This window comes from Caballeronia arationis, assembly GCF_001544975.2.
Lineage (GTDB): Bacteria > Pseudomonadota > Gammaproteobacteria > Burkholderiales > Burkholderiaceae > Caballeronia > Caballeronia arationis.
In genome coordinates this window covers 55,443-110,840 of record NZ_FCOG02000012.1, presented here as the reverse complement: position 1 = coordinate 110,840, position 55,398 = coordinate 55,443, and the positions used below count along the sequence as shown (strand labels likewise).

Genomic DNA, 55,398 nt, shown 5'->3' with positions numbered 1-55,398 from the left:
CAGGCCTGCAAGACCCGTCCAGTGTAGGCCAATCCCACAGGACGCGCGAAGCGGCCATAGCGTTCGCATTCGATATTCTCGATCCTGCCCGGCGATGGTACAGGAAACTAACTAGATCGTACAAATTCGGACAAACACCGACACGCGTTTTCTGCCGCGGCGCAACAACGCTTTCCGCCAAAGCGCGCGAAAAACCAAACGGCGGCCGCAGCCGCCGCTTTTTGCACTCGTTCAGCCGTCGCGCCGCATGAATCGCAACACCGCATCGACGATCATCTCGCGATGCCGCGCGCGCGAGCGCGGCCCCGAAGGATCGCGACCGAACGCCGCGCCCCAGGTATGCCGGTTCGCAACGCGGTGAAAACAGAATGAACTGATCATCAGATGCAGGTCGATCGGATCGACGTCGTCGCGGAACTGCCCTGCCGCTACGCCTCGCGTGATCAGGTCTTCGATCGTGCGCACGACGCTCGAATTGCGGTTCTTGAAGGTCTTCGACTGCTCGATGTACTTCGCCGCGTGCACGTTTTCGATCGTGACGAGGCGCACGAAATCGCGATGCTTGTCGTGATAGTCGAACGCGAATTCGACGAAATGGCGCAGCGCCGCTTCCGGCTCCATCTCGCCCAGTTGCAGCTCCTGCTCGAGCGCGCGGATGTCGCCGTAGACCTGCTCCAGCACGGCCTCGTACAACCCTTCCTTGCTGCCGAAGTAGTAGTACAGCATCCGCTTGGTGGTGTTGGTGCGCTCCGCGATGGCGTCGACGCGCGCGCCGGCCAGCCCCATCGCCGAGAACTCCTGCTTGGCGATCTCGAGGATATTGCGCTTGGTCTCCTCCGGATCGTACTTGCGCCGCGTCTCCGGCGAGGGCGCAGCACTGACGGGCGTTGCGGCCTTACTTCCTTTTTTCATTGTTTTGGCTAAGTTTTTTAGCTGAGGGCGGCATCTGAAAATCGATTCTAGCACGGTGAAAACGCACGTCCGGCCGTGATTTCCGCCGCCCTTTCCCGCAACGCATGCGCCTTCGCCCGCCGGCCATTCGCCTATAATTCGCGCGGCAAACCACAAGGAATCGCATGACGCCCAAGACCGTTCTGACCGGCGTGATCGTTGCCGCCTGCGCCTTTGCCGCGCCGCTCGCTGCCCGCGCGCAAGCGCATGAACGCGTGCAGCAGCAGTCGCCCTCGCCCGAGAGCCTCGCGATGGAAGGCGTGCGCACCTGCGGCAACATCGCGCGCGGCGCCGCAGACATCTGCCATATCGATGCAGCCAAGGTCGAGCGTTTCAAGGCGGCGGCCCGGCAGAATTTCGCGGCCGCGCCCGACTTCGACGGCGCCTGGAACCTCGGCTACACCGAAGCGCAATCGGCCGTAGACCGCTTCGCGCGCCTCAAGTCGAGCGATCCCGCCGAATATGCGAAAGAGCTCCACGAAGCCTGCCCGGCGCTCAACCGCGGCATCGACGAGGTGACGGGCGGCAAGTAGCGAATAGGCGCCCGGCTATTCGCGCTCGGTGCGCCGGTCGTTCTGCGGGTTGTCGTAGTGGGCGCGCTTTTCCGCGTACATGACCGAGTCGGCGCGGTGCAGCATCGCCTCCAGACGCTCGCCCTCCTGCGCGGTGGCCGCGCCCATCGCGAAACTGAGCGGCATGCCCGAGTAGAACTGGTTGTTCACCTCCACCAGCTGGCGGATGCTCTCCATCATCGCCTCGCCGCCGCGCTCGTCGGTGCCCGGCAGCAGCACGACGAATTCGTCGCCGCCGATGCGCGCCGCCTGGAACGGCTTTTCCAGCGCCTTGCCGAGCACCTCGCCCGCGCGGCGCAGCAACGCGTCGCCGGCGGCGTGACCCAACTGGTCGTTCACGGCCTTCAGGCCGTTCACGTCGACCGCGATCGCCGTCACCGGGAACGGACCCTTGCGCTCCAGCCGGTTGATTTCATCGATGTAGAACGAGCGGTTCTTCAGCTTGGTCAGCACGTCGTGCTTGCCGAGAAACTCGAGATACGCCTCGGCCTTCTTGCGCGCGGTGATGTCGGTGAGCGCGACGAGCACGAGGTCCCAGTCGCGCTCGTGGCCCGGAAACACCGAGAACTGCAGGTGCACGTGCAGTTCAGCGCCTTCGAGCGAATAGTTCATTACTTCGCGCTGGTGAAACAGCTTGTGATCCCACAGGTCGATCAGCTGTTCCTGGAAATGCTGCTGCATGTCGTCGCGGAAGATGGTCTGAAGGTTTGCGAGGAGCGTCGGCTTGTCGGGCGCGGCGAACGTCCTGAGCGTGTGCTGGTTCACGTCGAGCACGTGAATCTCCTGCATGCAGCGCTCGACGAATTCCGGATGCACGTTTGTAAACGTCCGGAAATCGACGATGCCGCGCTCGCGCACGTCGTCGAGCAGTGCCTTCACGGAACTGAAATCTTCCACCCACAGCGACACCGGCGAATGCTCGAAGAGCCCGCGCGCATAGAGTTCGCTCTCTGCCGCACGGCGCCGCACGCCTTCGAGTTCGGTGATGTCCTCGATCGTGACCAGCACGCGGTCCCAGCGCGACTCGTGTCCCGGCAGGATCACCGCCTTGAGCAGCACGTCGAGCCGCCGGCCGTCGAGCGCGTAATTCACCGTCTGGCTCACGAACTGCGGCTTGCCGGCCCACAGCTGTTCGAGTTCGTCGACGTGCGTCGCGAGCATGTCGTCGCGAAACACGCTGGCGAGGTTCTGCACGAGATGATCGACGTCCTTCGCGCCAAAGAGCGACAGCGTCCGCCGGTTCACCTTGATCACGCGGATGCGCGACGAACACGCGGCGATGCGCGCCGGGTCTTCGGCGAGGTACGCGCGCAGGTTCGTGACACCGGCGGCCCGCCAGCTTTCGAACAGTTCGCGCACGGCGCTGAAATCCTCGAGCCACAGCGAGACGGGCGCGAGATCGAACATGTCGGCATCGTCGGCGGGAGCGCTCCCATCGAAATTAGGCCGGGCGGATGGCTGGATGGCTGCGCGGACGGCGCGCCGCTCGTCATTTTGCATGGGCGTTGTTCCGGCTCGCGCCGGTTCCGTATTTATCGCATTATTCTAGCCCGCCATTTTTAAGCACCTGTTTCGTGGCCGCCGCGGGCCGCCCGGCCGTTGGGCGATGCGTCGTTAGCGGGGCCGGATGCTACACTCGATGAGCCCTCCGTGCCCTGTCCGACCTCGCGTCACGAGCGCTCTCCGGCGGGCATGTTTGCTGCGGCAGGGCGCGAAACATCCGGGCGGGCGCCATGCGCCGCTTATTTCAACCTGTCGAATGGAGGCAAGATTCTCATGGCTGATTTCCGCATCTGGTCCGACGAGTTTCCCGCGAACGGCTTCTTGACCAAGTCGCAGGAATTCGATCAGCAAGCCTTCGGCGGAGCGGGCGAGAACATCTCGCCCGCGTTGCAGTGGGAAGACCCGCCCGCCGATACGCAGAGCTTCGCGCTCACCGTCTACGATCCCGACGCGCCCACCGGCAGCGGCTTCTGGCACTGGGTGATCGTCAACATTCCTGCTGATGTCCGGTCGCTGCCGCGCAACGCCGGCAAGGCGGACGGCAGCCTCCTGCCCGCCGGCGCGCTGCAGTTGAGGAACGACTACGGCACGGTCGGTTTCGGCGGTGCGGCGCCGCCGCGCGGCGACAAGACGCATCGCTATATCTTCCGCATCCACGCATTGCAGGCCGGCAACCTAGCTCTTGACGCCGGCGCGACCAATGCGGTCGCGCGCTTCATGGTGCATCTGAACGAAATCGATTCGGCGACCTACACGGGCCTGTACGAACTGAAGTAACGCGATGAAGTAATGCGATCCGCGACGCGCGCCGCCCGACCGGCGCGCATCGCCCGCGCCCCTCGACTTCCCTTCATTCACCCTTCACGCCGCCCCAATTCTCCGATCGATGGAAGCAGAACAAGGCCTGCCGTATCCGCAACGCTTCTGGGCGATCCTCGTCATCGCGCTCGGCATCACGCTCGCGGTGCTCGACGGCGCCATCGCCAACGTCGCGCTGCCGACCATCGCCCGCACGCTGAATGCGGCGCCCGCCGATTCGATCTGGATCGTCAACGCGTACCAGCTCACCATCACCATCTCACTCCTGCCGCTCGCCTCGCTCGGCGACCGCATCGGCTACCGGCGCATCTACATGACCGGGCTCGCGCTCTTCACGGTCGCGTCGCTTGGCTGCGCGCTGTCGAACTCGCTCGTGACGCTGACCGTCACACGCGTGATCCAGGGCTTCGGCGCGGCCGGCATCATGAGCGTCAACACGGCGCTCGTGCGCATGATCTATCCGCCCGACCAGCTCGGCCGCGGCGTCTCCATCAACGCGACGGTGGTCGCGATCTCCTCGGTGATCGGACCGACCATCGCCTCGGGCGTACTCGCCATCGCGCCGTGGCCGTGGCTCTTCGCGATCAACGTGCCGATCGGACTTGCCGCGCTCGCGGTCGGCACACGCGCGCTGCCGCGTACGCCGGGCCATCGCGAACCTTACGACTACGTGAGCGCGCTGATGAATGCGCTCGTCTTCGGTCTCGCGATCACGGCCGTCGACGGCCTCGGTCACGGCGAGCACCGGCCGTATGTGATCGCCGAATTTGTGGTGGCGGGCGTGATCGGCTATTTCTTCGTGCGCCGCCAGTTGACGCAGCGCGCGCCGCTCCTCCCCGTCGACCTGATGCGCATTCCGGTGTTCGCGCTCTCCGTCGCGACGTCGTTCTGCTCGTTCGTCGCGCAGATGCTGGCTTTCGTCTCGCTGCCGTTCCTGCTGCAGGACGGTTTCGGCATGACTCAGGTCCAGACTGGCTTTCTGATGACGCCGTGGCCGCTCGTCATCGTGTTCGTCGCGCCGCTGGCGGGCGTGCTCGCGGACCGCTACTCGGCGGGCATCCTCGGCGGCGTCGGGCTCGCGATCCTGACCGCCGGTCTCCTTCTGCTCGCGACCACCGGCACGCATCCGACGCCCGTCGACATCGCCTGGCGGATGGCGGTCTGCGGGCTCGGCTTCGGGCTCTTCCAGTCGCCGAACAACCGGCAGATGCTGTCTTCCGCGCCGCGTCATCGCAGCGGCGGCGCAAGCGGCATGCTCGGCACGGCGCGTCTGTCCGGACAGACGCTCGGCGCTGCACTCGTCGCGCTGATCTTCGGCGTCGCACCGCAGCACGGCGCGGTCATCACGCTCTACGCGGCGGCGGCGTTCGCGGCGGCGGCCGCGGTCGTGAGCCTCATGCGGCTCGCCGGCAAGCGCCGCGCGGAAGCCGTCTGAGCGCGGTGCCGCGCCCGCGGCACCGCACGCCCATCCGAACGCCGCCTGCCCGCTCTCCTGGGCACACCCCTTGCTGCCGTCGAGTCGAGGGTTCCGCAGGCCGGGAACCCATCTCACAGGCTTATCCAGCAACAGGGAGAGTGTTTCGATGGCTACTTCGCTGAACAATTGCAAGGTCGCGATTCTCGCAGTCGACGGCTTCGAGCAGGCCGAACTCGTCGAGCCGCAGCGCGCCCTGAAGGAAGCCGGCGCCGAGGTCCACGTGATTTCGCAGAAGCCGGGACAGATCCAGGGTTTCAAGCACGTCGACAAGGGCGACAAGGTCGCGGTCGACGCCACGTTCGATCAGGTCAAGGCGTCGGATTACGACGCGCTCGTGCTGCCGGGCGGCGTCTTGAACAGCGACGCGATTCGTGTCGATGCGCAGGCGCAGGGCTTCGTCAAGGCCGCCAATCAGGCGAAAAAGCCGATCGCGGTGATCTGTCACGGCGGCTGGCTGCCGATCTCGGCGGGCATCGTCGCGGGCCGCACGATGACGAGCTGGCCGAGCCTGCAGGACGACATCCGCAATGCGGGCGGGACCTGGGTCGACCAGGAAGTGCAGGTCGACGGCAACCTGATCACGAGTCGCAAGCCCGACGACCTGCCCGCCTTCAACAAGGCGCTGATCGACGCGCTTGCCAAGGCGAAACAGGCTGCATGAAAGTGAAACCCGCAGGAACAGGAGGACGCATGCCGAACGATTCCACTTTCAACCGGCGACATGAAACGCCCCCGGCGGCGCAGCCATCGACGCGCGGCGCGCTGATGCGCGGCTGGGCGAAGAAAGGCGTCGCGGCGCTTGCGCTGGCCGCCGGCTTCGTGCCGCTCGCTTACGCGCAGAACGCACCGGCGAGCGGGGCATCGGAGAAACTGTCGGCGACCGATCAGCAGTTCGTGCAGGACGCAGGCACAGCCGGCGCCACTGAAATTGCCGCAAGCAAGCTCGCGCTCACGAAGTCGAGCGACGCGCAGGTCAAGCGCTTCGCGGAGCGCATGATCGCGGACCACGCCAAGCTCGCGCGCAATCTCGACGTCCTCGCTAAGCGGCACGGCATCACGGCGCCGGCGAGCGCGGATTCGTCGGTGGTCGGCAGCTTGCAAAATCTTCAAGGCGCCGACTTCGACAAGGCATATATTGACAAGGTGGCGGTCGGCGGCCATCAGAAGGCCGTCGAGCTCTTCAAGCAGGAAAGCGAGAACGGCAACGACGCGCAACTGAAAGGCGCCGCGGCCAAGGCACTGCCGATCATCGAGCACCATTACCAGATGGCGCAGCAGCTCGCGAAGGCCAAGGCATGAGCGCCCTTCCCGCTTCCCCCCATCGTCCGGCCTATGAGGACTCGACCATGCACATCACCTTCGCGGAAGATCCGCCCGTTTTCGACGGCGTCGACCTGGTGATCAATTTCACCGCACTCGTCGACGGCCAGCCTGTCGTCTGCTCGATTTCCGCCGAGGCGCTGGAGGACCATTTCGCCGCGGTCTCCGCGCGCGAAGAGGACCTGATGCCCGCCTACGAGCAGGGCCGGCCGCGTATCCGCGCGGTCTGCGCCGAAGCGCTCGACGAGAACGGCGGCCAGGCGGTCGTGCTGCGCAGCGGCCTGTTCCGCGTCGCCGGTATGGAGCCGAAATAGGCGCACCGCCCCTGAACCTGACCCAATCGAAAACGGAGGCATCATGTCGCTAATAATCGCGGGCCGTTTCCAGACTTTTCCGGCCGCCGAGGCCGCCGCGCAACGGCTCTTCGCCCGCGGCTTCGTCGAGGAAGACGTCACGCTCTTCTTCGTCAATCCGAGCGGCCAGCACGCCCGTCATCCGATCGGCGGCGACGTCGGCACCGATGCGGGCGCTCAGGCCGCACCCAAGGGCGCGGGGCGCGGCGTAACGATCGGCGCGGTGATCGGGGCGGTCGTCGGCGCGGCGGTGTTCGCGGTCTTCAAGGCGCCGTTGTTCGTGTCGGTGGTGGCGGCAGGTGTCGGTGCGTATATCGGCTCGCTTGCGGGCGCGATGTCTCATACGCGCAAGTCGAAGCCGGGGTCGTCCACGTCTCATGCAAACGAGGAGAACGCGCGGCACGCGGGCGTGCTTGTTGCCGTGCATGTCTCGCCGGAGTCGCAGAACGATGCGGCGTCGACCCTGCGCGAGGCCGGCGGCATGGACATCGAACGCGCGTCGGGACGCTGGAAGCAGGGTCGCTGGAGCGATTTCGATCCGCTGCAGCCACCGCATCCGGTTGCCGAGTATGCGCAACGACGCGCTTGAGTTGAGCGCTTCAGAGCAGGGTGAATATGACGAAGGCCGCCCGAGGGCGGCCTTTTTTATAGTGCGGCCGTTCTACATGAGCAGCGGATCGCGCCGCACACGCGGCACCGGGCTCCGTTCGTCGACTGGCTGTGCCTGACGCGGCATGCTGCAGGTTGCTCGCAGCAGGCGCGCTGCTGTATTGCTCTCGTCGGTAGAGCGCGGATTGCGCTTCGCGCACATCGATCGTGTCCTGGCGGATCTGCATGACGAGCGCCGACGTGACGATCGCCACGAAGACGAGCAACTCCCGATAGTTGATGCTCATGTGTTCTCCCAAGTCGTCGTTCTGCGCGTCGCGATCGATGCCGCGCGCTTTTGGATACTTCGTCGAACGAGGGAAAAAGCAAGCGTCGTGCCGCGCGAAGAGCAACGCGTATGGGCCGTCGCCCGGCCCGACGGTCAGAAGATGCACGGCCTGCCAGCTCCCGAAAAACCCCGCACCGGGCACGCCGCATGCGATAGCGAAAGAGACCGCGTCCCGCACCGGGATCTCATCTGCGGGGAACTTCGATCAATAAGGAGGTATTACATGAGCACGAATATCGTATCGGTACTCAATGATCTCGTAGAAACGTCGAAGGACGGTGAAAAGGGCTTCCTCAAGGCCGCCGAAGACACCCGTGATCCGAGCCTGAAGCTCCTGTTCCAGAACCGCGCGGAAGACTGCCAGCGCGGCGCGCGCGAACTGCAGGACGTCGTGCAGCGCCTGGGCGGCAAGCCCGAAACCGGCGGCACGGTGGCAGGCGCGCTACATCGCGGCTGGGTCGACGTGAAGTCGGCGGTGACGGGCCGCGACGATCACGCGATCCTCGCCGAATGCGAGCGCGGCGAGGATGTCGCGAAGAAGAACTATCGCGATGCACTCGACAAGGATCTGCCTGCCGATGTGCGCGCAGTCGTCGAGCGCCAGTATCAGGGTGTCATTCAGAACCATGATCGCATCCGCGATCTACGCGATCAGTACGCCGCTGCGAAGTCGTAATGCGCCGGAGGTGACGGGTCCGAAGCGGTCGTCATCGACGGCCGCTCGTTCGCCAGGCTGATTGCCCGATGGAGCCGTCGCTCGCCTACGCGAGCGGCGGCTTTTTATCGTCCGCGCGGATCGACGATGCAAAAAAGCCCTGCCGCTTGCGCGGCCGGGCTTCGTGTTCCTTCGGGAAATCGTGCGAGCTTACTGCGGCTGACCCTTGTCGTTGGTGCCGAGCGAAGACGCCGCAGCGGCAGCCGACGCGCCCTTCAGCTTGTGCGCCTTGTTCTGCTGATGCATCGTCGTGCCCTTCGACTGCTTCGTCATCGCGCCCGATGCCATGTTCGTCGAATCGGGCGTCGCCGACGTGCCGTTCGACTGACCGCCGCCCGCCGCTCCGCCAGCATTCTGCGCGAACGCAGGAGCCGCGCAGGCAATCGCGAGCGCGGCGGTCAAGGCAAACTTCTTCGTGTTGTTCATCGAAATCTCCTTTTGCTGCGGTCCGGTTGCATCGGCAAGATGCCGTGGCGAACCGCGATGAGTGACGCCCCTTTTCAAGGTGCTTCGAGGTCGTACTTCGTTCTGCGTCGTTGCTACTGAAGTCGCTTCCCTGTCGAGCCGCGGCGCCCGTTCCCCGAACCGGCGAGATCAGACGCCGCAGCCATCGCACTCTTATTCGGCTGCGATCTTGAGATGGTTCTTCACATGGGTCACGCCCGAAACCTTCGAGACGACATCTTCTGCCGCCGTCCGGTCCTCAGCCGACGGCACGGTGCCCGTCAGCGAAACGACGCCCTTGACGGTCTTGACGTGGACATGCGTCGACTTGACGTTCTTCGCGCCGAGCAGTTCGGTCTTGACCTTCGTGGTGACGGCGCTGTCGTCCAGTTTCTGACCGACGGATGTGCCCGTCGAATCCGATGCCGCCGTCGTCTGAGCCGTTGCGTTGAGGGCAAACACAACTGCTGCGATACCGCCGGCTGCCTTCAGGAATTGGGTCGTCTTCATGGAAACTCTCCTTCTTTTTCAGTTTTAAAAGTACGGTCTCGCCCTTACTGCTCGTTGCTTGCGCGCCGGGGGACCGTCTCATTGGTACTTCTTGTCGCTACTTTGTTTACGTCACGCCCCGTAGTAACGCGATCGTGCAACGACTTCCGCAACTTGCGTGCCGGGCCATGCAAAACGCGCACGCTCGCGGCCTGGGACAAAGCGCTCCGCGCCTTGTCGCGCCGGGATTTCGCAGCCCGCCGAAATAGTTTTGTCCCGTACGTTTTTCAACATTTGGACACCCGCTCGAACGACCCGCGAAGGCGCTGCGGTTTTGTCGGAGGCCGTGTAAAAACTGCGTGGAAGCAGCCTTCAAACCCTCCTGCAATCCGCGTGCAAGCATCGTAAAAGCCCGATGCCATGCGGTTCCCGTACCGCATGGCACGACCGTTGCTTATTAGGGCGTCACGAAAGCCGATTCTGTTCAAGAACAAACGAGGACTACCACGCAATGCCGCCTTCCCTAGAACTTCGCACCAAGCAAAGCCTTGCGCTCACACCGCGTCTTCAACAGTCGGTCCGCCTGCTGCAGCTTTCGTCGCTCGAGTTTCAGCAGGAACTGCGCAATGCCCTCGATACCAACCCGTTCCTCGAATACGACGAGTCGCAAACAGAGGACAACGCCCTCAGTAACGACAACGGCAGTTCGATGAGCGAAACGACGCCCGCTTCGACCAGCGAAACGGCCGAAGCTCCGCTTGCCGCGGACAGCGTCGCCGATTCGGCCGACAGCGGCGATTCTTCGTCCCATGACGATGCAGGCAGTGAGTTCTCCTCCGACCCGTTCGGCCGCACCACAGCGTCGCGCACGAGCGGCGACGGCGAAGGTTCCGACCCGGCCGACTGGGTCCGTATCGAACCTTCGTTGCACGACACCCTGCACGATTCGCTGCGCCTTTACCCGCTGAACGATCGCGATCGCGCGATGGCCCAGCTGATCATCGAAGCGCTCGACGACGACGGCTATCTTCGACAAGACCTCTCGGAGCTTGCGGCGCTCGTCGATATCGAGCCCGAACTCACCGAAGACGAGTTGACCATCGCGCTCAAGCTCGTGCAGTCGCTCGACAAGCCGGGTGTCGGTGCGCGCAATCTGTCGGAATGCCTGTCGCTGCAACTCGAAGCGATGCCGTCCGACACGCCGGCGCGTGCTGTCGCGCTCGAAATCGTCAACCATCATCTGGAGCGCCTCGCGCGGCGCGAGCAGGCCGAACTGCAGAAGAAGATCGGCTGCAGCGCGGACGACCTGCGTATTGCGTGCGCGCTCGTGCGCAAGCTCGATCCGAAGCCGGGCGAGAACTACGGTCAGGCCGAGGACAACTACGTCGTACCGGACGTGATCGTGCGTCAGGTGAAGAAAAGCTGGGTCGTGACGATCAATCCGGCGGTGCTGCCGCGCGCGCGCATCCATCGGATGTACGCGGAACTGTTCGCGCAATCGGCGGGCGCGAGCCGTTCGCCGCTCGCCCAGCAGTTGCAGGAAGCGCGCTGGCTGATTCGCAATGCGCAGCAGCGCTTCACGACGATCCAGCGCGTCGCGGAATGCATCGTGTCGCATCAGAAGGCGTTCTTCGATTACGGCGAGATCGCGCTGAAGCCGCTCGTGCTGCGCGATGTCGCCGATGAACTCGAACTGCACGAATCGACGATCTCGCGCGCGACGGGCAACAAGTACATGGCGACGCCGCGCGGCATCTTCGAGTTCAAGCACTTCTTCCCGCGCGAACTCAGCACTGAAAGCGGCGGCACGTGCTCGGCCGCGGCGGTGCGTGCGCTCCTGAAGGAGATGATCGCGAAGGAGAATGCGGCCGATCCGCTGTCGGACGTGAGCCTCGCGAAAATGCTCGCGGATCAGGGTGTGATCGTCGCGCGACGGACGGTCGCGAAGTACCGGCATCTGATGAAGGTGCCGCCGGCGGAGTTGCGCCGGCAGGCCTGATCTTCGGCTTCGCCGCCTGATCCTCAAAATGCCTTCGAGGTTGCACTCGAAGGCATTTTTTATCGCCATCCCGCCTCGCGATGCGTGCGCTTCCTCGCCGCCGTCGCCGACAGTTCGGCGCCCAGCAGAAACACCGCCGCCGAGTAATACAGCCACATCAGGATGATGGCGAGCGATCCGGCCGCGCCGAACATGTTCGCTGTCCCCGCGTGGCTCAGATAGAACGCGAAGAGCCGCTTACCGCCTTCGAACATCAGCGCCGCCGCGACCGCGCCGAGCAGCGCGTCGCGCCACGTCATGCGCGCGGTCGGCAGGAACTTGAGCAGCACCGTGAACGCGAGCGACAGCATCGCGAGCGAAATGGCGCGCTGCGTCGCGCCGGCGAGCACGAGGAACGGGCTGCCGTCGCCGAAAACGAGATGCCCGACCAGCTCGACGAACGCGTCGAGCACGAGGAGCGCCACGACCATCAGCCCCGCGCCGACGACGAGCCCGAACGACATCACCCGCACGCGCAACAGCCCGACAATGCTCTCCCGCGTGCTCACGGCGGGCGTCGGCCAGATGACGTTGAGGGCGCTGTGCAGCGATGAAAACGTCGCCGATGCGCCGACGAGCACGCCCGCCCCCGACAGAATCGCCGTGCTGCGGGCGATGTCGGCGTGCCACGCGTTTGCGACGATCGCTTCGAGCGCGCGCGCCGCGTCTGTGCCGACGACGCCGCTGATCTCGTCGAAGAGGCGCCCCTGAACGGCATCGGCGCCGAAGAAGATGCTCGCTACCGCGATCACGATGACGAGCGTCGGCGCGAGCGAAAACGCGGCGAAGAATGAGATCGACGCCGAGAACATCAGGCAGTGGTCCTGCGACCAGTGCGTGACCGGGTCGACGGCCCACGAAAGCCAGCCGCGCCATTTCGACGTGCTGCCAACTGCGACGGGCGGGGTTTTCGGCGAAGTGTCGTCGTTCATGCGGCGGCGTCGGCGCGTCGTGCGCGGCTGGACCCAAAACGCCGATCCTAACGCCACTTCAATAAAAAGCGGCGTCGCTCCGTAAAGAACGACGCCGCTCCACTCTGCAAACTCGAAATCAGACGTCCTCGTCGTCCTCCGGATTCCCGGTTTCGTCGCCGATGCTGCGCGTTTCGTCTTCCACTTCGTCAGGCAAGATGTCGGAATCGGTTTCGAGATTGTTGTCGCCATCCGCCGACGCCGCTTCGCCGGTGCCGTAGCGGTCCGTGTCGCTCGCCAGTTCCGCCTGCGACTGGCCGAGCGCGTGGGCGTCGAGTTCGTCCTCGATGTCGCCCGGATAGCGCTTCTCGCCCTGCACGTCCGAGCCGCTGTCGGAGGAGTCGCTCGGGCCGAGCGCGCCGGTGCCGTGTCCCTTGCCGATTTCCACGCTGCCCTCGTCGGGCGGGTTCAGTGTGCTTCCGCTCATCATTGATCTCCGTTGATCGTCCGCTTCATGGATCGCAAGGGACGTGCCGCGCAAGCTTTCGTCCGGAACAAAAAAGCCCCGCGCCTGATCGCCAGGCGCGGGGCTCTCAACGGGACTCGACATTCAGCCGGAAACCTTCGCCGGACGCGGCTTCGCGCCGGACTTCGCATCGGGTTTCACTTCGGACCTGGCCTCGGGCTTCGCCTCGGCGACCTGCTTCACGGTCTTTTGCGTCATGGACGCCGCCGTTGCGACGCTGCGCAGGTCGCTCAGGAACGAATCGCGCCACACGGAGAGATTGTTTTCGCGCAGCGGCGCCATCATGTCGGCGTGGCGCGCCTGACGCTCGGCGAGCGGCATCGACAGCGCGCGCTCCAGCGCCTCGGACATCTGCGAGAGGTCGAACGGATTGACGATCAGCGCGCCCGGCAACTGATCGGCGGCGCCTGCGAATTGCGAAAGCACGAGCGCGCCCGGATCGGCCGGGTCCTGCGAGGCCACATATTCCTTCGCGACCAGATTCATGCCATCGCGGAGCGGCGTCACATAGCCCACCTGCGACAAACGGAAAAGCGCCATCAGCAGATTGCGGTCGTACTTGCGGTTCAGATACTGGATCGGCGTCCAGTCGAGCTGCGCAAAGCGGCCGTTGATGCGCCCCGCCTCGCCTTCCAGGTTCTGGCGGATGCGCTGGTAGGTCTGCACGTCGGAGCGCGTCGGCGGCGCGATCTGCACGAGCGACACGCGGCCATGCCAGCCGGGCGCGTTCAGCAAGAGGCGCTCGAACGCCTGGAAGCGCTCGGCAAGCCCTTTCGAATAGTCGAGCCGGTCGACGCTCATGATGAGCTTGCGGCCGCGCAAAGCGTCGCGCAGGCTCTTGACCGGCTTGCGATTCGAGAACTGCTCGGCGGCCTTGGCGATCGCGTCCGGATAGATGCCGATCGGATACGCGCCCACTTTCAGCATGCGGCCGAAGCCCTGCACCATGCCGTCGTCGGTCGCGTGGCCGAATTTTCCGCGCTCGATATAGTCGACGAACGACTGCTGGTCGGCCTGCGTCTGGAACCCGACGATGTCGTAGCTGCACATCGCCTGGATCAGTTCCTCGTGCGGCGGCACGGTGCGCATCACTTCGGGCACCGGAAAGGGAATGTGCAGGAAGAAACCGATCGGATTCTTGATGCCAAGCGCGCGGCATTCCTGCGCGAACGGCAGCAGGTGATAGTCGTGCACCCAGATGATGTCGTCGGGCTCGATCAGCGCCTTGAGCTTCGCGGCGAGGCCCGCGTTCACGCGCGCATAGCCCGCGTATTCCTCGCGATCGAAGCGCGAGAGGTCGTTGCGATAGTGGAAGGTCGGCCAGAGCGTGGCGTTGGAAAAGCCGCGGTAGTACTGGTCGTAGTCGCGGCGCGTCAGCCCGACCGTCGCGTACGTCACGTTGCCGCGCTTCTCGATCACGGGCGCCGACGCCTCGCCGACGATTTCCCCGCTCCATCCGAACCAGACGCCGCCTGTCTCCTTGAGCGCGTCCAACACTCCGATCGCCAGGCCGCCGGCGGCGGGCTTGCCTTCCTGGATCGGCGCGACGCGATTCGATACCACGATCAATCTGCTCATTACAGCATCACCTCATCAGTTGTCGTTGCATGCTCGAATTGGCGAAAGAAGGTATGCAAGTCCCATGCCGATTTGTACAATCGGTAAAATAAAATTTGTATTTGGATGTTACCGACGAACGAAAACACGCGACGATCCCGCGTCGCGGAGAAAAATTTGCACCGGCTCCTCAGAGCACGCAGGCGCCCGCTCAGGCGTCCTGCTCCGAGCCGAGATCACGCTGATAGTCGATTCCTTCGCGTCGCACGCCACCCTGATTGTGCTCGCCATCGGGCGGAGCGTCAGGCGCGGGGCGGTTCTGCCCAGCCGGATCGTGCGGCGGCGCGTCGGCAGATGCAGCGGACGCGGCGGGCGCAGGCGCTTCCTTGGCAGCGTCGGCGCGTGCTTCACGCTTGGAAGAATGACGTGCGGAGCGTCGGAGTGCGGGGTGCCTCATGGGTGCCTCCAGGGCGAAGGCCGTCGTAGGAAATGGTCGGCGGCGACCGTCATTTCAGCGAAAAAACGACCGGCGCTGCTCGCGCGCGCCGGTCATTGTTACGCCGTTCGTTGTAATGCCTACAGCATCGTTGGAAATTTCTTCAACACTTGCACGTTTTAGGGGAATGCGCCCTTTTTTTGCTCTGTATCGCTCGACGCGTCGTGCTTATCGCGCCCTGTTTATCGTCTTGTTCAGTGCGAAGCCGTCATGTTTAGCGGACGTGCGGCGCCTCGTTCGGTCCCGGCGGCGGATCGCCGATTGGCTGCATCGGCGGCGTCGGCGGCTCGCGCGTCGGGTCCGGATTGGTATCGGGCGGAACCTGCGGCGGCGGAGTCGGCTCGCTGGGCGGTGTCACGGGCGGGTCCGGCACCTGCGGCGTCTGCGCGTGGATCGTGCGGTCGAAAGCGGGATCGGACATGGCGGCTCCTGGTCGTTGTAGTGATGTTCGGACTCGATGTGTTCGAGGGCATCGTTGCCCATCGAGCGAGCCTTACTACTGCGACAGCAAGGGGCATGCCCTTCGGCGCCCCGCCACGTGCTGAAATCGCCGCGTTCGCCAACGCAATCGACGTCGCGTCCTTATCTCATTATCGGCGGTCGAACGCCGGACTGCCAAAGAAAACGCCCGCGCATTTGCATGCGTGGGCGTCGCATCTTCCGGCGGTTTTCGTCTGCCGATTCGGGAGGCTATGCGCTCCCCGAACCTGCGTCGCCGAGTTCGCTTGCCTCCCCGACCGCGGCCTTGTTCGCGTCCTCGCCGTACTCGACGAGCCGGTTGTAGAGCGTCTTCAGGCTGATGCCGAGGATCTCCGCCGCGCGCGTCTTCACGCCGCCGCACTGCTCGAGCGTCGCCAGGATGAGCTGACGGTCGGCTTCCGCGAGCGACGTGCCGAAGGCGATCGTCACCGCGGTTCCCGCCGAGGGCTTCGACAGCGAAATCTGCAGCGGCACGGTGGCCGTGCTGTCCGACTCCGCGCCCGACATGATGTACGCGCGCTGTACGTAGTTCTTCAGCTCGCGCACGTTGCCCGGCCACGGGTACGACGCCAGCATCTCGCGCACGGCCGAAGGGAACGTCTTCTTCGTGTTGTAGCGCGAATTGAGTTCGTCGAGGAACGCCTGCGCGAGCAGTTCGACGTCCTTGCCGCGCTCGCGCAGCGGCGGCAGGTTGATCGGGAACACGTTCAGCCGGTGATACAGGTCGAGGCGCAGCTTACCTTCGAGCACTGCCTGCTCCGGATCGCGGTTGGTCGCGGCGATCAGGCGCACGTCGGTTTCGAGTTCTTTCGTCGTGCCGACGCGCATGAACATGCCCGTTTCCAGCACGCGCAAGAGCTTCACCTGAAGCTCGATCGGCATTTCGGTGATTTCGTCGAGGAACAGCGTGCCGCCGTTCGCGCGCTCGAAATAGCCCTTGTGCTGGCGGTCCGCACCGGTAAACGACCCGCGTTCGTGCCCGAACATCTCGGATTCGATCAGGTTCGGCGAAATCGCGCCGCAGTTCACCGCGATGAAGGAATGCTTGCGGCGCAGGCTCAGCTCATGCAGCGTCTGCGCGGCGACTTCCTTGCCGGTGCCCGATTCGCCGATCAGCAGCACGGAAGCGGCCGTCGGCGCGACGCGGCCGATCTGGTCGTAGACGGTCTGCATCGCGGGCGAATTGCCGAGCATGAGGCCGAAACGCCCCATACGGCGCAGTTCGCCGCGCAAGGTGCCGATTTCTGCCTTCAGGTCGCCGGGACGCGGCAGGCGCGAAAGGATTGCCTTCACGCGCTGCATGTTGATCGGCTTGACGAGGTAATCGGTCGCGCCCATCTTGAGCGCGCTCACCGCCGATTCGACCGTCGCGTGGCCGGTGATCACGATGACCTCGACGCCGGAACGCGGATCGAGGTCTTCGAAGAGATCGACGCCGGAACCGTCCGGCAGCTTCAGGTCGGTGAAAACGACATCGGGTGTCTGCCGCACGAGCTGGATGCGCGCCTCGCGCAGGTCGCCGGCCGTGGCAGTCGTCAGTCCGTCTTCGCCGATGATCGCGGCTAGTGCCTCGCGGGTACTGGGATCGTCATCGACAATCAATACATGTGGCATGCGTCTGGATTGTTTAAAGCGTTGTCAGGTCACGCACCACTCGTGGCGGCACGGGCTTCTCTGGGCAGTCGTGGCGACCGCCAGGCCGAGCGCGGATTGGCGTCCTGAATTGCCTGCCAAAACGCGCTGAAAATGAAAAAGTTGCCGATAATTCGCACGACAAAATTGCCTGTCGCAAATGATTTGGCAAATATTGCCATATAGCGAACCAATGGCGTAATCTTGTTTGATTATAAGGCTTTATCAAGATAAAACGCACGCCCAGCGGGACGTGCGTTTGCACCGATATGCGGCGGGAATGGCGCAGATCAGCTGCGCGGGAAGTGCCACGCTTCAGGCGTTCCGCCGATCACGGCGCTGCCGTTCGTGTGCGCCGCCACGGGGGTGGCGCTGGACGGCGTGACGACCTTGCCGCCCTCGTCTTCCCAGCGATTCAGGTCGCGCGTCGCGCGCTTCCTTGCGCTCTCCTGCGACTGCACCCACTTCCACGCGAGCACACTGCCGACGGCAAAGAGCGCACCGAAGATTCCGATTTTCGGTCGAGCCATTATGTTTCTCCCTTATCGCTTGAAATCTGCATCAAAGAAATCGGGTATTACGAACCGCGTCGAGCGGGCCTGAAAATCACCGCGAAATCAGAATACCAAAGAAAAATCCGATACCGGCGGCGATGCCGAGCGATTGCCACGGATTATCGCGCACGTATTTTTCCGTGCAGTCGACGCCCGCGCGATAGCGCGATTGCGCGTTCGCCTGAGCGTCTTCCAGCGCGCCGCGCGCCGTATCGACGTGATCGCGCAGACGCGCCCGCAGCGCATCGACGCCCTCGCCCGGCAGCGACGCCGACAGGCGCAGCAGTTCTTCGGAGTCGTTCAGCAGCACCTTGATGTCTTCGATGATCTTTTGCTTGCCCAACGCAAGCTGGACAGTCGTCTGACTCATGTCGTGGGGTCCTTGCTCTGGTTACTGTCGTTGGCGGATTCTTTCGTCATCCGCCTGTTTCACTGCGGCTGTTCCGCCACCGCTGCGCCGGCAAGACGCGAACGCAGCCCGCGCACGATGCCCGCCAGGAGGAGCACGCTCCCCATCGCGCCAAACACCACGCTCGTCACGTTCGACGCACGCGAAAGCGTAGGCGTGCCGGCGGCATACGCGAGCACCGCGCACATCAGCGACGTCACGAGCGCGACGGCGGCCCAGTGATAGATGTCGATCGGCTCGCCGGCCTGGAGTTCCGGCCGATCGGCTTTCGCGTTGCCCGGACGGCCCGTGCGGCCCGCCCGGGCGCGCCTTGGCGGGCGCTCGCGGCCGGGTGCGGAAATGTCGAAATTCAGGAAGTCTTCCATGGCGATATGCCGGAAACGGCGTCTTCGATTGCAGGTAGCCACCCTCCGCAGCATTCGTGCCAGCTTTGCGCCCGGGCCTTTTTCCGGACCTCGCGGCACCGCGCTGACGACCGTTCGTCGATTGCCGCGGGTAACAATTACGCCGTCGCCGTGTAACTTTCGGCCGCATTCGGCGAAGCTTCCCGGACTCCGCGCCTGCGCATCGCCGTCATCAGACAAAATGAGGCACGCGGGCCGATGCTCATTGCCGCAACATCGCTGCGAATGGTTAAATAGCGTTATTGAGATAAGTCGCGTGCCCTTCGCATCCATGGCTGCCCTGCGCGGCCCGCATGGAATCGCGGGCATCGGACACCGGACCGCGAATCGGCAAATACAGCCGGCAGGCGGAATCAGCGGGGATCACGGTAGCGCATGCAGTCCACCCGGCCGGCCGGCCCACGTGGATTGCGTCCGCCGGCTCGCCGCGAAGGTCCCCGACGACCCCACCTGCCACCCGCGAGGGCGCTTCGGACGCAAAACCGGCACGCTTCTCTTGCCATGCCGGCCATCGTGCGCCGTCAAGAGCCCGACCAACATTTGCAGGACACAAGACACATGGCGTCAACCGAACTGGACCCGCCGGCCGTCGCCCCGGGCGATACGCCGACGCACAAAAAACGCAGCGCGGGAGAAGTGCCGGGCCTGAAGTCCTACGGACTTTTGTACGGCTCGTCCCCTGTGATGCTGGAACTGTATTCGCAGATCGAACGCGTGGCCGCCACCGACGCCACCGCGCTCATCATCGGCGAATCCGGCACCGGCAAGGAACTCATCGCGCGCACGATCCACGATCACAGCGCCCGGCGCGACGCCCCGTTCATCGCCGTGAACTGCGGCGCGATTCCGGACAACCTCATCGAAGCCGAACTCTTCGGTCACGAGAAAGGCAGCTTCACGGGCGCGGTGCAGGGTCGCATCGGCTATTTCGAGCACGCAAACGGCGGCACGCTGTTCCTCGACGAAGTCACCGAGATGTCGCCGGTGCGGCAAGTGAAGCTCCTGCGCGCGCTGGAAACGGGCACGTTCTTTCGCGTCGGCGGCAACGACCTGATTCATTCCGATGTGCGCGTGATCGCCGCGACCAATCGCGATCCCGTCGCCGCCGTCAAAGAGAACGGCTTGCGCGAGGATCTGATGTACCGGCTCGCGGTGTTTCCGCTGCGCGCGCCGCCCTTGCGCGAACGCGATTCGGATCGGGAATTTCTCGCGCAGCATTTCCTCTCAGAGATGAATGCGCAGGAAGGCACGAGCAAGGCGTTCAGCAAGCGCGCGCTCGACATGCTGCGCACTTACTCGTGGCCGGGCAACGTGCGCGAGTTGAAGAACACCGTGTATCGCGCGTTCATTCTTGCGGAGAAGACGGTCGAGATCGCGCATCCGCATCTCGCGTCGCGCGTGAAGAAGCCCGTCACCCAGGGCGACGCGATGAACGTGTGGGTCGGCACGCCGCTCGCCGATGCGCAGAAGCAGATCATCCTCGGCACGCTCAAGCACTGCGGCGGCGACAAGCGACGCGCGGCGAAGGCGCTCGGCGTGAGCCTGAAGACGCTCTATAACCGGCTCGGCGCGTACGAGAACGAGGGCGCCGATTCTGATACGCAAGGTTCGTCGGCCGACAACTGAGTTCCTTCCCTTCTCCGCTTCAACGATGTTCTGCGGCCAGCATTTGCTGGCCGCTTTTTTATATTCGCGCTTGCGCGAAGCTGCGCACGCCGTGTCCTCCATTTGCAATTTCTTGCAATTTTCCTTTTTGCGCTATTCATCGCTTGCTTCAAAATGCCCGGGCAAGCGGATTGCTTAGGGTTCCGAGCTTTATCGAAAGGCCCCTGGCAGGCTCGCAGCCACATCGAAAGAATAAAGACAGGCAGACGAAGGAAAAAAGCAAGATGCAGACATTGGTTCAACGGCGCCGTTCGAGCGCCGTCGCGCTGGCCGCGATCCTCACTGGCGCCATCGCGTGCTCGGGCCTTACAGGCTGCAACTCGCTCTATAGCGAAGGCGCCACCGCCGGCGCCGGTATCGCGGGCGCCGCGATCGCAGGTTCCATCACCAACAACGCAGCGGTCGCCACCGGCATCGGCCTGGGCGCGGTCGCCGCGGCTCGCGCGGGTGTGCAGTACTCGCAGCGCGTCGTTCACACCAATACCCAGGACAGCATCGCGAACGCCGCCGGGCCGCTCACGGTCGGCGCCGTCGCGCCGTGGAAGGCGGTGCACTCGGTGCCCATCGAGGAAGACGAGAAAGGCCGCGTCACCGTGAGCCGCACGATCAGCAGCGGCACGCTCGACTGCAAGGAAATCGTGTTCTCCGTCGATCGCGAGGCGACCGAGAACCGCGCCGCCGACACCGCCTTCTACGTGGCCTCGGTCTGCCGCGACGGCAACAAGTGGAAGTGGGCGTCGGCGGAACCGGCGACGCCGCGCTGGGGCGCGCTGCAATGACCGGGCGCCTCGTCCTGACATTCGCGGCCGCGGCTGCGAGTTGCGCGTTCGTGAGCGGGTGCGCGTCGTCGTCGATTGGCGCGGCGAGCGGCGCGGCGGCGGGTCTTGCCACCGGCGTGGTGACGAGCAATCCGGCGGTCGGCATCGGCGTCGGCATTGTCGTGCAGGCCGCGACAGACGAAGCCGTAAAGCGCGTGATGAAGTCGCTGCACAAGGATCAGCAGGAAGCGATCGCGGTGACGGCGGGTGCATCGACGATCGGCGAGACGCGGCCGTGGAACGTGAAGCACACGCTGCCGGTCGAGAACGGTCATGGCGACGTGCGCGTGCTGCGCGAATTCAACAGCGCGCTTGCGCAGTGCCGCGAGTTCGCGTTCTCGGTAGTTGATGGCGACGAGGCCGGTGCGCCGCAAAGCTGGTTCCTCGCGACGACCTGCAAGGACCCGGGCGGCTGGAAGTGGGCTTCGGCGGAACCGGCCGTCGAGCGGTGGGGGAATCTTCAGTAGATTCGGCTCGCTCATGAAAAAAGGCGGCTCAACGCGAGCCGCCTTTTATATCGACGAAGCCAGGAATCAGGATTCCACGTCCTCCAGACTCAGCATCTCCGTCTGGTCGTTATACGAGAAGATCTCGCCGTAACGTCCCCATGTGATGACCGCGTCGAGCGTCTCCTCGGCGGCCTTGTCGGAGAGAAAGTCCTCAAGCTCCTGCTCGAAGCGCACGCGCGGCGCGCGATGCCCCGGGCGCTCGTTCAGCACCTTGCGGATTCGCGCGGCAAGCGGAATGTGCCGCAGCAGATGCTCCGCGAACATCATCTTGCGCTCCTGCGTGCCGAACTCCGCGAACACGCGCGCGGGCGGCGTGAGGAAGATGTCGCCCTCGCGCACGTCCGCGAAACCGAGATGCTGCAGCACTTCCGCCACCGGAAACAGATCGTCCACTTCGAGATGCAGCGAACGCGCGATCTCCGGCATGTCGGCGCGGCCGTGGTACGGATCGGCGGCGAGCGTTTCGATCAGACCCGCCATCAGGTTCGTCGACACGTTCGGCAGCCAGCTTCCGAGCTCGAGCCCCTTCTTCGTCGCCTCGCCGAGCTTGCGGGCGGTCATCTTTGCGTAGATGTCGTCGACGAGCCGGCGGAACGCCGGGTCGAGCCGGTTGCGCGGATGCTTGAACGGCACCTTGATCTCGGCCATCACGCGTCCCGGATTCGACGACAGCACCAGAATCCGGTCGCACATGAAGACGGCTTCCTCGATGTTGTGCGTGACGATCAGCACCGACTTGATCGGCATGCGCCCTTGCGTCCAGAGATCGAGCAGATCGGTGCGCAGGTTCTCGGCGGTCAGCACGTCGAGCGCGGAAAACGGCTCGTCCATCAGGAGCAACGTGGGATCGACGACGAGCGCGCGCGCGAAGCCCACGCGCTGGCGCATGCCGCCCGACAGCTCGCGCGGATACGCGTTCTCGAAACCGTCGAGGCCGATCAGGTCGATCGCGGCAAGCGCGCGCTCGCGCCGCTCGCGCGCGCCGACGCCCTGCGCTTCGAGACCGGCTTCCACGTTCTGCAGCACGGTCAGCCAGGGAAACAGCGCGAAAGTCTGGAACACCATCGCGACGCCTTTCGCCGGACCGCGTAACGGCTCGTTCAGATAGGTGACTTCGCCCGCCGTCGGCTCGATCAGCCCCGCGATGATCCGCAGCAAGGTGGACTTGCCCGACCCCGAGCGCCCGAGCAGGCCGACGATCTCACCTTCGCGCAGCGACAAGTTCGCGTCTTCGAGCACGAGCAGTTCGCCCTGCGTCTTGTTGAAGCCGCGGCTCACGTTGTCGACGCGCAGGATTTCGCTGCCGAGGCGCGGACCTGACGGCGCGGCGGTCGACGTCGCGGTGTTTTGCTGCGTGGGCGTTTGCATGTTCTTCACGTTCTGCATCGGAACTCGTCCTCAATCCAGCCGGAGCTTCGCTTCGGCGTACGCATACATCGGGCGCCACAGCAGTCGGTTGAACAGCGTGACAAAGAGCGACATCACGGCGATGCCGAGAATGATCTTCGGGTAGTCGCCGACGGCGGTCGTCTCGGCGATATAGGCGCCGAGACCGTGCGCGACGAGCTTCGTCTGCCCCCAAGACACGGCTTCCGCGACGATGCTCGCGTTCCACGCGCCGCCCGAGGCCGTGATCGCGCCGGTAATGTAGTAAGGGAAAATGCCCGGCAGCATCGCCTGGCGCCACCACTGCCAGCCCTTGATCTGGAAGTTGGTCGCGGCCTCGCGATAGTCGTTCGGATAGGACGTCGCGCCCGCGATCACGTTGAAGAGGATATACCACTGCGTTCCGAGCACGATCAGCGGCGAGAGCCAGATGTCCGGGTTCAGGTCGAACCTCACGATCACGACGACGAATACCGGAAACAGCAGGTTCGCCGGAAAGGCCGCGAGGAACTGCGCGACGGGCTGGATCTTCTCCGCCAGAGCCGGACGCAGCCCGATCAGCACGCCCACCGGCACCCAGATCACCGAAGCGATCGCGATCAGCACGACCACGCGCAACAGCGTGATCAGCCCGAGCACGAACACGTGCCCCACTTCATGCCACGTGACACCCGTCATCACGAAGGCCGTCACCTTCCACACGACGATCGCCGTCACCAGCAGGACGACCGCGGCCCACGTGATGTCGCCGGCGCGCGTCGAGGACGCGGCCTTCGGCAGCGACAGGCGCACGCCTTGAAGCGACGGCAGTTTCAGCGGCACGCGCGCCGCTTTCGCGAAGAGCCAGCCGGCCGGCACGAGCAGCCGGTGAATCAGCCGGGTGCGGCGAATCAGGTCGAGCAGCCACGACTCCGGCGCATTGCCCGAACTCGTCGTCTCCATGCGGAACTTGTCGGCCCACGCGACGAGCGGCCGGAACATCAACTGGTCGTAGGCGAGGATCACGACGGTCATCGTCAGGATCACCCAGCCGATCGCGCCGAGATTTCGCTCGCCGATGGCCGTGGCCAGATACGCGCCGATGCCCGGCAGCACGATGGTGCGATTGCCGACCGTGATCGCCTCGGACGCGACCACGAAAAACCAGCCGCCCGACATCGACATCATCATGTTCCAGATGAGGCCCGGCATCGAGAACGGCACTTCGAGCTTCCAGAAGCGCTGCCAGTTGGTGAGATGAAAGCCGCGCGAGACTTCGTCGAGGTCGCGCGGCACCGTGCGCAGCGACTGATAGAAGCTGAACGTCATGTTCCACGCCTGGCTCGTGAAGATCGCGAAGATCGCGGCGCACTCGGCGCCAATCACGCGGCCCGGGAAAAGGGCGAGGAAGAAGGTGACGGTAAACGAAATGTAGCCGAGCACCGGCACCGACTGCAGGATGTCGAGCACCGGCACGAGCACGAGCGACGCGCGCCGGCTCTTCGCCGCGAGCGTGCCGTAGACGAGCGTGAACACGAGCGAGGCGACCATTGCCGCCAGCATGCGCAGCGTGGTGCGCAGCGCGTATTCCGGCAGGTTCGACGGATCGAGCGAAATCGCCTGGCTTTGCAGGGTCGAGATCGGCGCCATCGTCTCGTGAAAACCGACGGCCGCGAGCGCGATGATGCAGATGATCATCGGGAACGCGACGAAGTCCCAGCGATTGGGCAGGAGCCGCCACGCCGACGCGTTCGCCATGCGATTCAGATTGAAACCAAAATCCATCAGGGCCCTCCCCGTGAGGCTTCTATTGCTGCCCGCGCGCGGCGCGGGATCTTGCTCGAGTGCTCGGGCGGCGCATGCCGCGTAGTTCCAGGAAGCCGTCGGCGGGTAAGCGGATGCATCGGTTGAGCGTTTCTGTCCTGCTTCTTTCCCCGCGAGCCTGTCGCGCCGCTTTCCGAAACGCCGGCCACGCGTCTTGCTGATTTCGAACCGATCGACACTACACCAACCTTCGTGACAGGCACAACCGCGGACGACGCGCGGCGACTGTTGCTCATCGGCACATGCGAGGCAAAATGAAGGCCAATGCCAGAACAAGACGAAACGTCGGCGAGGAACGTGTCCGTGCGCGCCCGTTCGAAAGCGGCCCCGCGCGCACGACCGGTCGGCACGCGGCGCGCCGGAAATGCGAAAACAGGCTTGCAGCAGCGGCAAAAACCGGCTTTTTTGTCGTTCTCCTCCGCCCGGACCGACAAGACGCTTGATAGGCGGACAAAAACATCGTCCAATCGTGGCTTGTCTGCTAAAAGAAGAATTGTCCGGCCGATGCGCCCTTCGCGACTAGAGGATCGATGAACAAGACAACCTTGCACCGTGTGACCGCGACGCTCGCCCTCGCGTTGCTCGCATGCGCGTGCTGGGTCGCGGCCGGCGCGCTGTCGGACCGAATGGTACAACAAGAAATGTCCGCCACGGTACGCGCGGAGCGCCAGATGGCGGCATCGATCGTCGACAACATGGCGCAGATCATCGCGAGCGACCTGGCGATGTCGCGCGCGATTCCCGCCACGCTGGCCCAGATGGACCTGATGCAGCATGCGCTCGTCGAGTCGCGGCATTATGCCTCGAAGCCTCCCGCGACGGAATCCGAGCGCCGCGCCGACTGGATGGCGCGCCCCGAACTCGTCAAGGTCAACAACTTCCTGCACGACGCGCAGGGCTTTTCCGGGCTGGATTCGGTCTGGCTCGTCAACGATCAGGGGGTGTGCGTCGCGTCGAGCAACGCAACCGACGACAACAGCTTCATCGGCTTCGACATGAGCGGGCGCGGCTACGTGGCGCGCGCGCTGCTCGGTGGTTTCGTCGAGATGTACGGCGTCGGACGGCTGTCGGGCGAGCCGGGCATCTTCATCGCGGCGCCCGTCTACGACGACGGCTTTCTCGTCGGCGCGCTGATCGCGAAGGTGAGCATCGACCGGCTGCGGCACTGGGTGTCGCGCGCGGGCACCTTCGTCACGGACGAGAACGGCGTCGTCGTGATGGCGCACGACGGCCGGCTCGAATACGAAGCGCTGCCCGATGCGCCGGTCACGAAGATGACGGTCGAGGAGCGCGTCGATCACTATCGTCGTGAAGCGTTTCCGCAACTGCACGTCGCGCGTGTCGGCGAGCAGATCCGCGCGACCGAGAAGTGGCTGCCGAGCGCGGTCGCGAATTCCTTCTATTCGGCGAACGGCAGTTCGACGCCCGCCCTCTACGACGAACGCACGGGCCTGAATTCGGGCCTCTCGGCGCATATCGTGCATCCGCTCACGAGCTGGCCCGACCTCACGCGCAACCACAGCCGCGACCGCATTCTCGTGTTCCTGACGATGCTCGGGATCGTCGCGCTCGCGACCGTGATCGCGACGTCGTACTCGCGCGAGCGGCGCCTGCACCGGGCAACGCGCGATCTCGCCGAGCAGTTGCAGGCCGCCAATACCCTGCTTTCGGCGGAAGCGCGCCACGACGCGCTGACGGGCGCGCTCTCGCGCCGCTATTTCCTCGACACGCTGCGTCACGAGGTGGAACTGGCGCGTGCGGCGGGCACGCCGCTGTCGGTCGCGATCGCCGATCTCGACTACTTCAAGCAGATCAACGACCGTTTCGGACACGCTTCCGGAGACCGGGCGCTCGAGCATTTCGTGGAAGTGTGCCGCGCGCAGCTTCGCCCGAGCGATGCGATCGGCCGGCTTGGCGGCGAGGAATTCGGGCTGCTGCTGCCACAGACGTCGCTCGCCGACGCGCAGGCCGTGCTCGAACGCCTGAGGAAGCGCTTCCACCACGAGCATTGCGCGCATCTCCCCGAGGAAGCCGCGCTTTCCGTGAGCATCGGCATCACGGAACTGGCCGAGGGCGACGCAACGGAATGGATCCTGAGCCGCGCGGACCTGGCACTCTACGAAGCCAAATCGCGCGGCCGCGATCGCAGCGAGGTCCGCCCCGCCGATTCCATGCCGCCCGCGCGGCGGCCGGAAAACTCGCTCACCGGCAAATGACCGCCGCGCAGGCCGAAAAGAACCCTTCGCCGCGCCACAAAACCGCCTCCGGACGCGCTCGACGCGCAGCAGGTATCATCGACGTTCGATATCCGACGCCGCTGTCCTCTGGAGGTTTGCATGAAGGGAAATCTGGTCATCGTCTGCCGCGATCAGGACGCTGAAGCATTCGACCACCTGCTCGCCGAGTATGGCTCGTTCCAGACCCGGCTTTCATCGACCGCCTGGTTCCTGAAGATCGACGTCGCGCCGGAAGTCATCCAGGAAGAGATTCTCGGGCGGCTCGGCAAGTACACGACCCACTACATCTTCGAGGCGTCCACCGTGACCTACAACACCGTCGACAGCGAAGCCGCCTCCGCGCTGGAAACGCTCTTCGACTGAAGGTCCGACGCACTCTTACTCAAACCCGCTCAGATCGCCCGTTCCTCGCGGTGCGAGCCCACCCGCCGCTCGGCGACGGGGCGCGTCGCGACATCGAACGGGAACGTCATCAACACCTGCAGTCCGCCGCCCTGGTGATTGCCGATTTCGCATTCTCCGCCCGCGCGCCGCGCGAGCCGCTCGACGATCGCAAGACCTAGCCCGCTGTGGCCGCTGCCGCCGCGCGCCGGATCGAGGCGCACGAACGGCCGGCTGGCCTTGATGAGATCGTCCGGCGCGATGCCGCCGCCGTGGTCCGCCACCCGCAATTTCCAGCCGTTTGCCCCGCGCGAGGTCTCGATCACGACGGGCGGCGCGCCGTATGCGTGGGCGTTGTCGAGCAGATTCGACAGAACACGGTCTAGCGTCGCGGCGGGCAGCACGAAGTCCGGACCGGCTTCGAGCCGCGTCTGAACCGGCTGGGCGCCCGGCGCCACCGCGCGATAGGTCCGCGCGATCTTCTCGCACTGCTGATCCACTTCGATCGGCTCGCTGCCATCGGCGCGATCGTGCGCGAACACCAGAAACTGGTCGACGATATGCGCCATCGAATCGACGTCGCGCACCACGCCGTCGCGCAGCTTCGCCTCTTCCATCATCTCGGCGCGCAGCCGCAGGCGCGCGAGCGGCGTCTTCAGGTCATGCGCAACGCCCGCCAGCATCACCGCGCGGTCGTTTTCGGTCTGCGAGACCTCGCGGACCATCTGGTTGAAACCGTGCGTCAGCTGCCGCAGTTCGCGCGGGCCGCGTTCGGGCACGGGCGGCGTCGGCTGGCCGCGGCCGAAGCGCGCGACCGCCTGCGCGAGCGAGCGCAGCGGCTGCTGTAACTGCCATGCAGCGAGCAGCGCTGCCATCACGGCGGTCGAAAAGATGATCGCAAGCCACACAAGCATCCGGTCGCGCGACCGCGGCGGGCGCAGCGGCTGCACCGGCACGACGATCCAGTCCGTGTCCTTGATGCCCTTCACCCAGATGCTCGGCGGCGCGCCCGGTTCGCCGAGACGCACTTCGGTGCCGTCCGGCAGGCGGTCGCGGAGGTCTTCGAGAAAGCGGCCCATCGGCGGCGGAACGTCCTCGTCGCCGGATACGGGCGGCGGCTTCGGCACGTCGGGACTATCCACCGAGACGACCCGCACGCGCGACGGCAGCGGCTGGTTCGGCGAATTGGCGACGTGCTGGCGCACCGCATCGACGAGGAACGTGGCTTCTTCCACCGCGTAGCGCGTCTGGTTGTTGTCGCGCTCGACGCGGATCACCGCGAACCACGCCACATGCGACAGGACCAGCACGCCGATGACGAGCAGGACCAGTCGGCCGAACAGCGAATCAATGGGCCGGCGCATTTTGCTCGCCGTCGGGCACGAACACGTAGCCGCGTCCGCGCACGGTCTGGATGAAGCGCGGCGCGGACGGGTCGGTTTCCAGGATTCGCCGCAGACGCCACACCTGCACGTCGATGCCGCGGTCGGTGCCGTCGTATTCCGGGCCGTGCAGCAGTTCGAGCAGGCGTTCGCGGGTGAGCGTGCGCATCGGGTTGTTGACGAAAATCTTCAAGAGCGCGAATTCGCTGCCCGAGAGCGTGATCGGCTTGTCGTCCTGCTGCAGCGTGCGCGACTGGAAGTCGAGCCTGAAGCGCCCGAACGAGAACGGCTCGCGCTGCTCGGGCGCCGCCGACGGAATCGTGCGCCGCCGCCTGAGCACCGCCTGCACGCGCGCGAGCAGTTCCCGCGGATTGAACGGCTTGCCGAGGTAGTCGTCCGCGCCGAGTTCCAGGCCGACGATGCGGTCCACGTCGTCGGCGCGCGCGGTCAGCATGATGACCGGGATGTCGTCGCCGGAAGCGCGCAGTTTTCTGAGGGCGGTCAGGCCGTCGACGCCCGGCATCATCAGGTCGAGCACGATGAGATCCGGGCGTTCGCGCTCGATGCGCCGCTCGAGCGCGCCGGCGTCGTGCAGCACGGACACTTCGATGCCCTGCCGGACCAGATAGTCGCGCAGGAGATCGCGAAGTTCAGCGTCGTCATCGACGACAAGGATTTGAGTAGTCATGGAGGCAAGTTTAACGCGCGGCCTTCGCCGGATTGGCGGCGAACGCGCCGCAAAGGGTTACCGGGTGTTACGGCGAAAGCGGCTCGTAAACCGGCGTAACAAGCACGACGCTCGCCGTAACACGGCCGTTGTGAGGAAACTCTACGCTGTGTCTTACCGAAGGCGTGAGTCTTGTTCACCTCTACCCAAGCTTCGCCGACTCGGCCTCGTACATCAATAAAGGAGTCCACGATGCTGAAGCAATCCCGAATCCTCGCCGTCGCCGCCGCTGCGCTCGCCATGACGATCGGCGCCGCCAACGCCGCCACGCCCGCCGCCGACGCGCCGCCGCCCGGCGGTCCCGGCATGAGCATGGGCGGCCCTGGCGGTCCCGGCGGACATCGCATGGAAATGCGCATGCAAAAGCAGCTGAACGAGCTGCACGGGCAACTGAAGCTTAACGCCGACCAGGAAAAGCTGTGGCAGAACGCGCTCGACACGATGAAGCAGAACCACACGGCGATGCGCGAAAGCCACAAGCAGATGCGCGAGCAGTTCAAGTCGATGGCGCAGCAGCCGATCCTCGACCTGAACGCGATGCACGCCGCGCATCAGAAGATCGAAGAACAGAACGCGCAGTTGCGCGAGCAGACGGCCACCGCGTGGCTCAACTTCTACAACTCGCTGAACGACCAGCAGAAGACGACCGTCAGCTCGGCGCTCAAGAAGCACTTCGCAAAGATGCACGAGCACGAGCAGAAGATGCATGAGCGCTGGAGCAATCATCGCGGTGCGCCGGGCGAAGGCGCGGCGAGCGGCGCGGCGCCCACCACCAAGCCGTAACGCGGGAATCTTCCGCCCATGAAAAAAGCCGCGGGATCGCTCCCGCGGCTTCTTGTTTTGGCCCTGCGCGTGTTTCAGGCCAGATCGAACAGCAGCACTTCGGCGTTGTCGCCGTGCTCGAGCGTCACCTTCGATACATCCTCGATGCTGGCTGCATCGCCGGCTTGCAGCTTTTCGCCGTTCACCGACACCACCCCGCGCGCCACGTGCACATACACGCGCCGCCCGGCGGGCACGTCGAACTCGGCGCGCTCGTCGCCGTCGAAGAGACCCGCGTGGATCTCGGCATCCGCACCGAGCTTCACCGCGCCGTCGCGTCCGGAAGGCGATGCGATCAGGCGCAGGCGTCCGCGTTTCTCGGCGTCGTCGAAGCGCTTTTCCTCGTAGCCCGGCGCGCCGCCCGGCGCATCCGGAATGATCCAGATCTGCAGGAAGTGCGCAGTCTCGTCGTGCGAGCCGTTGAATTCGCTGTGGCGCACGCCGGTGCCGGCGCTCATGCGCTGCACGTCGCCCGGGCGGATCGTCGAGCCGTTGCCCATGCTGTCGCGGTGCGCGAGCGCGCCTTCCAGCACGTAGCTGATGATCTCCATGTCGCGATGGCCGTGCGTGCCGAAGCCCTTGCCGCCCGCGACGCGATCCTCGTTGATCACGCGCAGCGCGCCGAAATGCATGTGCTCCGGATCGTAGTAATCCGCGAACGAAAACGTGTGATACGAATCGAGCCAGCCGTGGTTGGCATGACCCCGTTCATTGCCGCGACGAATCTCGAACATCCCGTTTCTCCGGTTGGTTTTGCGATGCATCCAATGTAAGGGCGAGCCAGTCCCCGAACAACGGGCCCGGCGGCACTACACCGTCCTGAAAATGCAGGTAATCGGACAAACCCGGGTTCGCTCGCGCGGCGGACGGCTTCGGGTAAAATGCTGCGCTTTTCGTGGCGGCTGACCCGGGTTTTGCTGCTGAGACCGTGCTGCAACAGGCCGCGAGGAGGCGCGACGAAGCCTTCGACGCGCCTTGGCACGGAGCAAAAACGCCGTACCCCAATTTTGGACGCCTAGAATACCGACGCTCGCAGGCCTTGGCCGACCGGGCGCACGCGACGGAGCCGCGGCGCCGAAACACCGCGAAAGCGGGCGGCCGAAGCGACCCCCCGTCATGCGGCAAACCGCGGACTAACCGCACGTCATCAAGGAATCACCATGCTTCAAGGCTACGGGCCGCTGATTCTCTCGGGCACCTGGCAGACCGTCAAACTGGCGGTGCTGTCGCTCGCGTTCGCTTTCGTGATCGGCCTGATCGGCGCGGCGGCGAAACTGTCGGCAAACCGCATCACGTCGGGGATCGGCACGCTGTATACGACGCTCATCCGCGGCGTGCCCGACCTAGTGCTGATGCTGCTGCTCTTCTACAGCATCCAGATCTGGCTGAACAATCTGACTGACCTGCTCGGCTGGGATCAGATCGACATCGACCCGTTCCTCGCGGGCATTCTAGTGCTCGGGTTCATCTACGGCGCGTATTTCACCGAAACCTTCCGCGGCGCGTTCCTTTCCGTGCCGCGCGGCCAGCTCGAAGCGGGCGCGGCCTACGGCATGACGCCGTGGCAGACCTTCTCGCGGATCATGTTCCCGCAGATGATGCGCTTCGCGCTGCCCGGCATCGGCAACAACTGGCAGGTGATGGTGAAGGCGACGGCGCTCGTCTCGATCATCGGCCTCGCCGACGTCGTGAAGGCCTCGCAGGACGCCGGCAAGGGCACGCTGCGGTTCTTCTTCTTCACGCTGCTCGCGGGCGCGATCTATCTCGTGATCACGACCGTGTCGAATCTCGTGCTGATCTGGCTGGAACGCCGTTATTCGATCGGCGTGCGCAAGGCAGACCTATAAAAAGCGGCGGACCTCATGCTCGAAATCATCCAGGAATACTGGAAGAACTATCTCTTCACCGACGGCTACCGCATCACCGGCCTCGCCATCACGATGTGGCTGCTCGTCATCTCGATCGCGCTCGGCTTCTGTCTGTCGATTCCGCTCGCGGTCGCGCGCGTCTCGAAGAACAAGTTCCTGTCGCGCGGCGTGTGGCTGTATACATATGTGTTTCGGGGCACGCCGCTCTATGTGCAGCTGCTGCTCTGCTACACCGGGCTCTACAGCCTGCAGGTCGTGCGCGACCACATGCTGCTCAACGAGTTCTTCCGCAACGGCATGAACTGCACGCTGCTCGCGTTCACGCTCAACACCTGCGCGTACACCACCGAAATCTTCGCCGGCGCGATCAAGGCGACGCCCTACGGCGAAATCGAGGCGGCGCGGGCTTACGGGATGTCGTCGTTCACGCTTTACCGGCGCGTGATCCTGCCGTCGGCGCTCAGGCGCGCGCTGCCCTACTACAGCAACGAAGTGATCCTGATGCTGCACGCGACGACGGTCGCCTTCACCGCCACCGTGCCCGACATCCTGAAGATTGCCCGCGACGTCAATTCCGCGACGTACAAGTCGTTCGAGGCGTTCGGCATCGCCGCGCTCCTTTATCTCGTCATTTCGTTCGCGCTCGTGTGGCTGTTCCGCCGCGCCGAGTATCGCTGGCTCGCGTACCTGCGGCCGCAGGGTAAATAAGCCGCAAGGACCGCACATGAATGCACAGAGACAAAAGCTCTTCGTCGACGACCTCCACAAGCAGTACGGCGAGAACGAGGTGCTGAAGGGCGTGTCGCTCAGGGCGCAAGCCGGCGACGTCATCAGCATCATCGGCTCGTCCGGGTCGGGCAAGAGCACGATGCTGCGCTGTATCAATTTCCTCGAGCAGCCGAACCGGGGGCGCATCTTCATGGATGGCGTCGAGGTCCGCACGCAGAAGGACAAGGCCGGCGCACTGAAGGTCGCCGACCAGAAGCAGTTGCGGCAGGTACGCTCGAAGCTCTCGATGGTGTTCCAGCACTTCAACCTGTGGTCGCACATGAACGTGCTGGAAAACGTGATGGAGGCGCCCGTCAACGTGCTCGGGCTGCCGAAGAAGGAAGCCGAGGAGCGCGCGCGCACGTATCTGGAGAAGGTCGGACTCGCGCCGCGCGTGGAAAAGCAGTATCCGTCGCACCTGTCGGGCGGGCAGCAGCAGCGCGTCGCGATCGCCCGCGCGCTCGCGATGCATCCCGACGTCATGCTCTTCGACGAACCGACCTCGGCGCTCGACCCGGAACTCGTCGGCGAAGTGCTCAAAGTGATGCAGACGCTCGCAGAAGAAGGCCGCACGATGATCGTCGTCACGCACGAGATGGCATTCGCGCGCAACGTGTCGAATCACGTCGTGTTCCTGCATCAGGGGCGCATCGAGGAAGAAGGCCATCCGCAGGAAGTCTTCGGTGCGCCTAAAAGCGAGCGGCTCAGGCAGTTCCTGTCCGGCAGCCTCGAGTGAAGCCCGCAATTCTGTAGTTCCTGTAATCGCGCGCGCCACCGCACGCGTTGCCTGACCCGGGAAAAAGCGCCGCAAGGCGCTTTTTTCATGTCTGCGCAACCCGCTGGAGAATCGTCGGAGGCGGCTTTCAAGGCCTAACTGCCTATCGGACGCCAGTCAATAGAGTCAATCCTTGACCTAAAGCTTACATCTTCATAAAGCCCTTACGCCGTAAGGCTTTGGGCGAATTCCGATAGGCCGCGCGTCTCGTGCAGGGCACAGCGGCATTGCATTTTCGAGACACATGTGTGGGAAACCGCAAATTTCTTTGGCGCCCAAAACGTATTTTGATAAATTAGTAATCAAAGTACCAAAAGGAAGTTCACAAAAAGTAGTTTTACTTCAAAAAGAACTGAGGAGACACCGAACCCAACGGTCGGCAGTCGCGTCCGCGTCCAGGCCAGCGCGGATCAACCAGGGCGCACCTGCCCGCGCGTGTCCCTCTGAAAACGATTTCCGGTTCGATGCTCCCGCATCGCGCCATACGGCAGCACTTGGGTTCCTTTTTTTTGACAGGGTTGGAGGAGATGATGAAGAAAGCTTTGCTCGCGGCATCGCTGCTGACGTTCGGCGTTGCGGCCCACGCTCAGAGCAGCGTGACGCTGTACGGTCGCCTGGACGCGGGGCTCGAATACATGACGGGCGTTCCGCAAGGTCCCGCCAATGGTCCCGCCACCAGCAGCACGCACCGTTTCCGCGCTGAAAGCGGCGACTGGGGCACGAGCCTCTGGGGCTTGAAGGGCGTCGAAGACCTGGGTGGCGGCTACAAGGCCGTGTTCCAGTTGGAAGGCAGCTTCAACACCATGACGGGTCAGGGCCCGGGCAACAACGGCATCTTCAATCGCTGGGCGACGGTCGGCCTTGCCAACAACAACTTCGGTACGCTGCTGTTGGGCCGTGAGCTCTTCATCGCCAACGGCGTGTGGGACTTCGATCCGTTTGGCCAGTCGAACTGGTCGTCGGCGTCGCTGGTGCGTGGCCGCAACTGGCCGCAATCGAGCAACAACATTTCGTATCAGTCGCCGAAGTGGTACGGCTTCGACGTGTACGGCCAGTACGCACTGTCGAACGCGACGAACTGGAACGGTAACGGCAGCACGCCGCAAGGCCGTGAAGGCGGTCTGCAACTGACGTACACGTCCGCGCTCTTCCAGATCCGCGGCATGTACGACGAAATCCGCAACCCGTCGAACGGCCAGCTCGGCGGCGTCTATGACCCGCTCAACGGCGCCAATGCAACGGGTGGCAACGCCAACGGCAACGGCGTGTACGGCTACTCGCGCGAATACACGGCGGCGTTCAACGTGTTCCTGGGCCAGTTCAAGGTCCAGGGCGCCTACCAGGCGATCCGCAGTTCGGGCATGAACAATGTGCTGCCCGGCCAGCCGACGACGATCGACCACGAATGGGGCGGCGTGACGTGGCAAGCAACGCCGGCAGCGGCGCTGATCGCTGCGGTCTACCACTCGAACGCCAACAACGGCGCGGGCAATGCGACGCTGTACACGGTCGGCGGCTCGTACAACCTGTCGAAGCGCACGCTGCTCGACATCCAGGTTGCGACGGTGCAAAACAGCAAGTCGGCTAACTACGGCCTGAATGCCAACAACTTCGGTACGTCGGCCGCGACCGACAACCCGCTGCCGGGTCACAGCCAGTCCGGCGTGTACGCAGGTATCCAGCACTCGTTCTAATCGACGGGTCTGACAGAAAAGAGCTTTAAGAGAGTTTTCACGCTGCTGCGAGAGGCGCGTATCGGTGCGGTGCCCGAAAGGGTATCGCACCGTTTTTTATTGGGGCTTCGGAACGTCCGAATGCGTGTCGGCTGGCCGGCCGCACGCGCTGAATGCGCCTGCGCATCGTGCCCTTGCACCTTGTCCGCAACGCCGCCGCGCGCCATTGGATGTCATAAGGCTCAAGCCTTCGATTTAGGAATTCTCAGCTAGTCGTGGGTGTGCCCGCCATCCAGCCTCGCGGATCCATCAGAGACGAGGCTTCCATGCACCAGCGCCCTCACCTCCACGGCTTGCGTTCGGCACTTCATCGTTTCCTGGCCGCCACGTAAGACGTCCAACGACAAAGGCCGCCGGTTCGCACCGGCGGCCTTTGCATTTGCGGCCTTTGACAAACTCGAACCGCGCGCTCAGTCCCGCGCGGCTCCCGAAGCGCCGTGGCTCAGCCAGTCGAGCACGGCACCGGTTTCGTCGTTGTCCGCATCGCGCATCTTCGCGACCGTCTCGTTGAGCTTTGTTCCCGGCTTCGGGGCCGCGCGCCGGATCGCCACGCCGACCGCGAGGATGTCGATGATGACGAGATGCAGGATGCGGGAAATCATCGAAAGCTGCGATTCGCGAATTTCGATGTGATCCGTTTCGAGCGCCACCGTCGCGCGCTTGGCGAGCGGCGTGTTGCTCGACGTGATCGCCACGACCGTTGCGCCCTGCTGCATCGCGACTTCGAGCACGCGCAGCAATTCGGGCGCGCGGCCCGACTTCGACACCGCCACGATCACATCGCCCTTGCCGAGCAGCGCAGCGGACGCCGCCTGCATGTAGAGATCGCCGTAAGCGATCGTGGGAATGCCGAAGCGGAAAAACTTGTAGTGCGCGTCCTGCGCGACGATGTTCGAATTCCCGAGGCCATAGAACTCGATGCGCCGCGCGCCGTTCAGGATGTCGATCGCGCGCTCGACGCTCTCGAAATTGAGATGCTCGCGCAATTGCAGGATTGCCGAGACGGTGTTGTCGAGCACCTTCGCGCCGAAATCGGTGGCCGTGTCGCCGAGATGCACCTGGCTGTGGCTCACCGGAATCGTGCCCGTGAGGCCCGTCGCGAGCTTGAGCTTGAAGTCGGAGAGCCCGGTGCAGCCGAGCGAGCGGCAGAAGCGGATCACCGTCGGCTGGCTGACGTCGGCCTTGCGCGCGATGTCGATGATCGGATCGTTGATGATCGAGCGCGGATGGTTCAGCGCGAGATCGGCGACGCGCCGCTCAGCGGGCGTGAGCGCGTCGCGCATCTGGCGGATGCGCTCGAACACCGCCGACGAGCCGCTGTTCGCGCGATTCGACAACTGCTCCGCGAGAATCGCGGAAACGCCGAGAAACGCCGGATATTCAGCGGTGATGACATAGGTCGGAACGCCCGACAGATATTGCTGGAAGCGCCCTTTCGCCTCGAAACGCTCGCGAAACGGCGACTTGTAGAACAGTTCGCCGAGCTTGAGCACCACGCCGCCGCCGATATAGATGCCGCCGAGCGAGCCGAGCGTCACCGCGATGTTCCCCGAGAACGTCCCGAGAATGCCGCAGAAGCAGTTCACCGCTTGGAGCGCGAGCGCCTCGCCGTCGTGGGCGCGCTTGGTCACGTCGGCGCTGTTCACCGATTCAGCCACCGCGATGCCGTCGCGTTCCGCGAACGCGCGATAGATCAGTTCGAGCCCCGGCCCCGCCGCGACGCGCTCGAACGACACATGCGGCCACTTGGTTCGCGCATGGCGCATCACCAGGTCTTCGTCTTCATTCGACGGCGCGAAGCTGGCGTGGCCGCCTTCGCTGCCGAGCGCGATCCAGCGGTCGTCGGCGGGAATCAGGCCCGAGACGCCCAGGCCCGTGCCCGGTCCGAGCAGGCCGATCACGCTGTTTTGCCGCCGCGAACCGCCGCCGACCTGCACGCGCTGGGCGTCGGTCAGGCCCGGCAGCGCCATCGCGAGCGCGGTGAAGTCGTTGACCACGAGCAGCGTATCGAAGCCGAGCGCGCGGCGCGTCGCTTCGATCGAAAAGCTCCAGTCGTGGTTGGTCATCGAAACGTGATCGCCGTCGACCGGATTCGCGATCGCGACCGCCGCGTGATTGACGCGGCCGACCTTGGTGTCCTTCAGATACTGCTGCATGACCTCCGCGATGCCCGGATAGTCGGCCGCCGGGTACACGCGGATCTGCCCGATCTCGCCGGGCGCCGTTTCGAGCGCGAAGCGCGCGTTGGTGCCACCGACGTCGGCGAGGAGTCTCGGTCCGTCAGCATGCTGGCTGCCGGCCGGCGCGGCCTTGCTATGCACACCAGTAGACATCGAGCTTGACTCCCTGAGCATTGGCCAACGTCGAGATGGCGTTCTTTTGTGGCGCGGCGAGGGCCGCGTTCAACACGTCGAGCTTCTTCTGGCCCGCGATCAGCAGATAAAGCTGGCCGACCTGCCCGATTTGTCTCAGCGCCGACATCGACAGGCTCACGCGCGCATGCGGCGCGCTTCCCGGATGCACCGAGACAAAGCGGTCGGCGGTGGTGATCGCGACATCCCACTCGGGCGCGTCCGCGAAAATCGACGCGGTGTGGCCGTCCTCGCCCATGCCGAGCACGGCGACATCGGGCAGGCGGCGCTGCGCGTCGCCGTTCAGGTCGGCGATATGCGTTTCGAGCGAATCCGACGTGTCGACGAGCGGCCAGAAATACGCCGCGCTCGCCGCGTTTTGCAGAAGCGTCTCGCGCACTAGGCGAGCGTTGCTCGCGGAATCCGTTTCCGGCACCCAGCGGTCGTCGACGAGCGTCACGTCGATGTGCGCCCAGTCGAGCGGTTCGCCCGAGAGCGTCTGTAAAAAGGGACGCGGGCTCGTGCCGCCGGAGACGGCGAGCGTTGCATGATAGGCGGCGTCGGCTGACGCGGCGCCGCGAGCCGCCAGCGACGCCTTTAACGCGTCGCCCACGGCTTTCGCCAGCGCGTCCGACTGGGCGCGCGGGTCGTCGAAAGTGTGAAGCTCGATCACTGCTCCTCCATCCTGCTTTGTTTTCATTTGATCAGCCCGCCGCGTGGTACGGCGGCGGGTCATGCCCCGGCTCTGGTCTCGCGCGCTTGCGTTGCGTGCCGTCGTCCTGTTGCCGTCTTCGGCTCGCTCTTGTCGTGTTGCTGTCAGCGCGTCGTCATCGATCTGTTGCTATTGTCGTCTCGATTGGCAAGCTTCACCGTTTTTCAAAATGCGCGGCCTCAGTTCTCTTCTTCCAGCCAGCAAGTGCCGTGCTGCGCCAGCATCGCGCTCGATGCCGCCGGTCCCCACGTGCCCGCCGCGTAAGGCTTCGGCGGCTTCGGCGACACTTCCCACTCGTTCAGGATCGGCTCGACCCAGCGCCACGCCGCTTCCTGCTCGTCGCGCCGCACGAAGAGCGCGAGGCGCCCGTGGATCACGTCGAGCAAGAGGCGCTGGTAGGCCTCCATCTGCCCTTCGCGGAAGAACTGGTCGAATGCGAGGTCGAGGTGCACGCTCGCGAGGTTCATGCCTTCGCCCGGCTGCTTCGCGAGGCAGTAGAGGCGAATGGTCTCGTTCGGCTGCAGGCGGATCACGAGGCGGTTGGCTCCCGCTCGGAGCGCGTTAGCGCCGAGCGCCGAGTGCGGCACCGGCCGGAAATTCACGACGATCTCCGCGACACGGTCCGCGAGCCGTTTGCCCGTGCGCAGGAAGAACGGCACGCCCGCCCAGCGCCAGTTTTCGATCTCGACCTTCAGCGCGACGAAAGTGTCCGTGCGGCTGTCGGGACGCACGCCCTTTTCGGTCGCGTACCCCGGCACCGAAGCGCCCTTGATCACACCCGCGTGATACTGGCCGCGCACCGCGACCCGGCTGATGTCGCGCGGATCGATTGGCTTGAGCGCGCGCAGCACGCGCAGCTTTTCGTCGCGCACGGAGTCGGAATCCATCGAGTGCGGCGGCTCCATCGTCACGATGGAAAGCAGCTGCAGCAGGTGGTTCTGCACCATGTCGCGCAGGGCGCCGGTGTTGTCGTAGAAATCGCCGCGCGCTTCCACGCCGAGTTCTTCCGCAATCGTGATCTGGATGCTCTCCACCCATTCGCGGCGCCAGAGCGGCTCGAAGAGCGCATTGCCGAACCGCAGTGCGAGCAGGTTCTGCACCGGCTCCTTGCCGAGATAGTGGTCGATCCGGTAGATCTGCTCTTCCTGGAAGATCTCGCCGACCGCGTCGTTGATCGCATTCGACGATTCCAGGTCATAGCCGAGCGGCTTTTCCAGCACGATGCGCGCGTTCTGGTTCAGGCCGACATCGGCGAGCGCGCGGCAGATCGGCACGAAAAGCGACGGCCCGGTGGCGAGATAGAAGACGCGAATGCCGTCATGCTCCGCGACCGCGTCGCGCAGGATGCGGAAGTCCTCCGGCTTGCCGAGGTCGATGTGCACGTACTCGACGCGCGCGAGAAAGCCCGACCACGCCTCGGCATCCACGCTGCCCGCGCCGTGTTTCGCGACGTGCGGCTTCACATGCTCCTCGACCCATTCGAGATAGGCCGCGCGCGTTTCCACGCCGCGTGCGACGGCGAGAATCTTTCCTGTCGGCGCGAGCATCCCTGCGCGGTGCGCCTCGAAGAGCGCCGGCAGGATCTTGCGCATCGAAAGATCGCCCGTTCCGCCGAAGAGCACGAAGATGAAATTCGAGTCGGTTTGCATGTGTCTCCGTCGTCCCACTCAGGGACCCTGTTCGGGACCGTAGTCCGATAAAAATATTTTTGACACTGAATTGTAGTTTAACTACAATCCAAATCAAGAGGTAATGTCATCCCGGAATAAAAAGCTTATGTCAATCAGAAGATGAGCGTTTTCCCGAGGTCGGCGCCGGGCCGGCGTTTCGCATGTTAGCGGACCGTGCGGACAGGCGCTTTTTGCGCGCCGTGGTGCGCAAAAAGCTTCCGGCAGCCTCTAGCCTTCGCGCCGTCAGAGCGCCGTGCGTTCATCGGCGGCCCGGGGCTCAAGCAGAATCAAAAGAGGAGACAACCGTTGCGATTCAGACTACTCATCTCTTGAGAGCCGTTCGGCCGCGTCCCGGTCTGCCGGCTACGCACGTGCGTCGCGCGCATGGCGCCGTCTCACGTTGCACTCTTTCCCGCCGACACCGCCGGACCCCGGCCACCCGTGTATCACCCGTTTTTCCCACCATCGCTTCCTGCTGAATCAGGGGCCAATCGTTTTTTGTTCAGGTGTTTCGGAGGAGATAAACAATGAAAGTCCGTAAGCTCATGGGCGCGCTTTGCGCCGCTGGTCTCTTGTGTGGCGCGTCGGCGTCGGTGCAGGCGGCCGAAGCCGTATCGGTGCTGCACTGGTGGACGTCCGGCGGTGAATCGAAGGCGATTGGCGTGCTCAAGGACGACATGACCAAGCAGGGCTACACGTGGAAGGACTTCGCCGTCGCAGGCGGTGCGGGCGCCGCCGCGATGACCGCGCTGAAGACGCAGGTGATCTCGGGCAACGCGCCGAGCGCGGCCCAGATCAAGGGCCCGCTGATCCAGGAATGGGCCGAACAGGGCGTGCTCGTGCCGATCGACTCGGTCGCCGGCGACTGGAAGAAGAACCTGCCGCCCGAAATCGACAAGATCGTTCACGCCGACGGCCATTACGTCGCCGCGCCCTTCTCGGTGCACCGCGTGAACTGGCTCTACATCAACAAGGCCGCGCTCGACAAGGCCGGCGGCAAGGTACCGACCACCTGGGCCGAGTTCTTCCAGGTCGCCGACAAGATGAAGGCCGCGGGCATCGTCGCGGTGGCCGCGGGCGGCCAGCCGTGGCAGGACCTGACGCTATGGGAAGACGTCGTGCTGTCGCAGGGCGCGGACTTCTACAAGAAGGCGATCGTCGATCTCGACCAGAAGACGCTGACCTCCGACAAGATGGTCCAGGTGTTCGACACGGTCCGCAAGATCCAGTCGTACTTCGATAACGGCCGCACCGGCCGCGACTGGAACCTCGCCACCGCGATGGTCATCAACGGCAAGGCCGGCATGCAGTTCATGGGCGACTGGGCGAAGGGCGAATTCGCCGGCGCGAACAAGAAGGCGGGCAGTGACTACGTGTGCGCGGCCGTTCCGGGCACGGAAAAGGCCTTCACGTTCAACGTCGACTCGTTCGTGTTCTTCCAGCAGAAGGGCCAGAAGACGGCGACGCCGGGCCAGCTCGCGCTTGCGAAGACCATCATGACGCCGGAGTTCCAGGAGCAGTTCAGCCTGAACAAGGGTTCGATTCCGGTGCGTCTCGGCGTGAACATGGACAAGTTCGACGACTGCGCGAAGAAGGCCTACTCGGACGAGCAGACGTCGCTCAAGTCGGGCGGCTATGTGCCGTCGCTGGCTCACGGCATGGCTCAGGGCGACGCAACGGCGGGCGCGATCACGGACGTCGTGACGAAGTTCATGAACTCGACGCAGGATTCGAAGAGCGCGGTGCAGGCGCTCTCGACCGCAGCGAAGACGAAGTAATCGCGTAAGCCTTGACGTAAGGCAGAGCGGGCGCTGTGCGGTTTGCACCGTAGGCGCCCGCTTTGAAAGTAGCAACAAAATCGTCGCATCATGTGCTGGCGTGACACCGCGTAGCGCCGCTTGGCCGCGCTCGCGGCAAAAACGCCGGCCCGTTTTTCAGGAGTCGAGTTGTGGCTGCCTCCCTCAGCGGTACCGCGGACAAGAATCCGCAAAATCCGCCCCGCCGCGCGTCCGCGTCGGCGGCGCTTGCCGATAAATGGATTCCGAAGCTCGTGCTCGCTCCGAGCGTGTTGATCGCGCTCGTCTTCGTGTACGGCTTCATCCTGATCACCGGTTATCTGTCGCTCACCAATTCGCGACTGATGCCGCGCTACGAATTTTCGGGCCTCGACCGCTATCGCCAGCTGTTCGCCAACGACGTCTGGTGGACTTCCGCCGCGAACCTCGGCTGGTTCGGCGTTCCGTTCATCGCGATCTGCGTCGGGCTTGGCCTCTTCCTCGCCATCCTGCTCGACCAGAAGATCCGCAACGAAGGCGCATTGCGCGCCCTCTTCCTGTATCCGATGGCGCTTTCGTTCATCGTGACCGGCACCGCCTGGCAATGGATTCTGAACCCGGGCCTCGGTCTCGAGAAAGTGCTGCACGACTGGGGCTGGACGAGCTTCTCGTTCGACTGGCTCGGCAATCCCGACAAGGCGATTTTCTGCGTCGTGATCGCGGCGGTGTGGCAGTCGACCGGCTTCGTGATGGCGCTCTTCCTCGCCGGCCTGCGCGGCGTGGACGCGGAAATCTTCAAGGCCGCGCAGATGGACGGCGCGGGCCTGCCGACCATCTACCGCAAGATCGTGATTCCGAGCATGCGGCCGGTGTTCTTCTCCGTGCTCCTGATTCTCTGCCACATCACGATCAAGACCTTCGACCTCGTCGTCGCGCTGACGGCGGGCGGTCCGGGCACGTCTTCCTCGCTGCCGGCGATGTTCATGTACACGTTTTCGTTCAACCGCGGGCAACTGGGTGTCGGCGCCGCGTCGTCGATGATGATGCTCGCCACGGTCGTCGCGGTGCTCGTGCCGCTGATGTATCTCGAATCGAGGAGCACCCGCAATGCAGCCTAATATGACGATAAGCCGCGCCGTCATTTATGCGGCGCTGATCCTGTTCGCGCTCTACTTCCTGTTCCCGATCTACGTGATGGTGTCGACGTCGTTCAAGGACCTCGACCAGTTGCGCACCGGCAACCTGCTCACGCCGCCCACGCACTGGACCTTCGCGCCGTGGGTGAAGGCGTGGCAGGAAGCGTGCACCGGCGTGCGTTGCGACGGCATGCAGCCGTTCTTCATGAACTCGGTGAAGATGGTGATCCCGGCCGTGCTGCTCTCGTCGATCATCGGGGCCTTCAACGGCTACGTGCTCACGCACTGGCGCTTTCGCGGCGCGGACGCGCTCTTCACGATGCTGCTGGTCGGCTGCTTCATTCCGTTCCAGGCCATTTTGCTGCCGATGGCGCGCCTGCAGGGCATCCTCGGCCTGTCGAACACGGTGCCGGGCCTCGTGCTCGTGCACGTCGTGTACGGCATCGCGTTCACGACCATGTTCTTCCGCAACTTCTACGTGAGCATCCCGGCCGAGCTCGTGAAGGCGGCGCGCATCGACGGCGCGGGTTTCTTCACGATCTTCACGAAGATCCTGATGCCCGTTTCGCTGCCGATCTTCATGGTCTGCCTGATCTGGCAGTTCACGCAGATCTGGAACGACTTCCTGTTCGGGATCGTGTTCTCCGGCGTCGATTCGATGCCGATCACCGTCGCCCTGAACAACCTCGTGAATACGTCGACGGGCGTGAAGGAATACAACGTCGACATGGCGGGCGCGATCATCGCGGCGCTTCCCACCCTGCTCGTCTACATGATCGCCGGCCGCTATTTCGTGCGCGGCCTGACGGCGGGCGCGGTGAAGGGCTGATTATTCAGGCGGGCGGCGCCTTTCATGGCGCGCCCGTGGCAAAGACAAACGAGCAGCAAGAGACAACAGAGGATTCACAATGGCAAGCCTTTCCATCCGTGACGTGTACAAGACCTACCCGAACGGGGTGCCGGTTCTCAAGGGCGTCAACATCGACATCGAGGACGGTCAGTTCCTGATCCTCGTCGGCGGCTCGGGCTGCGGCAAGTCCACGCTTCTCAACATGATCGCCGGGCTCGAGACGGTCACGAAGGGCGACATCATGATCGGCGGCCAGACGGTGAACAACCTCTCGCCGAAGGACCGCGACATCGCGATGGTGTTCCAGTCCTACGCGCTCTACCCTTCCATGAGCGTGCGCGAGAACATCTCGTTCGGCCTCAACATCCGGAAGGTGCCGAAGGACGAGCAGAAGAAGATCGTCGACCGCGTGTCGGACACGCTGCAGATCCAGCATCTGCTCGACCGCAAGCCGGGACAGCTTTCGGGCGGCCAGCGCCAGCGCGTCGCGATGGGCCGCGCGCTCGCGCGCGATCCCGTGATGTTCCTGTTCGACGAACCGCTCTCGAACCTCGACGCCAAGCTGCGCATCGAAATGCGTTCGGAGATCAAGCTGCTGCACCAGCGCCTCGGCACGACCATTGTCTACGTGACGCACGACCAGATCGAAGCGATGACGCTCGGCGACCGCATCGCGGTGATGAAGGACGGCGTCGTGCAGCAGTTCGGCGCGCCGCAGGAAATCTACGATTCGCCGTCGAACCTGTTCGTCGCGGGCTTCATCGGCGCGCCGCCGATGAACTTCGTCGCGGGCAAGCTCGTGGAAGCGGGCGGCGGCGTCGGTCTCGAACTCGATACGGGTATTGGCCGAAAGGTGCTGAACCTGCCGTTCGACCCGGCGAAGCTGCGCGGCAAGGTCGGGCAGGAAGTCGTGCTCGGGCTGCGTCCGGAGCGCATCACGGATGCGCGCAGTGCGCACGATGTCGACGACGCCCGCCTGCAGCCGGTGGAAGTGCGCGTCGACGTGATCGAGCCGACCGGACCGGACACGCTCGTGTTCGCGCAGGTGAACGGCAAGCGCATCGTGAGCCGCGTGCACCCGGCGTCGAACCCGCAGCCGCTCACGAACATGACACTGCTGTTCGATGTGTCGAAGGCGGTGTTGTTCGATCCGAAGACGGAGGAGCGGCTGGCCTGAGGGTCGCTTCAAACCGCTGTAAAGGAAGCCGCGCATCGCGCGGCTTTTTTTCATGCCCACGCTCTTCGTGGAGATGCCGCAACCACACCGGGCATAATCGACGAATTGCCGCCCCAAACCCGTGCGGCGCTTCACAAGGCTCTCCATCGCAATGAGTTTTTTGTCCTCGCATCCCGAACTTGCCTTTGAACCGTCCAACGACGCCGATCCTTTCATCGCGCTCGAAGCGCTCGATAGTCCGCAAGTCGACGCCTGGGTCGGTGCGCAGAACACGCGCACGACGAAAGCGTTCGGCAGCACGTCCGACGCCGACGCGCTGACCGAGCGGCTCGCGAAGGCATACACGTCGAAGGACCGCATCGTCGCGTGCTCGCGCTACGGCGACTGGGGCTACAACACCTGGCAGGACGACGAGCATCCGCTCGGCATCGTGCGCCGCACGCCGTGGAGCGCGTGGCTCGCGGGCAAGCCGGACTGGCAGACGGTGCTCGACGTCGATGCGCTCGACCTGAACAACTTCGCCGACAACGACACCCGCTGGGCCCTCCACGACTTCGACATGGTGTATCCCACCTGGGATCGCGCGCTCGTGAGCCTGTCGCCCGGCGGCTCGGATGCGTGCATCGTGCGCGAGTTCGATGTCGAATCGCGGGCGTTCGTCGAAGGCGGGTTCGAGTTGCCGGACGTGGGCAAGCACGGCATCTCGTGGATCGACCGCGACTCCGTGTACGTCGGCTGGGACAACAGCGCGCACAGCAAGAAGCCCGCGCTCACGACTTCCGGCTTTCCGCGCGAGGCGCGCCGCTGGTCGCGCGGCACGCCGCTCGCCGAGGCGCCCGTGGTGTTCGAAGGCAAGCGTCGCGATGTGTCGGCGGGCGCGGACTACGATCCGCTGGAAAAGCTGCATCTCGCGTCGCGCGCGGTCACGTTCTACGAGACGATGCATTTCTGGTTTGACGAAACGGCGAACGAATGGCGTCAGTACGACGTGCCGCTCGACGCGGAAATCGAACACTGGAACGGCTGGTTCTTCGTCACGCCGCGCGAAGACTGGCGCGTCGACGGCGCGCGCTATGCGAGCGGGTCGCTGCTGGTGATCCGGCGCGATGCGTTTCTCGCGGGCGCGCGCGTTTTTCAGGTGCTGTTCGAGCCGTCGGGACGCAGCGTCCTCGCCGACATCGACTTCACGAAGCACTGGCTCATCGCGTCGCAGATGGACGATGGCGCGCCGCGCGTCACGCTGTGGCAGCCGCCCGCGGATCACGCCGCGCCCTGGCAGAAGCGCGATTTCGCGGTGCCGGACGCGAGCCAGTCGTATGTCGATTCGATCGATTCCGAACGCGACGACACCGTGCTCATCCACGTCGAGCACTTTCTCACGCCGCCGTCGCTGTTCTACACCGATCTCGCAATCGACGAACCGTGGACGCTGCTCGCACGGCTTCCCGCTCAATTCGACGCGACCGGGCTCACCGCCGTGCGCCGTCACGCCGTCGCGCCCGACGGCGTCGAGATTCCGTACTGGCTGATCGGCCGCGAGGCCAAGCTCGCGGGTGAAGCGGCGCCGTGCCTGCTCTATGGCTACGGCGGCTTCGAGGTCGCACTCGATCCGCACTACGATGCGACGACCGGCATGGCCTGGCTCGAAGAAGGCGGCGTGCTCGCGATCGCCAACATCCGCGGCGGCGGCGAGTTCGGGCCGCTCTGGCATCAGGCCGCGCAGCGCGAAAAGCGCCAGGTCTCCTTCGACGATTTCATCGCGGTAGCCGTCGCGCTGATCGATTCGGGCGTGACGACGGCAAAGCAACTTGCGATCCGCGGGGGCAGCAACGGCGGCCTGCTGACGGGTGTCGCCATGATTCAGCGGCCCGAGCTGTTCGGCGCGGTGCTCTCCGAGGTGCCGCTCCTCGACATGTCGCGCTTTCATCTGCTGTTGCAGGGGGCGTCGTGGATCGACGAATACGGCGATCCCGACGAAGCCGCCGATCTACGCTTCCTGTTGACGTATTCGCCGTATCAGAACGTAAAGCCGGAGGCGCACTATCCGCCCGTGCTGCTGACGTCATCGACGACGGACGACCGCGTGCATCCCGGCCACGCCCGCAAGATGACGGCGCGGATGCAGACGCAGGGCCATGAGCGCGTGTGGTATCTGGAGAACCGCGACGGCGGTCACGGAGCGGGCGTCGAGCCGGAAGCAGTCGCGCGTGTCGAGGCAACCGCTTTCACTTTCCTGAAAGCGACGATCGGAGGCGCGGCGGCCTGACGGCTGCCGTCAGATCGTCCGCGTCGGCTTCTCGTGCCAGCGCAGCACGAGCGTGCGTCCCACGAAAGTCAGCAGGCCGGAAACACCGATCACGATGCCCATGCCGTTCGGCGTGCCGTCGTGAAAGAGCCCGACCGCGAGACTAGCGAGCGCGCCGAGCGCGAGCTGCACGGCGCCGAAGAGCGCCGCCGCCGCGCCCGCGTTGCGGGGGTAGCGGTGCATGAGATCGGTGGTGCAGTTCGCCGACAGAAGACCCACCACGCCGACGACGAAGAAAAGACACACGACGATCGACCACAGTCCGCCCCACCCCGTCAGGCACACGAGCGCGACCGCGAGCGCCGCGACCACGCTGACGAACGCCGCGGCGGAAATCATCTTCAGCGAGCCGAGCCGGCCGACGAGCCGCGTATTGAGCACGTTGCCCGCGATGATCCCGATGATGTTCAGCCCGAACAGCAGTCCGTAGTGCTGCGGCTTGACGTGGAAGTAGTCGATATAGACGAAAGGCGTCGCGGTGATGTAAGCGAACATCGACGCGAACGCCATTCCCCCGCACAGCATGTGGCCCCACGTGACGGGATCGGCGAGCAGGTGCCCGTAGGCAGCGAACGAGCGCCCGACCGCCGAGCTCGCCCGCTTCTCGCGCGGCCAGGTTTCCGGCACGCGCAGGAACGCGGTCACAGCGCACACCGCGCCGAACAGCGTCAGCGCTACGAACACGACGCGCCAGCCGCCGATCAGCAGCAACTGCCCGCCGATCAGCGGCGCGAGCAGAGGCCCGATCGACGTGACGATGGAAAGCATCGAGAGGACGCGGGCGGCGTCGGTGGGCTCGTGCGCATCGCGGGCGATCGCGCGTGCGAGCACGGACGCCGCGCCCGCGCCGAGCGCCTGCAGGAAGCGCACGAAAATCAGCGCATCGATGGAGAACGCCGCCACGCACGCGATGCTCGCCACCGTATAGAGCGCGATGCCGCCGAGCAGGACCGGCCGGCGGCCGTATGCGTCGGACAGCGGCCCGTACAGCAGCATGCCGACCGAGAAGCCGGCCATGAAACTCGTCAGCGTGCTTTGCGCGGCGGCCGCGCTGGTCCCGAAGGCCGCCGCGAGCGACGGCAGGCTCGGCAGATACATGTCGATCGACAACGGGCCGCACGCGGCGAGCGCGCCGAGCAACAGAATCAGACGCGCATCGGGACGGCGCCGCGTGGTGTGGGACATGGGAATCGACGGGAATGTGGCGGAACGGCGGGCCAGCGCTGCCGGTCCAGAGTGAGGACTCGACACAACGCGGGCCGGCCGGCGAAAGGCCATTGTACGCGAGGCCTTGCGCTCATCCGTCCCCATGATCCGGTAAGCTTTTGGGATCGCTTTCACGACGACGCGCGCGCATGACCGCCTTCCTGCTGATCTGGAGCCCGAAAAAATGGCCCTGGCCCGAGTTGCCCGCGCTCGCGCGGCGCGTCGCCGCGGGCGAAGCCGTGACCGACGCGTGGGGCTGCGGAACGTCGCGCAGCCTCATGCCGGGCGACCGCGTGTTCGTGCATCGCGTCGCAGCGGAACCGAAGGGCGTGTTCGCGTCGGGCTACGTGACCCGCGCGCCGTACGAAGTGCCGGATGCATCGAGAAAGCGCGGCTATCGGCTGTGTATCGACTTCGTGTACGACTTTCTCGTCGATGCGCACGAGCGCGTGGTCGTCACGCGCGACGAGTTGCGCGCCCATCCGTTCTCCGTGCAGACGTGGGACGCACAGGGTTCGGGCACGGTCATCAAGCCGATGGCCGAAGGCGCGCTCGAAAAGCTCTGGACACAGCGCACGGGCCGACGCTCGCGGCCGTCGGCTTCGGTCGCGGCGGCGCGGTCGTCCCCGCCCGATCCGGACGACTCCGGTACAATTTCATCCTGATTTCCGCCGTTGAGCCCGCCGTCCGGCCCTTCGTCGATCCGCATTCGCGACATCGCGCTTCATGCCCGGCTCTTCAGGCTTCAGCATTCACTTTCAGCGCAGGCCTTCATCCATGTCCAAGAATCAAGCTCTCTTCGATCGCGCCCAGCAGACCATCCCCGGCGGCGTCAATTCGCCGGTGCGGGCGTTCCGCTCGGTCGGCGGAACGCCTCGCTTCATCGAGCGCGCGCAGGGCCCGTACTTCTGGGACGCCGATGGCCAGCGGTATATCGACTACATCGGCTCGTGGGGCCCGATGATCCTGGGCCACGTGCATCCGGAAGTGCTGGAAGCGGTCCAGCGCGTGCTGGGCAACGGCTTCTCGTTCGGCGCGCCGACCGAAGCTGAAATCGAGATCGCCGAGGAAATCTGCAAGCTCGTGCCGTCGATCGAACAGGTGCGCATGGTGTCGAGCGGTACCGAGGCCACGATGAGCGCGCTGCGTCTCGCGCGCGGCTTCACGGGCCGAAGCCGCATCGTCAAGTTCGAAGGCTGCTATCACGGCCACGCGGACAGCCTGCTCGTCAAGGCGGGCTCGGGGCTGCTCACGTTCGGCAATCCGACCTCGGCGGGCGTGCCGGCCGATATCGCGAAACACACCACCGTCCTCGAATACAACAACATCGAGCAGCTGAACGAGGCGTTCGCGGCGTTCGGCAATGAAATCGCTTCGGTGATCGTCGAGCCGGTCGCGGGCAACATGAACCTCGTACGCGCGACGCCCGAGTTCCTGCAGGCGCTCTCCGCGCGTTGCAACGAGTACGGCTCGGTGCTGATCTTCGACGAAGTGATGTGCGGTTTTCGCGTGGCGCTCGGCGGCGCGCAGGAGCTGTACGGCATCAAGCCGGACCTGACGTGCCTCGGCAAGGTGATCGGCGGCGGCATGCCGGCGGCCGCGTTCGGCGGACGTCGCGACATCATGGCCCATCTCGCGCCTCTCGGCGGCGTCTATCAGGCGGGCACGCTGTCCGGCAATCCGATCGCGGTCGCGGCCGGCCTCAAGACACTGCAGCTGATCCAGAAGCCGGGCTTCCACGCGCAGTTGGGGAAGCAGACCAAGCGCCTGACCGACGGCCTTACCGCCGCCGCGCGGGAGGCGAAAGTGCCGTTCGTCGCCGATGCGCTCGGCGGCATGTTCGGCCTCTATTTCTCGGAGACCGTCCCGGCGAGCTTCGCCGAAGTCACGCAAGGCGACACGAAGCGCTTCAATGCGTTCTTCCACGCGATGCTGGACGAAGGCGTGTACTTCGCGCCGTCGGCGTACGAAGCGGGCTTCGTCTCGAGTGCCCACGACGACGCCGTGATCGACGCGACGCTCGACGCCGCGCGCCGCGTGTTCGCCGCGCTCGCGGCCTGACGCGAAGGCTGCCCGGACGATGTTCTCCCAGACCGATTTCACCTACATGGAACGCGCGCTGGCGCTCGCCGCGCGCGGCATGTACACGACGACACCGAATCCGCGCGTCGGCTGCGTGCTGGTCAAGAACGGCGAGGTGATCGGCACGGGCTTTACGCAGCCGGCCGGCCAGGATCACGCCGAAGTCCGCGCGCTGAAGGACGCCCGCGCGCGCGGCAACGACCCGCGCGGCGCCACCGCCTACGTCACGCTGGAGCCGTGCAGCCACTTCGGCCGCACTCCGCCGTGCGCGCAGGCGCTGATCGACGCGCGCGTCGAGAAAGTGATCGCTGCGATGGAGGATCCGAATCCCTCCGTCTCCGGACGCGGCCTCACGATGCTGCGCGACGCGGGTATCGACGTGCGCTGCGGGCTGCTTTCGAATGAAGCGTATGAGATGAACATCGGATTCGTCTCACGCATGACGCGCCGCCGGCCGTGGGTTCGCATGAAAGTCGCGGCGACGCTCGACGGGCGCACGGGCTTGCCTTCGGGCGAGAGCCAGTGGATCACGGGCGAGGACGCGCGCGCCGACGGCCACGCGTGGCGCGCCCGCGCATGCGCGATCCTGACTGGCATCGGCACGGTGCGCGAGGACGATCCGCAGCTGACCGTGCGCGCCGTCGATACGCCGCGTCAGCCGCAGCGCGTCCTGATCGACAGCCGGCTCGACGTTCCGCTTGGCGCGAAGATTCTGGAAGGCGCGCCGCCGTGGGTGTTCCACGGCAACGACGCCGAGCCGTCGCGCGCGGCCCTGCTTCGCGAGCGCGGCGCCGATCTCGTCGAACTGACGAACGAGCACGGCAAGGTGGACCTGCCCGGCATGCTGACCGTGCTCGCCGATCGCGGCATCAACGAATTGCACGTCGAAGCGGGTCACAAGCTGAACGGCTCGCTGCTGCGCGAAGGCTGCGTGGACGAACTGCTCGTCTATCTCGCGCCGAGCCTGCTCGGCAACGCACCCGGCATGTTCGATTTCGTCCCGCCTGGCACGCTCGACGCGCGGCCGCACCTGAAGTTTCACCGCATCGATCGTCTCGGCGACGATCTGCGGATCCTGGCGCGCTTCGTCGAAGCGCACGCCTCACTTTGATCGACCTACGCGAGGAAGCTCGATGTTCACCGGAATTGTCGCGGCAGTCGGCCGCATCGAAAAGATCACGCCGCTCGGCACGGAACCCGAAGCCGGCGTGCGGCTGACGGTCGCCGCGGGCGGACTCGATCTCGCGGACGTCGAACTCGGCGACAGCATCGCGATCCAGGGCGCGTGCATGACGGTGATCGAGAAATCGGCGAATTCGTTCGATGTCGACGTCTCGCGCGAAAGCCTGAACAAGACGGCAGGTCTTGGCGCAGCCGGCGAAGTGAATCTGGAGAAGGCGCTGCGCGCGCACGACCGGCTCGGCGGGCACCTGGTGTCGGGCCACGTCGACGGACTCGGCGAAGTCACCCGCTTCGAGCGCGTCGGCGAATCGCACGAACTGCGGGTGCTCGCTTCGCGCGACATCGGCAAGTATCTGGCCTACAAGGGTTCCGTCACGGTGAACGGCGTGAGCCTGACGGTCAACTCGGTGACGGATCGCCCGGATGGCTGCGAATTCTCGATCAACCTGATTCCGCACACCGTCGAAGTGACGACGCTCAAGGCGCTCGCAGCGGGATCGAAGGTAAATCTCGAAATCGATCTGATCGCGCGGTATGTGGAGCGGATCCTGAGCGTGTCGGGAACGGGAAACGACGTCAGCGCGGGTTGAGCTCCCGCCAGCGGCCACCGTACGAGAGATGTTCGAAATCGAGAGGCACTTGCCGGGCGTGGCGAACGCCCGGCAGATAAACCACGTCGCCGACATGCGCGTAGACAGCATGTGATCTTAGAAAGCCATGGCTGGCTTCATGATCGGCATAGTACTTATTTCTGTACAGAATTCGCGCCGTAGCGTTGCAACGCTTTCAGTATCGACCGGCGGCCCGCAGCGCGCCATTCGTCCGGAAGACTAAGGCCCGAAGCACACTCCCTGCAAATCGATTACCGCCCGTCCATCGGCGGTGGCGTAAAATATGGCCTTTCCCGCATCGGACGTCACCATGTCGCTCGCCTCTACCCTCGAGATCATCGCTGAACTGAAATCCGGCCGAATGGTGATCCTCGTCGACGAAGAAGACCGCGAGAACGAGGGCGACCTCGTCATCGCCGCCGAATTCGTCACGCCCGAGGCGATCAACTTCATGGCGCGCTACGGCCGTGGCCTGATCTGTCTCACGCTCACGCAGGAGCGCTGCCGCCTGCTGAACCTCCCGCCGATGACCCATCGCAACGGCACGCAGTACGGCACGGCGTTCACGGTCAGCATCGAGGCCGCCGAGGGCGTGACCACCGGCATTTCCGCCGCAGACCGCTCCCGCACGATCCAGGCCGCCGTCGCGCACGACGCGCGCGCCGAGCACATCGTCCAGCCGGGCCACGTGTTCCCGATCCAGGCGCAGCCGGGCGGCGTGCTCGTGCGTGCCGGGCACACGGAAGCGGGCTGCGACTTCACGGCGCTCGCCGGCCTCACGCCCGCTGCGGTGATCTGCGAAATCATCAAGGACGACGGCGAGATGGCGCGCCTGCCCGACCTGATCGAGTTCGGCGCGCAGCACGGTCTGAAAATCGGCACGATCGCCGACCTGATCCACTACCGCAGCCGCACGGAATCGATCGTCGAGCGCGTCGCCGAGCGCACGATGCAGACCGCGCACGGTGCCTTCCGCGCCGTGCTGTACCGCGACCAGCCGAGCGGTTCGCCGCATATCGCGCTCGTGCGCGGCACGCCGACGCCGGACCGCGAAACGCCGGTGCGCGTGCACGAGCCGCTGTCGGTGCTCGACCTGCTGGAAATTGACTCGTCGACGCACTCCTGGACCCTCGACGCCGCGATGAAGGAAATCGTGTCGCGCGATCTGGGCGCGATCGTGCTCCTGAACTGCCACGATTCGAAGGAGCACCTGATCGACGTATTCCAGGCGTTCGACCGCAAGGAGAAGGCGGATCAGCTGAAGCGCCGCCCGGTCGATTTCAAGACCTACGGCATCGGCGCGCAGATCCTGCGCGAACTGGGAGTCGGGAAGATGCAGGTGCTGTCGAACCCGCGCAAGCTCGGCAGCATGTCGGGCTACGGGCTCGAAGTGACCGGTTTCATTCCGATGCCGGGCTGCCCCGCCACGCCGTCCGATGCCGGTGTCGCCCAACTGCGCTCGGCTTGAGGCGATCCGCGGCACAACCACCACACACTCAAAGAACGGAATCAATCAATGGAAATCGGACAATACCAGCCGAACCTCGACGGTGACGGCCTGCGCATCGGCATCGTGCAATCGCGCTTCAACGAACCCGTGTGCAACGGCCTCGCCGACGCGTGCATCGAAGAGCTGGAGCGCCTCGGGGTGATCGGCCAGGACGTGCTGCTCGTCACCGTGCCGGGCGCGCTGGAAATTCCGCTCGCGCTGCAAAAACTCGCGGAATCGGGCCAGTTCGACGCGCTGATCGCGCTCGGCGCCGTCGTGCGCGGCGAGACGTATCACTTCGAACTCGTGTCGAACGAAAGCGGCGCGGGCATCTCGCGCATCGCGCTCGACTTCGGCACGCCGGTCGCGAACGCCGTCCTCACGACGGAAAATGACGAACAGGCGGTCGCGCGCATGACGGAAAAAGGCCGTGACGCAGCACGCGTTGCGGTGGAAATGGCGAACCTGTCGGTCGCGCTGGAGCAACTCGGCGGCGACGACGAAGACGAAGACGAAGATGAGGACCGCGCATGAAGAGCGCTCGACGCCGCTCGCGTGAACTCGCGACGCAAGGGCTTTACCAGTGGCTGCTGTCGGGTGCGCCCGGCGGCGAGATCGACGCGCAGTTGCGCAACGCGCAAGGCTTCGACAAGGCCGACCACGATCACCTCGACGCGATCCTGCACGGCGTGATCAAGGAAGCCGACGCGTTGTCGGCCCAACTGCAGCCGTGCCTCGACCGGCCGGTCGAGCAGCTGTCGCCGGTGGAGCGCGCGGTGCTGCTCGTCGCCGCGTTCGAATTCAAGCATCACGTCGACATTCCGTATCGCGTGGTGATCAACGAGGCGGTCGAACTGACGAAGACGTTCGGCGGCTCGGACGGCTACAAGTACGTCAACGGCGTGCTCGACAAGCTCGCCGTGCAACTGCGCCCGGCCGAAGCGCAGGGCCGCGGCCGCGGCTGAATGCGAAAGGGCGGCCGCATGGTCGAAGCCGGCGCGCCGTCCATCCTGACTGGATCTCCGAAGATGAATACCCTCTCCGAACCCCTCGTTCGGCTGGCCGCCCGCGTCGACGCGATCGAGCCCTTCTACGTGATGGAGCTGATGAAGGAAGCGCAGGTGCTGGAAAGCCTCGGGCGCGACATCATCCACATGGGCATCGGCGAGCCGGATTTCACGGCGCCCGAACCGGTGATCCGCGCCGCCTCCGACGCCCTCGCACGCGGCGTCACGCAGTACACGAACGCGCTCGGCATCGCGCCGCTGCGCGAGGCGATCGCGCGCCATTATCGCGATGCGTTCGGGCTCGACGTCGACCCGCAGCGGATCGTGGTGACGGCGGGTGCGTCGGCGGCGCTCCTGCTCGCGTGCATGGCGCTCGTCGATCAT

Annotated in this window: 55 protein-coding genes (1 of these 55 cut by a window edge); 32 read left to right on the top strand and 23 right to left on the bottom strand. The window is 64.9% G+C overall.

The features are described from left to right. Positions 1–231: 231 nt before the first annotated feature. Positions 232–912: a TetR/AcrR family transcriptional regulator gene (locus AWB81_RS09890; protein ID WP_062634658.1), complete on the bottom strand. Its 681-nt coding sequence runs from the start codon at positions 910–912 to the stop codon at positions 232–234. Positions 913–1,076: 164 nt separating this feature from the next. On the opposite strand from AWB81_RS09890, the gene AWB81_RS09885 reads away from it, so the two are divergent. Next, positions 1,077–1,484: a hypothetical protein gene (locus AWB81_RS09885; RefSeq protein ID WP_235025755.1), complete on the top strand. Its 408-nt coding sequence runs from the start codon at positions 1,077–1,079 to the stop codon at positions 1,482–1,484. A 15-nt stretch (positions 1,485–1,499) separates the two neighbouring features. On the opposite strand, the gene AWB81_RS09880 is transcribed toward AWB81_RS09885, so the two are convergent. Next, positions 1,500–3,023, bottom strand: coding sequence for a sensor domain-containing diguanylate cyclase (locus AWB81_RS09880; protein ID WP_087134872.1), 1,524 nt, complete (start codon positions 3,021–3,023; stop codon positions 1,500–1,502). A 276-nt stretch (positions 3,024–3,299) separates the two neighbouring features. Here AWB81_RS09880 and AWB81_RS09875 point away from each other — a divergent pair, with 276 nt between their 5' ends. The 6 genes from AWB81_RS09875 (at position 3,300) to AWB81_RS09850 (ending at position 7,584) form a co-directional block, all read left to right on the top strand. Continuing rightward, entirely contained in the window at positions 3,300–3,803 is a 504-nt protein-coding gene (locus AWB81_RS09875; RefSeq protein WP_062634745.1) for a YbhB/YbcL family Raf kinase inhibitor-like protein, read from the top strand. Between the two features lie 109 nt (positions 3,804–3,912). Then, entirely contained in the window at positions 3,913–5,280 is a 1,368-nt protein-coding gene (locus tag AWB81_RS09870; protein ID WP_062634654.1) for an MFS transporter, read from the top strand. Between the two features lie 148 nt (positions 5,281–5,428). Continuing rightward, the gene (locus AWB81_RS09865) at positions 5,429–5,983 is read left to right on the top strand and encodes a type 1 glutamine amidotransferase domain-containing protein (protein WP_062634651.1); all 555 of its coding nucleotides are present in this window, start codon (positions 5,429–5,431) and stop codon (positions 5,981–5,983) included. A 104-nt stretch (positions 5,984–6,087) separates the two neighbouring features. Beyond that, positions 6,088–6,621 carry a DUF4142 domain-containing protein gene (locus tag AWB81_RS09860; protein ID WP_062634743.1) on the top strand — a complete coding sequence of 178 codons (534 nt, stop codon included), beginning with the start codon at positions 6,088–6,090 and terminating at the stop codon, positions 6,619–6,621. A 47-nt stretch (positions 6,622–6,668) separates the two neighbouring features. Beyond that, positions 6,669–6,956 (top strand): DUF1488 family protein, encoded by a 288-nt coding sequence (locus AWB81_RS09855; protein WP_087134871.1) that lies wholly within the window; start codon positions 6,669–6,671, stop codon positions 6,954–6,956. Positions 6,957–6,999: 43 nt separating this feature from the next. Beyond that, the gene (locus AWB81_RS09850; protein WP_062634647.1) at positions 7,000–7,584 is read left to right on the top strand and encodes a hypothetical protein; all 585 of its coding nucleotides are present in this window, start codon (positions 7,000–7,002) and stop codon (positions 7,582–7,584) included. 10 nt (positions 7,585–7,594) lie between these two features. Here AWB81_RS09850 and AWB81_RS44635 read toward each other — a convergent pair whose 3' ends face one another. Beyond that, positions 7,595–7,891, bottom strand: coding sequence for a hypothetical protein (locus AWB81_RS44635; protein ID WP_143753660.1), 297 nt, complete (start codon positions 7,889–7,891; stop codon positions 7,595–7,597). A 264-nt stretch (positions 7,892–8,155) separates the two neighbouring features. On the opposite strand from AWB81_RS44635, the gene AWB81_RS09840 reads away from it, so the two are divergent. After that, positions 8,156–8,608, top strand: coding sequence for a PA2169 family four-helix-bundle protein (locus AWB81_RS09840; protein ID WP_062634643.1), 453 nt, complete (start codon positions 8,156–8,158; stop codon positions 8,606–8,608). A gap of 189 nt (positions 8,609–8,797) precedes the next feature. Here the strand turns inward: AWB81_RS09840 and AWB81_RS09835 are convergent, their stop codons facing one another. After that, positions 8,798–9,073, bottom strand: coding sequence for a hypothetical protein (locus AWB81_RS09835; protein WP_062634641.1), 276 nt, complete (start codon positions 9,071–9,073; stop codon positions 8,798–8,800). A 192-nt stretch (positions 9,074–9,265) separates the two neighbouring features. Further along, positions 9,266–9,601, bottom strand: a complete 336-nt coding sequence (locus AWB81_RS09830) for a BON domain-containing protein (protein WP_062634638.1) — start codon at positions 9,599–9,601, stop codon at positions 9,266–9,268. Between the two features lie 490 nt (positions 9,602–10,091). Between AWB81_RS09830 and AWB81_RS09825 the strand changes: the two genes are divergently transcribed. Continuing rightward, positions 10,092–11,579: an RNA polymerase factor sigma-54 gene (locus tag AWB81_RS09825; RefSeq protein ID WP_062634635.1), complete on the top strand. Its 1,488-nt coding sequence runs from the start codon at positions 10,092–10,094 to the stop codon at positions 11,577–11,579. 59 nt (positions 11,580–11,638) lie between these two features. Here AWB81_RS09825 and AWB81_RS09820 read toward each other — a convergent pair whose 3' ends face one another. The 9 genes from AWB81_RS09820 to AWB81_RS09780 form a co-directional block, all read right to left on the bottom strand. After that, a complete protein-coding gene (locus AWB81_RS09820) occupies positions 11,639–12,550 on the bottom strand; it encodes a YihY/virulence factor BrkB family protein (RefSeq protein ID WP_062634633.1) in 912 nt (303 codons plus the stop codon). 118 nt (positions 12,551–12,668) lie between these two features. Further along, positions 12,669–13,019 (bottom strand): hypothetical protein, encoded by a 351-nt coding sequence (locus AWB81_RS09815; RefSeq protein WP_062634741.1) that lies wholly within the window; start codon positions 13,017–13,019, stop codon positions 12,669–12,671. A gap of 120 nt (positions 13,020–13,139) precedes the next feature. Further along, positions 13,140–14,633 carry an alpha,alpha-trehalose-phosphate synthase (UDP-forming) gene (gene otsA, locus AWB81_RS09810; RefSeq protein WP_062634631.1) on the bottom strand — a complete coding sequence of 498 codons (1,494 nt, stop codon included), beginning with the start codon at positions 14,631–14,633 and terminating at the stop codon, positions 13,140–13,142. A 190-nt stretch (positions 14,634–14,823) separates the two neighbouring features. Continuing rightward, positions 14,824–15,069 carry a hypothetical protein gene (locus tag AWB81_RS09805; protein ID WP_062634629.1) on the bottom strand — a complete coding sequence of 82 codons (246 nt, stop codon included), beginning with the start codon at positions 15,067–15,069 and terminating at the stop codon, positions 14,824–14,826. Between the two features lie 253 nt (positions 15,070–15,322). After that, positions 15,323–15,529: a hypothetical protein gene (locus AWB81_RS09800; protein ID WP_062634626.1), complete on the bottom strand. Its 207-nt coding sequence runs from the start codon at positions 15,527–15,529 to the stop codon at positions 15,323–15,325. A 269-nt stretch (positions 15,530–15,798) separates the two neighbouring features. Next, on the bottom strand, positions 15,799–17,202 hold the full coding sequence (locus AWB81_RS09795) for a sigma-54-dependent transcriptional regulator (RefSeq protein WP_062634624.1): 1,404 nt from the start codon (positions 17,200–17,202) through the stop codon (positions 15,799–15,801). 308 nt (positions 17,203–17,510) lie between these two features. Beyond that, entirely contained in the window at positions 17,511–17,750 is a 240-nt protein-coding gene (locus AWB81_RS09790; protein WP_062634622.1) for a hypothetical protein, read from the bottom strand. A gap of 76 nt (positions 17,751–17,826) precedes the next feature. Beyond that, positions 17,827–18,144 carry an ElaB/YgaM/YqjD family protein gene (locus AWB81_RS09785; protein ID WP_062634619.1) on the bottom strand — a complete coding sequence of 106 codons (318 nt, stop codon included), beginning with the start codon at positions 18,142–18,144 and terminating at the stop codon, positions 17,827–17,829. A 59-nt stretch (positions 18,145–18,203) separates the two neighbouring features. Further along, positions 18,204–18,548 (bottom strand): hypothetical protein, encoded by a 345-nt coding sequence (locus tag AWB81_RS09780; protein WP_062634617.1) that lies wholly within the window; start codon positions 18,546–18,548, stop codon positions 18,204–18,206. Between the two features lie 597 nt (positions 18,549–19,145). On the opposite strand from AWB81_RS09780, the gene AWB81_RS09775 reads away from it, so the two are divergent. From AWB81_RS09775 to AWB81_RS09765, 3 genes are all read left to right on the top strand, one after another. Continuing rightward, positions 19,146–20,213, top strand: coding sequence for a sigma-54 interaction domain-containing protein (locus AWB81_RS09775; protein WP_062634615.1), 1,068 nt, complete (start codon positions 19,146–19,148; stop codon positions 20,211–20,213). 263 nt (positions 20,214–20,476) lie between these two features. Further along, the gene (locus AWB81_RS09770; RefSeq protein WP_062634613.1) at positions 20,477–21,031 is read left to right on the top strand and encodes a hypothetical protein; all 555 of its coding nucleotides are present in this window, start codon (positions 20,477–20,479) and stop codon (positions 21,029–21,031) included. Continuing rightward, positions 21,028–21,537 carry a hypothetical protein gene (locus tag AWB81_RS09765; protein ID WP_062634739.1) on the top strand — a complete coding sequence of 170 codons (510 nt, stop codon included), beginning with the start codon at positions 21,028–21,030 and terminating at the stop codon, positions 21,535–21,537. Before AWB81_RS09770 ends, AWB81_RS09765 begins: the two co-directional genes overlap by 4 nt. Before the next feature lie 66 nt (positions 21,538–21,603). Here the strand turns inward: AWB81_RS09765 and AWB81_RS09760 are convergent, their stop codons facing one another. Then, positions 21,604–22,947 (bottom strand): ABC transporter ATP-binding protein, encoded by a 1,344-nt coding sequence (locus AWB81_RS09760; protein WP_062634737.1) that lies wholly within the window; start codon positions 22,945–22,947, stop codon positions 21,604–21,606. Between the two features lie 30 nt (positions 22,948–22,977). Next, positions 22,978–24,729: an ABC transporter permease gene (locus tag AWB81_RS09755; RefSeq protein ID WP_062634611.1), complete on the bottom strand. Its 1,752-nt coding sequence runs from the start codon at positions 24,727–24,729 to the stop codon at positions 22,978–22,980. Positions 24,730–25,298: 569 nt separating this feature from the next. Here AWB81_RS09755 and AWB81_RS09750 point away from each other — a divergent pair. Together AWB81_RS09750 and AWB81_RS09745 are read left to right on the top strand one after the other, a co-directional pair. Beyond that, entirely contained in the window at positions 25,299–26,984 is a 1,686-nt protein-coding gene (locus tag AWB81_RS09750; protein WP_062634609.1) for a sensor domain-containing diguanylate cyclase, read from the top strand. Between the two features lie 120 nt (positions 26,985–27,104). Further along, positions 27,105–27,368, top strand: coding sequence for a double-stranded DNA-specific endonuclease (locus tag AWB81_RS09745; protein ID WP_062634607.1), 264 nt, complete (start codon positions 27,105–27,107; stop codon positions 27,366–27,368). A 29-nt stretch (positions 27,369–27,397) separates the two neighbouring features. Here AWB81_RS09745 and AWB81_RS09740 read toward each other — a convergent pair whose 3' ends face one another. Then, positions 27,398–28,750 (bottom strand): ATP-binding protein, encoded by a 1,353-nt coding sequence (locus AWB81_RS09740; protein ID WP_062634605.1) that lies wholly within the window; start codon positions 28,748–28,750, stop codon positions 27,398–27,400. Beyond that, positions 28,734–29,456, bottom strand: coding sequence for a response regulator (locus tag AWB81_RS09735; RefSeq protein WP_062634603.1), 723 nt, complete (start codon positions 29,454–29,456; stop codon positions 28,734–28,736). The genes AWB81_RS09740 and AWB81_RS09735 overlap by 17 nt, the downstream gene beginning before the upstream one ends. 231 nt (positions 29,457–29,687) lie before the next feature. Here AWB81_RS09735 and AWB81_RS09730 point away from each other — a divergent pair, with 231 nt between their 5' ends. Then, a complete protein-coding gene (locus tag AWB81_RS09730) occupies positions 29,688–30,278 on the top strand; it encodes a Spy/CpxP family protein refolding chaperone (protein WP_062634601.1) in 591 nt (196 codons plus the stop codon). A gap of 74 nt (positions 30,279–30,352) precedes the next feature. On the opposite strand, the gene AWB81_RS09725 is transcribed toward AWB81_RS09730, so the two are convergent. Then, complete coding sequence (locus AWB81_RS09725) at positions 30,353–31,051, bottom strand: pirin family protein (RefSeq protein ID WP_062634598.1); 699 nt, start codon at positions 31,049–31,051, stop codon at positions 30,353–30,355. A 426-nt stretch (positions 31,052–31,477) separates the two neighbouring features. Between AWB81_RS09725 and AWB81_RS09720 the strand changes: the two genes are divergently transcribed. The 4 genes from AWB81_RS09720 to AWB81_RS09705 all read left to right on the top strand — a co-directional run bounded on the left by AWB81_RS09720 (position 31,478) and on the right by AWB81_RS09705 (position 35,422). After that, on the top strand, positions 31,478–32,164 hold the full coding sequence (locus AWB81_RS09720) for an ABC transporter permease (protein ID WP_062634596.1): 687 nt from the start codon (positions 31,478–31,480) through the stop codon (positions 32,162–32,164). A 15-nt stretch (positions 32,165–32,179) separates the two neighbouring features. Continuing rightward, positions 32,180–32,893 (top strand): ABC transporter permease, encoded by a 714-nt coding sequence (locus AWB81_RS09715; protein ID WP_062634594.1) that lies wholly within the window; start codon positions 32,180–32,182, stop codon positions 32,891–32,893. 16 nt (positions 32,894–32,909) lie between these two features. Then, a complete protein-coding gene (locus tag AWB81_RS09710; RefSeq protein WP_062634592.1) occupies positions 32,910–33,689 on the top strand; it encodes an ABC transporter ATP-binding protein in 780 nt (259 codons plus the stop codon). A 569-nt stretch (positions 33,690–34,258) separates the two neighbouring features. Continuing rightward, the gene (locus AWB81_RS09705) at positions 34,259–35,422 is read left to right on the top strand and encodes a porin (protein ID WP_062634590.1); all 1,164 of its coding nucleotides are present in this window, start codon (positions 34,259–34,261) and stop codon (positions 35,420–35,422) included. Positions 35,423–35,871: 449 nt separating this feature from the next. On the opposite strand, the gene AWB81_RS09700 is transcribed toward AWB81_RS09705, so the two are convergent. From AWB81_RS09700 to zwf, 3 genes are all read right to left on the bottom strand, one after another. Then, a complete protein-coding gene (locus tag AWB81_RS09700) occupies positions 35,872–37,794 on the bottom strand; it encodes a bifunctional transcriptional regulator/glucokinase (protein ID WP_062634588.1) in 1,923 nt (640 codons plus the stop codon). Beyond that, on the bottom strand, positions 37,775–38,485 hold the full coding sequence (gene pgl / locus AWB81_RS09695) for a 6-phosphogluconolactonase (protein ID WP_062634586.1): 711 nt from the start codon (positions 38,483–38,485) through the stop codon (positions 37,775–37,777). Before pgl ends, AWB81_RS09700 begins: the two co-directional genes overlap by 20 nt. Before the next feature lie 218 nt (positions 38,486–38,703). Further along, positions 38,704–40,173, bottom strand: coding sequence for a glucose-6-phosphate dehydrogenase (gene zwf / locus AWB81_RS09690; RefSeq protein ID WP_062634584.1), 1,470 nt, complete (start codon positions 40,171–40,173; stop codon positions 38,704–38,706). Positions 40,174–40,721: 548 nt separating this feature from the next. On the opposite strand from zwf, the gene AWB81_RS09685 reads away from it, so the two are divergent. The 5 genes from AWB81_RS09685 to AWB81_RS09665 all read left to right on the top strand — a co-directional run bounded on the left by AWB81_RS09685 (position 40,722) and on the right by AWB81_RS09665 (position 47,398). Next, positions 40,722–41,972, top strand: coding sequence for an ABC transporter substrate-binding protein (locus AWB81_RS09685; protein WP_062634582.1), 1,251 nt, complete (start codon positions 40,722–40,724; stop codon positions 41,970–41,972). 170 nt (positions 41,973–42,142) lie between these two features. Further along, positions 42,143–43,087, top strand: a complete 945-nt coding sequence (locus AWB81_RS09680) for a carbohydrate ABC transporter permease (protein ID WP_062634579.1) — start codon at positions 42,143–42,145, stop codon at positions 43,085–43,087. Beyond that, positions 43,077–43,934, top strand: coding sequence for a carbohydrate ABC transporter permease (locus AWB81_RS09675; protein ID WP_062634577.1), 858 nt, complete (start codon positions 43,077–43,079; stop codon positions 43,932–43,934). The genes AWB81_RS09680 and AWB81_RS09675 overlap by 11 nt, the downstream gene beginning before the upstream one ends. 79 nt (positions 43,935–44,013) lie before the next feature. Then, positions 44,014–45,132: an ABC transporter ATP-binding protein gene (locus tag AWB81_RS09670; RefSeq protein WP_062634575.1), complete on the top strand. Its 1,119-nt coding sequence runs from the start codon at positions 44,014–44,016 to the stop codon at positions 45,130–45,132. A gap of 151 nt (positions 45,133–45,283) precedes the next feature. Beyond that, complete coding sequence (locus tag AWB81_RS09665) at positions 45,284–47,398, top strand: prolyl oligopeptidase family serine peptidase (RefSeq protein ID WP_062634573.1); 2,115 nt, start codon at positions 45,284–45,286, stop codon at positions 47,396–47,398. Positions 47,399–47,407: 9 nt separating this feature from the next. Here the strand turns inward: AWB81_RS09665 and AWB81_RS09660 are convergent, their stop codons facing one another. Beyond that, complete coding sequence (locus AWB81_RS09660; RefSeq protein ID WP_062634571.1) at positions 47,408–48,622, bottom strand: Bcr/CflA family multidrug efflux MFS transporter; 1,215 nt, start codon at positions 48,620–48,622, stop codon at positions 47,408–47,410. A 170-nt stretch (positions 48,623–48,792) separates the two neighbouring features. Between AWB81_RS09660 and AWB81_RS09655 the strand changes: the two genes are divergently transcribed. The 8 genes from AWB81_RS09655 to AWB81_RS09620 form a co-directional block, all read left to right on the top strand. Further along, on the top strand, positions 48,793–49,308 hold the full coding sequence (locus AWB81_RS09655) for a hypothetical protein (protein WP_062634570.1): 516 nt from the start codon (positions 48,793–48,795) through the stop codon (positions 49,306–49,308). Between the two features lie 112 nt (positions 49,309–49,420). After that, on the top strand, positions 49,421–50,704 hold the full coding sequence (gene hemL / locus AWB81_RS09650) for a glutamate-1-semialdehyde 2,1-aminomutase (RefSeq protein WP_062634568.1): 1,284 nt from the start codon (positions 49,421–49,423) through the stop codon (positions 50,702–50,704). A 19-nt stretch (positions 50,705–50,723) separates the two neighbouring features. Next, positions 50,724–51,836: a bifunctional diaminohydroxyphosphoribosylaminopyrimidine deaminase/5-amino-6-(5-phosphoribosylamino)uracil reductase RibD gene (gene ribD, locus AWB81_RS09645; RefSeq protein WP_062634566.1), complete on the top strand. Its 1,113-nt coding sequence runs from the start codon at positions 50,724–50,726 to the stop codon at positions 51,834–51,836. Positions 51,837–51,858: 22 nt separating this feature from the next. Beyond that, positions 51,859–52,497 carry a riboflavin synthase gene (locus tag AWB81_RS09640; RefSeq protein ID WP_062634564.1) on the top strand — a complete coding sequence of 213 codons (639 nt, stop codon included), beginning with the start codon at positions 51,859–51,861 and terminating at the stop codon, positions 52,495–52,497. 331 nt (positions 52,498–52,828) lie between these two features. Next, positions 52,829–53,986: a bifunctional 3,4-dihydroxy-2-butanone-4-phosphate synthase/GTP cyclohydrolase II gene (gene ribBA, locus AWB81_RS09635; RefSeq protein WP_062634735.1), complete on the top strand. Its 1,158-nt coding sequence runs from the start codon at positions 52,829–52,831 to the stop codon at positions 53,984–53,986. 48 nt (positions 53,987–54,034) lie between these two features. Continuing rightward, the gene (ribH, locus tag AWB81_RS09630; protein ID WP_062634562.1) at positions 54,035–54,541 is read left to right on the top strand and encodes a 6,7-dimethyl-8-ribityllumazine synthase; all 507 of its coding nucleotides are present in this window, start codon (positions 54,035–54,037) and stop codon (positions 54,539–54,541) included. Continuing rightward, positions 54,538–54,972 carry a transcription antitermination factor NusB gene (nusB, locus tag AWB81_RS09625; RefSeq protein ID WP_062634560.1) on the top strand — a complete coding sequence of 145 codons (435 nt, stop codon included), beginning with the start codon at positions 54,538–54,540 and terminating at the stop codon, positions 54,970–54,972. The genes ribH and nusB overlap by 4 nt, the downstream gene beginning before the upstream one ends. 63 nt (positions 54,973–55,035) lie before the next feature. Then, on the top strand, positions 55,036–55,398 hold the beginning of the coding sequence (locus AWB81_RS09620; protein WP_062634733.1) for a pyridoxal phosphate-dependent aminotransferase. Its footprint extends 831 nt past the window's final position; only the first 363 of its 1,194 coding nucleotides appear in the window; it begins with the start codon at positions 55,036–55,038; its stop codon lies beyond the right edge, outside the window.

Excerpts from the sequence above, each read along its gene's own strand:
- AWB81_RS09890 (WP_062634658.1), bottom strand. The coding sequence starts at position 912 with ATGAAAAAAGGAAGTAAGGCCGCAACGCCCGTCAGTGCTGCGCCCTCG.
- AWB81_RS09885 (WP_235025755.1), top strand. The coding sequence starts at position 1,077 with ATGACGCCCAAGACCGTTCTGACCGGCGTGATCGTTGCCGCCTGCGCC.
- AWB81_RS09880 (WP_087134872.1), bottom strand. The coding sequence starts at position 3,023 with ATGCAAAATGACGAGCGGCGCGCCGTCCGCGCAGCCATCCAGCCATCC.
- AWB81_RS09875 (WP_062634745.1), top strand. The coding sequence starts at position 3,300 with ATGGCTGATTTCCGCATCTGGTCCGACGAGTTTCCCGCGAACGGCTTC.
- AWB81_RS09870 (WP_062634654.1), top strand. The coding sequence starts at position 3,913 with ATGGAAGCAGAACAAGGCCTGCCGTATCCGCAACGCTTCTGGGCGATC.
- AWB81_RS09865 (WP_062634651.1), top strand. The coding sequence starts at position 5,429 with ATGGCTACTTCGCTGAACAATTGCAAGGTCGCGATTCTCGCAGTCGAC.
- AWB81_RS09860 (WP_062634743.1), top strand. The coding sequence starts at position 6,088 with ATGCGCGGCTGGGCGAAGAAAGGCGTCGCGGCGCTTGCGCTGGCCGCC.
- AWB81_RS09855 (WP_087134871.1), top strand. The coding sequence starts at position 6,669 with ATGCACATCACCTTCGCGGAAGATCCGCCCGTTTTCGACGGCGTCGAC.
- AWB81_RS09850 (WP_062634647.1), top strand. The coding sequence starts at position 7,000 with ATGTCGCTAATAATCGCGGGCCGTTTCCAGACTTTTCCGGCCGCCGAG.
- AWB81_RS44635 (WP_143753660.1), bottom strand. The coding sequence starts at position 7,891 with ATGAGCATCAACTATCGGGAGTTGCTCGTCTTCGTGGCGATCGTCACG.
- AWB81_RS09840 (WP_062634643.1), top strand. The coding sequence starts at position 8,156 with ATGAGCACGAATATCGTATCGGTACTCAATGATCTCGTAGAAACGTCG.
- AWB81_RS09835 (WP_062634641.1), bottom strand. The coding sequence starts at position 9,073 with ATGAACAACACGAAGAAGTTTGCCTTGACCGCCGCGCTCGCGATTGCC.
- AWB81_RS09830 (WP_062634638.1), bottom strand. The coding sequence starts at position 9,601 with ATGAAGACGACCCAATTCCTGAAGGCAGCCGGCGGTATCGCAGCAGTT.
- AWB81_RS09825 (WP_062634635.1), top strand. The coding sequence starts at position 10,092 with ATGCCGCCTTCCCTAGAACTTCGCACCAAGCAAAGCCTTGCGCTCACA.
- AWB81_RS09820 (WP_062634633.1), bottom strand. The coding sequence starts at position 12,550 with ATGAACGACGACACTTCGCCGAAAACCCCGCCCGTCGCAGTTGGCAGC.
- AWB81_RS09815 (WP_062634741.1), bottom strand. The coding sequence starts at position 13,019 with ATGATGAGCGGAAGCACACTGAACCCGCCCGACGAGGGCAGCGTGGAA.
- otsA (WP_062634631.1), bottom strand. The coding sequence starts at position 14,633 with ATGAGCAGATTGATCGTGGTATCGAATCGCGTCGCGCCGATCCAGGAA.
- AWB81_RS09805 (WP_062634629.1), bottom strand. The coding sequence starts at position 15,069 with ATGAGGCACCCCGCACTCCGACGCTCCGCACGTCATTCTTCCAAGCGT.
- AWB81_RS09800 (WP_062634626.1), bottom strand. The coding sequence starts at position 15,529 with ATGTCCGATCCCGCTTTCGACCGCACGATCCACGCGCAGACGCCGCAG.
- AWB81_RS09795 (WP_062634624.1), bottom strand. The coding sequence starts at position 17,202 with ATGCCACATGTATTGATTGTCGATGACGATCCCAGTACCCGCGAGGCA.
- AWB81_RS09790 (WP_062634622.1), bottom strand. The coding sequence starts at position 17,750 with ATGGCTCGACCGAAAATCGGAATCTTCGGTGCGCTCTTTGCCGTCGGC.
- AWB81_RS09785 (WP_062634619.1), bottom strand. The coding sequence starts at position 18,144 with ATGAGTCAGACGACTGTCCAGCTTGCGTTGGGCAAGCAAAAGATCATC.
- AWB81_RS09780 (WP_062634617.1), bottom strand. The coding sequence starts at position 18,548 with ATGGAAGACTTCCTGAATTTCGACATTTCCGCACCCGGCCGCGAGCGC.
- AWB81_RS09775 (WP_062634615.1), top strand. The coding sequence starts at position 19,146 with ATGGCGTCAACCGAACTGGACCCGCCGGCCGTCGCCCCGGGCGATACG.
- AWB81_RS09770 (WP_062634613.1), top strand. The coding sequence starts at position 20,477 with ATGCAGACATTGGTTCAACGGCGCCGTTCGAGCGCCGTCGCGCTGGCC.
- AWB81_RS09765 (WP_062634739.1), top strand. The coding sequence starts at position 21,028 with ATGACCGGGCGCCTCGTCCTGACATTCGCGGCCGCGGCTGCGAGTTGC.
- AWB81_RS09760 (WP_062634737.1), bottom strand. The coding sequence starts at position 22,947 with ATGCAAACGCCCACGCAGCAAAACACCGCGACGTCGACCGCCGCGCCG.
- AWB81_RS09755 (WP_062634611.1), bottom strand. The coding sequence starts at position 24,729 with ATGGATTTTGGTTTCAATCTGAATCGCATGGCGAACGCGTCGGCGTGG.
- AWB81_RS09750 (WP_062634609.1), top strand. The coding sequence starts at position 25,299 with ATGAACAAGACAACCTTGCACCGTGTGACCGCGACGCTCGCCCTCGCG.
- AWB81_RS09745 (WP_062634607.1), top strand. The coding sequence starts at position 27,105 with ATGAAGGGAAATCTGGTCATCGTCTGCCGCGATCAGGACGCTGAAGCA.
- AWB81_RS09740 (WP_062634605.1), bottom strand. The coding sequence starts at position 28,750 with ATGCGCCGGCCCATTGATTCGCTGTTCGGCCGACTGGTCCTGCTCGTC.
- AWB81_RS09735 (WP_062634603.1), bottom strand. The coding sequence starts at position 29,456 with ATGACTACTCAAATCCTTGTCGTCGATGACGACGCTGAACTTCGCGAT.
- AWB81_RS09730 (WP_062634601.1), top strand. The coding sequence starts at position 29,688 with ATGCTGAAGCAATCCCGAATCCTCGCCGTCGCCGCCGCTGCGCTCGCC.
- AWB81_RS09725 (WP_062634598.1), bottom strand. The coding sequence starts at position 31,051 with ATGTTCGAGATTCGTCGCGGCAATGAACGGGGTCATGCCAACCACGGC.
- AWB81_RS09720 (WP_062634596.1), top strand. The coding sequence starts at position 31,478 with ATGCTTCAAGGCTACGGGCCGCTGATTCTCTCGGGCACCTGGCAGACC.
- AWB81_RS09715 (WP_062634594.1), top strand. The coding sequence starts at position 32,180 with ATGCTCGAAATCATCCAGGAATACTGGAAGAACTATCTCTTCACCGAC.
- AWB81_RS09710 (WP_062634592.1), top strand. The coding sequence starts at position 32,910 with ATGAATGCACAGAGACAAAAGCTCTTCGTCGACGACCTCCACAAGCAG.
- AWB81_RS09705 (WP_062634590.1), top strand. The coding sequence starts at position 34,259 with ATGAAGAAAGCTTTGCTCGCGGCATCGCTGCTGACGTTCGGCGTTGCG.
- AWB81_RS09700 (WP_062634588.1), bottom strand. The coding sequence starts at position 37,794 with ATGTCTACTGGTGTGCATAGCAAGGCCGCGCCGGCCGGCAGCCAGCAT.
- zwf (WP_062634584.1), bottom strand. The coding sequence starts at position 40,173 with ATGCAAACCGACTCGAATTTCATCTTCGTGCTCTTCGGCGGAACGGGC.
- AWB81_RS09685 (WP_062634582.1), top strand. The coding sequence starts at position 40,722 with ATGAAAGTCCGTAAGCTCATGGGCGCGCTTTGCGCCGCTGGTCTCTTG.
- AWB81_RS09675 (WP_062634577.1), top strand. The coding sequence starts at position 43,077 with ATGCAGCCTAATATGACGATAAGCCGCGCCGTCATTTATGCGGCGCTG.
- AWB81_RS09670 (WP_062634575.1), top strand. The coding sequence starts at position 44,014 with ATGGCAAGCCTTTCCATCCGTGACGTGTACAAGACCTACCCGAACGGG.
- AWB81_RS09665 (WP_062634573.1), top strand. The coding sequence starts at position 45,284 with ATGAGTTTTTTGTCCTCGCATCCCGAACTTGCCTTTGAACCGTCCAAC.
- AWB81_RS09660 (WP_062634571.1), bottom strand. The coding sequence starts at position 48,622 with ATGTCCCACACCACGCGGCGCCGTCCCGATGCGCGTCTGATTCTGTTG.
- AWB81_RS09655 (WP_062634570.1), top strand. The coding sequence starts at position 48,793 with ATGACCGCCTTCCTGCTGATCTGGAGCCCGAAAAAATGGCCCTGGCCC.
- hemL (WP_062634568.1), top strand. The coding sequence starts at position 49,421 with ATGTCCAAGAATCAAGCTCTCTTCGATCGCGCCCAGCAGACCATCCCC.
- ribD (WP_062634566.1), top strand. The coding sequence starts at position 50,724 with ATGTTCTCCCAGACCGATTTCACCTACATGGAACGCGCGCTGGCGCTC.
- AWB81_RS09640 (WP_062634564.1), top strand. The coding sequence starts at position 51,859 with ATGTTCACCGGAATTGTCGCGGCAGTCGGCCGCATCGAAAAGATCACG.
- ribBA (WP_062634735.1), top strand. The coding sequence starts at position 52,829 with ATGTCGCTCGCCTCTACCCTCGAGATCATCGCTGAACTGAAATCCGGC.
- ribH (WP_062634562.1), top strand. The coding sequence starts at position 54,035 with ATGGAAATCGGACAATACCAGCCGAACCTCGACGGTGACGGCCTGCGC.
- nusB (WP_062634560.1), top strand. The coding sequence starts at position 54,538 with ATGAAGAGCGCTCGACGCCGCTCGCGTGAACTCGCGACGCAAGGGCTT.